The 57,671-nt window shown below is 65.2% G+C and carries 49 protein-coding genes (1 of these 49 running past the window's edge); 12 read left to right on the forward strand and 37 right to left on the reverse strand.

The window, feature by feature from the left end; genetic code table 11:
- Nucleotides 1-195: 195 nt before the first annotated feature.
- From ACFQ91_RS16465 to ACFQ91_RS16475, 3 genes are read right to left on the reverse strand one after another with little or no spacing between them, the layout of a single operon-like run.
- A complete protein-coding gene (locus ACFQ91_RS16465) occupies nt 196-432 on the reverse strand; it encodes a hypothetical protein (protein WP_198499056.1) in 237 nt (78 codons plus the stop codon).
- A gap of 1 nt (nt 433) precedes the next feature.
- On the reverse strand, nt 434-1,786 hold the full coding sequence (locus ACFQ91_RS16470) for a TRAP transporter large permease subunit (protein ID WP_198499057.1): 1,353 nt from the start codon (nt 1,784-1,786) through the stop codon (nt 434-436).
- Nucleotides 1,787-1,825: 39 nt separating this feature from the next.
- Nucleotides 1,826-3,175, reverse strand: coding sequence for an NAD(P)-binding domain-containing protein (locus ACFQ91_RS16475; RefSeq protein ID WP_376872850.1), 1,350 nt, complete (start codon nt 3,173-3,175; stop codon nt 1,826-1,828).
- Between the two features lie 184 nt (nt 3,176-3,359).
- Between ACFQ91_RS16475 and ACFQ91_RS16480 the strand changes: the two genes are divergently transcribed.
- A complete protein-coding gene (locus ACFQ91_RS16480) occupies nt 3,360-4,109 on the forward strand; it encodes an IclR family transcriptional regulator (protein ID WP_198499059.1) in 750 nt (249 codons plus the stop codon).
- Between the two features lie 149 nt (nt 4,110-4,258).
- Nucleotides 4,259-5,101, forward strand: coding sequence for a formate/nitrite transporter family protein (locus ACFQ91_RS16485; RefSeq protein ID WP_198499060.1), 843 nt, complete (start codon nt 4,259-4,261; stop codon nt 5,099-5,101).
- Here the strand turns inward: ACFQ91_RS16485 and ACFQ91_RS16490 are convergent.
- From ACFQ91_RS16490 to argC, 10 genes are all read right to left on the reverse strand, one after another.
- Nucleotides 5,098-5,505, reverse strand: coding sequence for a YccF domain-containing protein (locus tag ACFQ91_RS16490; protein WP_198499061.1), 408 nt, complete (start codon nt 5,503-5,505; stop codon nt 5,098-5,100). The two genes, ACFQ91_RS16485 and ACFQ91_RS16490, sit on opposite strands and share 4 nt — an antisense overlap.
- A gap of 140 nt (nt 5,506-5,645) precedes the next feature.
- Nucleotides 5,646-6,248: a hypothetical protein gene (locus ACFQ91_RS16495; RefSeq protein WP_198499062.1), complete on the reverse strand. Its 603-nt coding sequence runs from the start codon at nt 6,246-6,248 to the stop codon at nt 5,646-5,648.
- Nucleotides 6,249-6,434: 186 nt separating this feature from the next.
- On the reverse strand, nt 6,435-7,721 hold the full coding sequence (gene tyrS, locus ACFQ91_RS16500) for a tyrosine--tRNA ligase (RefSeq protein WP_198499063.1): 1,287 nt from the start codon (nt 7,719-7,721) through the stop codon (nt 6,435-6,437).
- Nucleotides 7,722-7,864: 143 nt separating this feature from the next.
- Nucleotides 7,865-9,286 (reverse strand): argininosuccinate lyase, encoded by a 1,422-nt coding sequence (gene argH, locus ACFQ91_RS16505; protein WP_198499064.1) that lies wholly within the window; start codon nt 9,284-9,286, stop codon nt 7,865-7,867.
- A gap of 127 nt (nt 9,287-9,413) precedes the next feature.
- On the reverse strand, nt 9,414-9,932 hold the full coding sequence (locus ACFQ91_RS16510) for an arginine repressor (protein ID WP_198499065.1): 519 nt from the start codon (nt 9,930-9,932) through the stop codon (nt 9,414-9,416).
- On the reverse strand, nt 9,929-10,864 hold the full coding sequence (gene argF, locus ACFQ91_RS16515; RefSeq protein ID WP_198499066.1) for an ornithine carbamoyltransferase: 936 nt from the start codon (nt 10,862-10,864) through the stop codon (nt 9,929-9,931). The genes ACFQ91_RS16510 and argF overlap by 4 nt, the downstream gene beginning before the upstream one ends.
- Before the next feature lie 70 nt (nt 10,865-10,934).
- Nucleotides 10,935-12,170 (reverse strand): acetylornithine transaminase, encoded by a 1,236-nt coding sequence (locus ACFQ91_RS16520; protein WP_198499067.1) that lies wholly within the window; start codon nt 12,168-12,170, stop codon nt 10,935-10,937.
- Entirely contained in the window at nt 12,167-13,210 is a 1,044-nt protein-coding gene (gene argB, locus ACFQ91_RS16525; protein ID WP_232623628.1) for an acetylglutamate kinase, read from the reverse strand. Before argB ends, ACFQ91_RS16520 begins: the two co-directional genes overlap by 4 nt.
- A complete protein-coding gene (gene argJ / locus ACFQ91_RS16530; RefSeq protein ID WP_198499068.1) occupies nt 13,207-14,382 on the reverse strand; it encodes a bifunctional glutamate N-acetyltransferase/amino-acid acetyltransferase ArgJ in 1,176 nt (391 codons plus the stop codon). The genes argB and argJ overlap by 4 nt, the downstream gene beginning before the upstream one ends.
- Nucleotides 14,379-15,488 (reverse strand): N-acetyl-gamma-glutamyl-phosphate reductase, encoded by a 1,110-nt coding sequence (gene argC / locus ACFQ91_RS16535; RefSeq protein WP_198499069.1) that lies wholly within the window; start codon nt 15,486-15,488, stop codon nt 14,379-14,381. Before argC ends, argJ begins: the two co-directional genes overlap by 4 nt.
- Before the next feature lie 44 nt (nt 15,489-15,532).
- Here argC and ACFQ91_RS16540 point away from each other — a divergent pair, with 44 nt between their 5' ends.
- The 3 genes from ACFQ91_RS16540 (at nt 15,533) to ACFQ91_RS16550 (ending at nt 18,726) form a co-directional block, all read left to right on the forward strand.
- Nucleotides 15,533-16,507, forward strand: coding sequence for a quinone oxidoreductase (locus ACFQ91_RS16540; protein ID WP_198499070.1), 975 nt, complete (start codon nt 15,533-15,535; stop codon nt 16,505-16,507).
- A 178-nt stretch (nt 16,508-16,685) separates the two neighbouring features.
- Nucleotides 16,686-17,003: a nucleotide pyrophosphohydrolase gene (locus ACFQ91_RS16545; protein WP_198499071.1), complete on the forward strand. Its 318-nt coding sequence runs from the start codon at nt 16,686-16,688 to the stop codon at nt 17,001-17,003.
- A complete protein-coding gene (locus tag ACFQ91_RS16550) occupies nt 16,990-18,726 on the forward strand; it encodes a DUF2075 domain-containing protein (RefSeq protein ID WP_198499072.1) in 1,737 nt (578 codons plus the stop codon). The genes ACFQ91_RS16545 and ACFQ91_RS16550 overlap by 14 nt, the downstream gene beginning before the upstream one ends.
- Nucleotides 18,727-18,843: 117 nt before the next feature.
- Here ACFQ91_RS16550 and ACFQ91_RS16555 read toward each other — a convergent pair whose 3' ends face one another.
- From ACFQ91_RS16555 to ACFQ91_RS16600, 10 genes are all read right to left on the reverse strand, one after another.
- Nucleotides 18,844-20,904, reverse strand: coding sequence for an ATP-binding protein (locus ACFQ91_RS16555; RefSeq protein WP_198499073.1), 2,061 nt, complete (start codon nt 20,902-20,904; stop codon nt 18,844-18,846).
- The gene (locus ACFQ91_RS16560) at nt 20,901-21,974 is read right to left on the reverse strand and encodes a DNA cytosine methyltransferase (protein ID WP_198499074.1); all 1,074 of its coding nucleotides are present in this window, start codon (nt 21,972-21,974) and stop codon (nt 20,901-20,903) included. The genes ACFQ91_RS16555 and ACFQ91_RS16560 overlap by 4 nt, the downstream gene beginning before the upstream one ends.
- A 643-nt stretch (nt 21,975-22,617) precedes the next feature.
- Nucleotides 22,618-23,676, reverse strand: coding sequence for an ankyrin repeat domain-containing protein (locus tag ACFQ91_RS16565; protein ID WP_198499075.1), 1,059 nt, complete (start codon nt 23,674-23,676; stop codon nt 22,618-22,620).
- 159 nt (nt 23,677-23,835) lie between these two features.
- On the reverse strand, nt 23,836-25,518 hold the full coding sequence (locus ACFQ91_RS16570; protein ID WP_198499076.1) for a DUF885 family protein: 1,683 nt from the start codon (nt 25,516-25,518) through the stop codon (nt 23,836-23,838).
- Nucleotides 25,519-25,633: 115 nt separating this feature from the next.
- The gene (locus ACFQ91_RS16575) at nt 25,634-27,151 is read right to left on the reverse strand and encodes a peptidase S10 (protein WP_344251759.1); all 1,518 of its coding nucleotides are present in this window, start codon (nt 27,149-27,151) and stop codon (nt 25,634-25,636) included.
- Between the two features lie 21 nt (nt 27,152-27,172).
- On the reverse strand, nt 27,173-27,964 hold the full coding sequence (locus ACFQ91_RS16580; protein WP_198499078.1) for an ATP-binding cassette domain-containing protein: 792 nt from the start codon (nt 27,962-27,964) through the stop codon (nt 27,173-27,175).
- The gene (locus ACFQ91_RS16585) at nt 27,961-28,818 is read right to left on the reverse strand and encodes an ABC transporter ATP-binding protein (protein WP_198499079.1); all 858 of its coding nucleotides are present in this window, start codon (nt 28,816-28,818) and stop codon (nt 27,961-27,963) included. Before ACFQ91_RS16585 ends, ACFQ91_RS16580 begins: the two co-directional genes overlap by 4 nt.
- The gene (locus tag ACFQ91_RS16590; protein WP_198499080.1) at nt 28,815-29,810 is read right to left on the reverse strand and encodes an ABC transporter permease; all 996 of its coding nucleotides are present in this window, start codon (nt 29,808-29,810) and stop codon (nt 28,815-28,817) included. The genes ACFQ91_RS16585 and ACFQ91_RS16590 overlap by 4 nt, the downstream gene beginning before the upstream one ends.
- A complete protein-coding gene (locus tag ACFQ91_RS16595; protein WP_232623629.1) occupies nt 29,807-30,754 on the reverse strand; it encodes an ABC transporter permease in 948 nt (315 codons plus the stop codon). The genes ACFQ91_RS16590 and ACFQ91_RS16595 overlap by 4 nt, the downstream gene beginning before the upstream one ends.
- A 7-nt stretch (nt 30,755-30,761) precedes the next feature.
- Complete coding sequence (locus ACFQ91_RS16600) at nt 30,762-32,504, reverse strand: ABC transporter substrate-binding protein (protein WP_232623630.1); 1,743 nt, start codon at nt 32,502-32,504, stop codon at nt 30,762-30,764.
- A 224-nt stretch (nt 32,505-32,728) separates the two neighbouring features.
- Between ACFQ91_RS16600 and ACFQ91_RS16605 the strand changes: the two genes are divergently transcribed.
- Nucleotides 32,729-33,577, forward strand: coding sequence for a MurR/RpiR family transcriptional regulator (locus tag ACFQ91_RS16605; protein WP_198499082.1), 849 nt, complete (start codon nt 32,729-32,731; stop codon nt 33,575-33,577).
- A gap of 20 nt (nt 33,578-33,597) precedes the next feature.
- Here ACFQ91_RS16605 and ACFQ91_RS16610 read toward each other — a convergent pair whose 3' ends face one another.
- Together ACFQ91_RS16610 and ACFQ91_RS16615 are read right to left on the reverse strand one after the other, a co-directional pair.
- Nucleotides 33,598-35,613 (reverse strand): AarF/ABC1/UbiB kinase family protein, encoded by a 2,016-nt coding sequence (locus ACFQ91_RS16610; RefSeq protein WP_198499083.1) that lies wholly within the window; start codon nt 35,611-35,613, stop codon nt 33,598-33,600.
- 56 nt (nt 35,614-35,669) lie between these two features.
- Nucleotides 35,670-36,629: a LysR family transcriptional regulator gene (locus ACFQ91_RS16615; RefSeq protein WP_198499084.1), complete on the reverse strand. Its 960-nt coding sequence runs from the start codon at nt 36,627-36,629 to the stop codon at nt 35,670-35,672.
- A 149-nt stretch (nt 36,630-36,778) separates the two neighbouring features.
- Here ACFQ91_RS16615 and ACFQ91_RS16620 point away from each other — a divergent pair, with 149 nt between their 5' ends.
- Both ACFQ91_RS16620 and ACFQ91_RS16625 read left to right on the forward strand, forming a co-directional pair.
- Nucleotides 36,779-37,486: an aspartate/glutamate racemase family protein gene (locus tag ACFQ91_RS16620; RefSeq protein ID WP_198499085.1), complete on the forward strand. Its 708-nt coding sequence runs from the start codon at nt 36,779-36,781 to the stop codon at nt 37,484-37,486.
- Between the two features lie 178 nt (nt 37,487-37,664).
- Nucleotides 37,665-39,224, forward strand: a complete 1,560-nt coding sequence (locus ACFQ91_RS16625) for a sodium:solute symporter (RefSeq protein ID WP_198499086.1) — start codon at nt 37,665-37,667, stop codon at nt 39,222-39,224.
- A gap of 5 nt (nt 39,225-39,229) precedes the next feature.
- Here ACFQ91_RS16625 and ACFQ91_RS16630 read toward each other — a convergent pair whose 3' ends face one another.
- From ACFQ91_RS16630 to pheS, 5 genes are all read right to left on the reverse strand, one after another.
- Nucleotides 39,230-39,787 (reverse strand): hypothetical protein, encoded by a 558-nt coding sequence (locus ACFQ91_RS16630; RefSeq protein WP_198499087.1) that lies wholly within the window; start codon nt 39,785-39,787, stop codon nt 39,230-39,232.
- Between the two features lie 315 nt (nt 39,788-40,102).
- On the reverse strand, nt 40,103-42,397 hold the full coding sequence (gene pabB / locus ACFQ91_RS16635) for an aminodeoxychorismate synthase component I (protein WP_376870386.1): 2,295 nt from the start codon (nt 42,395-42,397) through the stop codon (nt 40,103-40,105).
- Nucleotides 42,398-42,524: 127 nt separating this feature from the next.
- The gene (locus ACFQ91_RS16640) at nt 42,525-43,406 is read right to left on the reverse strand and encodes an SDR family NAD(P)-dependent oxidoreductase (protein ID WP_198499089.1); all 882 of its coding nucleotides are present in this window, start codon (nt 43,404-43,406) and stop codon (nt 42,525-42,527) included.
- Nucleotides 43,407-43,461: 55 nt separating this feature from the next.
- Nucleotides 43,462-46,038 (reverse strand): phenylalanine--tRNA ligase subunit beta, encoded by a 2,577-nt coding sequence (gene pheT, locus ACFQ91_RS16645; protein ID WP_198499090.1) that lies wholly within the window; start codon nt 46,036-46,038, stop codon nt 43,462-43,464.
- 3 nt (nt 46,039-46,041) lie between these two features.
- Nucleotides 46,042-47,085, reverse strand: a complete 1,044-nt coding sequence (gene pheS, locus ACFQ91_RS16650) for a phenylalanine--tRNA ligase subunit alpha (protein ID WP_198499091.1) — start codon at nt 47,083-47,085, stop codon at nt 46,042-46,044.
- Between the two features lie 170 nt (nt 47,086-47,255).
- Between pheS and ACFQ91_RS16655 the strand changes: the two genes are divergently transcribed.
- A complete protein-coding gene (locus tag ACFQ91_RS16655) occupies nt 47,256-48,893 on the forward strand; it encodes an acetolactate synthase large subunit (protein ID WP_198499092.1) in 1,638 nt (545 codons plus the stop codon).
- Here the strand turns inward: ACFQ91_RS16655 and ACFQ91_RS16660 are convergent.
- The gene (locus ACFQ91_RS16660) at nt 48,845-49,654 is read right to left on the reverse strand and encodes a pentapeptide repeat-containing protein (protein WP_376870394.1); all 810 of its coding nucleotides are present in this window, start codon (nt 49,652-49,654) and stop codon (nt 48,845-48,847) included. The genes ACFQ91_RS16655 and ACFQ91_RS16660 overlap by 49 nt on opposite strands.
- 73 nt (nt 49,655-49,727) lie before the next feature.
- Here ACFQ91_RS16660 and ACFQ91_RS16665 point away from each other — a divergent pair, with 73 nt between their 5' ends.
- A complete protein-coding gene (locus ACFQ91_RS16665; RefSeq protein WP_198499094.1) occupies nt 49,728-50,147 on the forward strand; it encodes a VOC family protein in 420 nt (139 codons plus the stop codon).
- A gap of 518 nt (nt 50,148-50,665) precedes the next feature.
- Here the strand turns inward: ACFQ91_RS16665 and ACFQ91_RS16670 are convergent.
- The 4 genes from ACFQ91_RS16670 to infC all read right to left on the reverse strand — a co-directional run bounded on the left by ACFQ91_RS16670 (nt 50,666) and on the right by infC (nt 53,115).
- Nucleotides 50,666-51,487 carry an RNA methyltransferase gene (locus ACFQ91_RS16670; protein WP_198499095.1) on the reverse strand — a complete coding sequence of 274 codons (822 nt, stop codon included), beginning with the start codon at nt 51,485-51,487 and terminating at the stop codon, nt 50,666-50,668.
- Between the two features lie 146 nt (nt 51,488-51,633).
- Complete coding sequence (rplT, locus tag ACFQ91_RS16675; RefSeq protein WP_137825246.1) at nt 51,634-52,023, reverse strand: 50S ribosomal protein L20; 390 nt, start codon at nt 52,021-52,023, stop codon at nt 51,634-51,636.
- 102 nt (nt 52,024-52,125) lie between these two features.
- Nucleotides 52,126-52,332 carry a 50S ribosomal protein L35 gene (gene rpmI, locus ACFQ91_RS16680; RefSeq protein ID WP_063250542.1) on the reverse strand — a complete coding sequence of 69 codons (207 nt, stop codon included), beginning with the start codon at nt 52,330-52,332 and terminating at the stop codon, nt 52,126-52,128.
- Between the two features lie 96 nt (nt 52,333-52,428).
- A complete protein-coding gene (infC, locus tag ACFQ91_RS16685) occupies nt 52,429-53,115 on the reverse strand; it encodes a translation initiation factor IF-3 (protein WP_249121075.1) in 687 nt (228 codons plus the stop codon).
- 263 nt (nt 53,116-53,378) lie between these two features.
- On the opposite strand from infC, the gene ACFQ91_RS16690 reads away from it, so the two are divergent.
- Nucleotides 53,379-53,750: a DUF1844 domain-containing protein gene (locus ACFQ91_RS16690; RefSeq protein ID WP_137825247.1), complete on the forward strand. Its 372-nt coding sequence runs from the start codon at nt 53,379-53,381 to the stop codon at nt 53,748-53,750.
- A gap of 199 nt (nt 53,751-53,949) precedes the next feature.
- Here ACFQ91_RS16690 and ACFQ91_RS16695 read toward each other — a convergent pair whose 3' ends face one another.
- On the reverse strand, nt 53,950-54,699 hold the full coding sequence (locus ACFQ91_RS16695) for a TetR/AcrR family transcriptional regulator (protein WP_211979079.1): 750 nt from the start codon (nt 54,697-54,699) through the stop codon (nt 53,950-53,952).
- Nucleotides 54,700-54,846: 147 nt separating this feature from the next.
- On the opposite strand from ACFQ91_RS16695, the gene ACFQ91_RS16700 reads away from it, so the two are divergent.
- The gene (locus ACFQ91_RS16700) at nt 54,847-55,971 is read left to right on the forward strand and encodes an NAD-dependent epimerase/dehydratase family protein (RefSeq protein WP_344251758.1); all 1,125 of its coding nucleotides are present in this window, start codon (nt 54,847-54,849) and stop codon (nt 55,969-55,971) included.
- Between the two features lie 130 nt (nt 55,972-56,101).
- On the opposite strand, the gene ACFQ91_RS16705 is transcribed toward ACFQ91_RS16700, so the two are convergent.
- On the reverse strand, nt 56,102-57,671 hold the 3' portion of the coding sequence (locus tag ACFQ91_RS16705) for an AbgT family transporter (RefSeq protein ID WP_344251757.1). 74 nt of this gene lie beyond the right edge of the window; 1,570 of the gene's 1,644 nt are visible here — the last part of the coding sequence; its start codon lies beyond the right edge, outside the window; its stop codon occupies nt 56,102-56,104.

Below are 57,671 nucleotides of genomic sequence, written 5' to 3' on the forward strand. Positions count from 1 at the left end.
AAACCACTGTTTGTGCTGGTCACACCCGGTGGGGACACCCTTTGATCGTGGTGTTCCCGGTGAGGCGAACGAGATATAACTCTAGACCACTGCAGCGGGTGCCCGCAACTCATTGGCCCGGATTCGGCCTGTGACAACCGTCACCGCTGTAAACACGCGGGATGCGGGGGCTGTACCGCGGTTTATCAGATGGTGTCAGTCGTCTGCTTTGGCACTGGTCGTCGTGAAGTACGCGTAGCCGAGGAGGCTGACGGCAATGGCGGCGATGATGCTCGGCCGTGCGAGCACGGCATACGCAGCGTCGATCCACTCCCCCTGACCGGCGGCCAGCCCGATGATCTGCAGGACGACGATCGCGAACGCGAGGGTGAGGAACACAGCCATCGCCAGCGTGAAGAGCGGAAGGAGAATCGGTTTCAGTGCTGATCGCATGTCAGCCTCCTAAGGGAACAGGGATGATGCCCAACGCGATGAGCACCCCGAGGACGAAGATGGGCAGAACGTAATAGACGACAAGCGGGATGAAGGTCTTCTCCGGCTGTGCCTCCGTGAGGCCCGCCGCAACGAAGATCGATCCCGAGGCCGGAGGCGAGGCGCCCTCGGTCGAGGCGAAGACCAGGATCGCCACGACGGCGAGGAGCGGATCGACTCCGGCGGCCACCATCGAGAAGAGCGCGACCTGTCCGACGGCACTGAGAGTTGCCGACGACGACAGGGGGCCGGCCACCACGACGACGAGGACGCCGATGAGGGTGACGAGCAGCCACAGAGGAAGGTTGAGCATCTCGAGCAGCGCGGTGACATCGGAGTCGAGTCCCAAGGCCGCGAGCACTTCGGAGGCCATGATGGCGAAGAAGAGGATCGCTCCGATCGTGTAGAACCGCGGCACCGAGCCGGCGAGGAAGTCCCACCACTGCCGTGGAGTCTTCGGCAGCTCCTTCCATGCGATCACAGCGCTGATGCCGATGATCAGGATGGGAATCCACATGATGAGGGAGATGTTCTCGAGGGATTCCCCGATCGAGGGGACGGATGCGAGAAGGTCCGCCAGCGGTCCGACGGTGATGAGGATCGGGATGATCGCGCCCGCGAAGACGAGCACCGAGGTCCAACCTCGGCGCAGCGACGTGGCCAGGGGAACGTGGTCCGCTCCGGTCTCTGCGCGGATGCCGTCGCGATGGACGAACCACGCGGTGAGACCGATGCGCAGGAGCACTTGGTACGACCCCGCGACGAGCAGTGCCAGATACACCTGCGAGGTCGTGACCAGGGTCCCGGCGAAGCCGATCATGATGATCATCGATGCACTGGGCGGCAGGGCGGCACCGAGGCCGGCGTTTCCGGCGATGACGGTGGCGGCTCGTTCGCGCCTCCACCCGGTGCGCACCATCCAGGGGCCGGTGATCGATCCCGATGCGGCGGCATTGCCGGTGTTCGAACCGCCGGCCAGGGCGCCCATGGCGGCTGAGGCGACAGTGTCGACGTAGGCCGGGCCTCCGGGCAGGCGCCCGAGGAGTGATGACAGGATGGCGATGAGCTTGTTCATCACCCCGGTCCGCTCGACGAAGTAGGTCATGAAGACGAACGCGACGGCGGCGAAGAGCACTTCGTTCTCAGATGCCTCGACGAAGGCGTCGGCTGCGTACTGCGGGGCGTTCGCCCCTGCGAAGAGCAGCGTGACGATGAAGCCGAGCAGCATCGCTTCGGCCATATTGCGCTTGACGACGACGTTCCAGATGACGATGACGGTGATGAAGACTGCGAGGGCGATAAGGGCGAGAGGCATCGTTGTCCTCCCCTTTCTGATCAGATGACGGGACGCTGACTACGACCGGCTGACGGCCGACGCGCGGATGTCCGACTGCCGTCGCTGTTCGTCGGCGATGACAGCTCTGCCGGCCGCAAGGACCTGTTCGGCCGAGTCGGCCGGCACGACGAGGACGCCGTCAGCATCGGCGACGATGTAGTCACCGTGCCGACAGACGGCACCGGCCACGGCGATCGTCGTGCGCAGACGACCGGGCCCCGATTTGAACGGGCCGGCCGGTGAGACGCCCTTCGCCCACACGGGGAAGCCGAGGTGCGCGATCTCGTTGACGTCGCGGATCGCTCCGTCGATGATCATGCCGGCGATGCCGCGCAGCTGCGCACGTTCGGCGATGAGCTCACCGATGAGCGCTCGATTCGTCTCTCCCCCACCGGCGACGACGAGGATGTCCCCGGGGCGCGTGAGTGGAAGCGCATGATGGATGGCTTGGTTGTCCCCGGGCCGGGTGAGGACGGTGAAGGCGGGTCCTGCGATGGGCGCGCTGCTCCACATCGGCTTGATGTCGGAGTCGAGGAATCCCAGACGGTCTCCGCCGTCTCCGAGCGCCGAGGTGGGTACGGCCGCGAGTGCATCCGCCAGGCGTCCCGTTCCCTCCCTCGTCAGCTCGAGGTGGACCGAACGGGCCGCCTCCGCCATCGGCCACGGCCGTTCGCGATCGGCGAGGAGGTCGAGGCTGTCGCCCAGCTCGGCAGCGCGCCGAAGGGCATGGGTCCGCGTTCCCTTGAGCAATCGGTCGAGCGTGTCCTCTCCCTGGGCGAGCTCGCCGGCGATCTGGGCACGCACCCACTCGACCTCGCCGGTCTCCTCACCGGCGCGCATCGCTTCGGTGATGAGAGCGCCGAGACCCTTCATGAAGACGCTGCGGAGGAGCTTCCGCTGGGAGGCGTCACCGATCCGTCCCTGAATCGGCTCCGCGCGGGCGCCGATCGTCCGCAGCAGATCAGCGGCGTCGTCGGAGTGCGGCCCGGAGAGGAGGACGTGAACCTGGGCACCGTAGCGCGGGACTGAGCCGATGACCGCATCATCGACGAATCGCGCGCGGCTGCCGACCGCCTCGGCGACGTCCCGTTTCCTCAGCGGTGATGCCGCGTTGAGATCGAGGTAGACCGCGCCGTCCCGGATCGCCTCGGCGGCTTCTTCGGCGACGGCCACCGATGGCTTCGCTGTGGTCAGGCTGAGGATGAGATCGGACTCCGCGACCGCCTCGGCGACACTGCCCGCCGTCGTCACGCCCGCGGGGACGTCCACCGTGCGCGGATCGAAACCGACGACGTCATTCCCCTCCTGGACGAAGGCCTTCGCGTACAGGGATCCGGCTTCGCCGAGACCGAGAACTGCAACACGCATCGTTGCGCTCCTATCATTGAGTGATAGTATCTATCATTGTGTAGTAGGTGATGATCATTCTGCTCGGCCTCACGCGCCACGTCAAGGCCTTCGGGTCGATGCGAGTGTTCTGATTCCCTCTGCGAAGATGGATCCGGCAGCGCCGGTCATCCGAAGAACGTCATCGACAAGGGGAGGACGCACCATGGCAGCGACGAACAATCAGGGGCGCACGCTTGATCGTGCACTCGATGTTCTCGAGTGCGTGACGAGCACGCATGAGCCGATCACCCTCACGGAGATCTCGCGTGCCACCGGCCTTCATCTCGCGACTACGCAGCGTGTCATCGGTCAGCTCGTCAAGCGCGACTACCTCAGGAACACGCCTCGCGGTTACACCCTCGGCCCGCAGGTGCTGCCGATGTCGCACTCATTCGTGCTGCAGGACCGGCTTACTCTCGTCAGTCCGAGCGTGCTGTCGGCGCTGACCGACCACACCTCGCTGACGTCGTCGGTGTTCGTCCGCGTCGCCGATCGGCGCGTCCTCGTGTCCCGCGTTGAAGCACCCAACCCGTTGAGCTATCAGTTTCCCGTCGGACAGGTGCTCGGCCTGTTCGTCGGCGGCGGGAAGGTGATGCTCGCCCATGCCGATGAGGACGACCGCGAACGGCTCCTCGACAGCTACGAACCTGTGACCTTGGCGAACGGTCGCGTGCAGGATCTCAGTGCGCTGCGTGCCGATCTCGAACAGGTACGCGAGGCAGGGTACTTCCTCGCGGAGTCCGAGCGCAGTCGCGACAGCCTCAGCTCCACCGCCCCCATCTGGTCTCCCGACGACCGACTGCTGGGGACGATCAACGTCGTCGCCAACTCCGGCGACGTCGGACGGGCCGAACTCGAAGAGCACACGTCCACTCTTCTCCAAGCGAGTCGGCGGATCACCGCGCAGATGTGACCGAGCCGGCCGCATCGGCATACAAACCGGCGGCCCTGCGCACACACGAATCACGAATCTCCGCAAGCAGACTCAGCGCCGACGAGTCATCAATGACACTTGCCGTCAAAATTCGCCGGAACAGCGATCCCGACTCATAGACTTAAGCCATGACTCAGAAGGAACAGCGCGAACGACTCGGCGACAACGACCTCGATCTCGAAGACGGTCTGGTCGAGGAAGCGGCTGCCACCGTCACCGAAGGCGCCGCGCGACTCAACCGGAAACTGCCCGAGCTGATCGTCACCGGCCTCTTCGGTGGTATCGACGTGGGCCTGGGGATCATGGCGATGATCCTCGTCAAGCAGGCCACCGGGTCGGACATCCTCGCCGGCATGGCCTTCGGCATCGGACTGCTCGCACTCAAGCTGGCGCATTCCGAACTGTTCACCGAGGAGTTCCTCCTGCCGCTCAACGCCGTCCTCGCAGGCCAGGCGACCTGGCTTCAGATGGTGCGGCTGTGGGTGGTCAGCCTGGCGACCAACCTGGTGGGCGGAGTGGCTTTCGCGTGGCTGATCGTCATCGGCCTGCCCGACTACCACTCGGTGCTCATCGACACCGCGCTCGGCTACATCAATCAGTCCTCGCTCGTCGTCATGATCGCGCTCTCACTTCTCGCGGGAGCGACGATCACTCTGGCCACGCGCATGCAGCAGGGGACGACGAACCAGGTGGTCACGGCGATCGTCTGCATGGTCGCCGGCCTCCTCGTCATCGGACTGGGCATGCTCCACGGGGCGATCAACGCGATCATCATCATCGCGGCCATGCTCGCCGGCGCGGACATCTCGCTCCTGCAGTTCGTGCAGTGGTTCGTGATCGTCATCGTCTTCAATATGATCGGCGGGCTGCTCGTCATCGCACTGCCGAGGGTCGTGCGGACGCATCGGGTGCTCAGGGCGGTGCGTCGAGGCGAGATCAGCCTCGAAGAGCTCCAGGAGCAGGCCTCTTAGGAGCGGGTTCCCCGGTAGACGGGAATGAGGGCATTGCTGTCGACGATCTGCTTGCCCAAGGGCATGAGCGAGACGGGGATGAGCTTGAGGTTCGCCCACCCCAAGGGGATGCCGATGATCGAGAGGAACAGCGGGATCGACGTGACGACGTGCCCGATGGCCAGCCAGATGCCGGCGACGACGAGCCAGATGATGTTGCCGATGGTGGCGGCGATGCCGGCCGTTCCCGTGTCGACGACCTCACGACCGAATGGCCACAGCGCGTAGTTGCCGATCCGGAATGACGCGATGCCCCACGGGATGGTGACGATGAGGATGCAGCAGATGATGCCGGCGAGGTAGTAGCCGATGGCCAGCCACAGTCCGCTGAAGATCAGCCAGATGATGTTGAGCAGGGTCTTCATGGTCCACGTCTCCTTGGTCGCGAGACTCCATAGTCGTTCACCGGTGCGCGACCTCGCAATACGGTTAGCCTCAAAGCACGCCGCCGGTCTCCCAGGCGTTGTGAACGCCAGGCCAGCGTCCAGCAGCACTCCGCGTCAGCTCACAGGCGTTCGTCGCCCAGGCCGGCCAGGTCCCGGAACGACGGGAGGATGACGATCAGTGCGCCGAGCATCCCGGCGAAGAGCACCACGCCGCCCCACCCTCCTTCATCACCGTCGGCGTTGAGCGCCAGCCCGGTGAGCAGCAGCGGCACCACCGCACCGATCACCCCGAGAACGACGACGATCCGCGAGAAGGTCAGCAGCCGAGCGCTCGACTGTCCCGTCACCGCTGTCGGGAGGACGACGAGCAGGATGAGAGCGATGACGATCCCCAGACCGATGAACCCCACCAAAAGGACGGCCTCGACACCCGATGGGTCCTCGACCGGACTCGCAGAGGTGAACGGGAGCGACATCCCGTAGCCGACGGTGGTGGCCACGGACCAGGAGAGGTCGGGGCCGTTGGTCTGGCCGTCGCGGTACATCGGCACGAACGTTCCGACGATGAGCAGGACAGCGGTGATGAGGCAGTGTCCGGTGACGATGATGCGCTCGATGCGCTCGACGCGCAGGCGAAGTTCGAACACCTCGGCGGATGACGACGACCGCGCCGGTCGACTGCGCGCATCGATCGGGTCACCGGTTCCAGAACCCTCGGTCACAGTCACATCACCCCTGACGGCAGCGTCATCGTGGGCTCAGCATAACCCCACTTCCGCCGAGGCGACCGCCGCCTGACCGCTCGGACGCCGAGGTGGCATTCCGCTTCCCTTCCCGGAGTGCGACAGCGCCGCACCGCGAACGGATTCGCGGTGCGGCGCTGTCACTCGGTCAGGATTGCCGGTCGATCAGCCGACGATGTCGACGGCTCCCAGGGTCTTCTTGCCGCGGCGGAGCAGGACGACTCCCCCACCGGCGGTGTCGAGGACGTCGTCGGAGGTCAGCGTCTGATCCTCACCGGACACCTTGACGTTGTTGACGTAGGCGCCGCCGTCCTTGATCGCACGACGGGCCTCGCCCTTCGACTTGACGATGCCGGCGGTGACGAAGGCATCGGCGACGGGCAACCCGGTTCCCAGGGCGGCCGCGGGAACCTCGCCGCGCGGCAGCTCGGCCGTGGCCGCACCCAACGTCGCCGGGTCGAGAGCGGTGAGCTCTCCCCCGCCGAAGAGCGCGGCCGCCGCGGCGATCGCCTGGTCGTACTGCTCACGCCCGTGGACGAGGGTGGTGACATCCTCGGCGAGGACCTTCTGCGCCAGACGGGTGTGCGGGGCTGCTTCGAACTCCGCACCGATGGCCTCGAGCTCTTCGAGGGGACGGAACGAGAACACCTTGAGGTACTTCATGACGTCGCGGTCATCGGCGTTGAGCCAGAACTGGCTGAACGCGTACGGGCTGGTCAGCGACGCATCGAGCCACACCGTGCCCGATTCGGTCTTCCCGAACTTCGTGCCGTCGGCCTTCGTGATGAGCGGGGTCGCCATCGCGTGGACGTTGGCGGCTTCGACGCGGCGGATGAGGTCGACGCCCGAGGTGAGGTTGCCCCACTGGTCCGAGCCGCCGGTCTGCAGGGTGCAACCGTAGCGGCGGTAGAGCTCGAGGTAGTCGTTGCCCTGGAGGACCTGGTAGGAGAACTCGGTGAACGACAGGCCGCTCTCGTTCTTCAGGCGCGCGGACACGGATTCCTTCGCGAGCATCCGGTTGACCGGGAAGTGCTTGCCGATGTCGCGGAGGAAGTCGATCGCCGAGATCTCCGACGTCCAGTCGTAGTTGTTGACGACCTGGGCGGCATTCGGGCCGGTGAAGTCGAGGAAGCGCTCGACCTGGGCGCGGATCTTGCCGACCCATTCCTCGACGATCTCGCGCGGGTTGAGGGTGCGCTCCCCCGACATCCGCGGGTCGCCGATGAGGCCGGTGGCCCCGCCGACGAGCGCGAGCGGGTTGTGCCCGGCCTGCTGGAGCCTGGAGGCGGTGATGAGCTGGACGAGGTTGCCCATGTGCAGACTCGGCGCGGTCGGATCGAACCCGACGTAATAGGTCAGCGACTCCTGGTCCAGAGCTGTCTGGAGCACGGTCTCGTCGGTCGATACCGCCACGAGCCCGCGGGCTTTGAGGTCACTGAATACGTCGGTCACTTCGGTCCTTTCGCAACTGTGTGGACTTGCCGGCATCGAACCGGCAGGGTCAATTCTACGGCGTGCGCGACCCGGTTCCGTTCCCGTCCGGATCGCGATGGCCTCGCCGAGGCGGTCCGCCGTGCCGTGCGAGCGCCACCCCCTCACACGCTCCGGGGCGAATCCGCGAAGGTCCGCAAGCGGGCCACCTCGGCGCGGGCGTTCTCGAGCTGCGTCGCCACGGCCGAGCGCGCGGTTCCGCCCTTCGCATCCCGCGAGTCGATCGACCCGAGCGTGGTGAGGACCTCGCGGACCTCGGGGGTGAGGTGCTCGGAGATTCCGGCGTAGTCCTCGTTGGTGAGATCCCAGAGCTCGACGTCCCGGGATTCGGCGAGCTGCACGCACGCGCCGGAGAGCTCATGGGCGACGCGGAACGGCACGCCACGGCGGACGAGCCACTCGGCGATGTCGGTGGCGAGCGCAAACCCTCGCGGCGCGAGGTACGCCATCCGTTCGATGTCGAACGTCAGCGTCGCGACCATCCCGGTGAACGCCGGCAGCAGGAGTTCGAGCGTGTCCGTGGCATCGAACACCGGCTCCTTGTCCTCCTGCAGATCCCGGTTGTACGCCAGCGGCAGCGCCTTGAGCGTGGCGAGCAGCCCGGTGAGATCGCCGATGAGCCGCCCGGCCTTGCCGCGGGTGAGCTCGGCGACATCGGGGTTCTTCTTCTGCGGCATGATCGACGACCCCGTCGAATACGCGTCGTGGAGGGTGACGAACGAGAACTCCTTCGTCGCCCACGCGATGACCTCCTCACTCAGCCGCGAGAGGTCGATGCCGATCATCGCGGTGATGAAGAGGTATTCGGCGAACACATCACGCGAGGCGGTGCCGTCGATCGAGTTCTCCACCGAATCGGCGAACCCGAGGTCCGCGGCCACCGCCTGCGGGTCGAGACCCAGCGACGACCCGGCCAGGGCACCCGACCCGTACGCGGAGACACCGGCCCGATCATCGAAGTCGACGAGTCGCTCGACATCGCGCAGCAGCGGCCACGCATGCGCGAGCAGGTGGTGGGCCAGGAGCACCGGCTGCGCATGCTGGAGATGTGTGCGCCCGGGCATCGGCGCCTCGGGGTGTGCCTCGGCCTGGGCGATGAGGACGTCGACGGTGTCGAGGACGAGGCCGGCGATCTCGCGGGCGTGATCGCGCAGGTACATCCGTCCCATCGTCGCGATCTGGTCGTTGCGCGACCGTCCGGCCCGCAGCTTCCCGCCGAGCTCGGGCCCGGCGATCTCGATGAGTCCGCGCTCGAGCGAGGAGTGGACGTCCTCGTCGGATTCCGCGGCGACGTACTCGCCCGAGGCGACCCGCCTCCCGAGCTCGTCGAGCGCCGCGATCATCCCGTCGAGCTCCTCAGCGGTGAGCAGCCCCGCACGGTGGAGGACGGCGGCGTGCGCCTTCGACCCGGCGATGTCGTACGTCGCCAGGCGCCAGTCGAAGTCCGTCGACTTGCTCAGCGCGGCCAGCGCATCCGCCGGTCCGTCCGAGAACCGTCCGCCCCACAGGCTCAGTCGTTCGCTCACTCGCAGTCCTTTCGTGCCGTCGTCGCGGCGGCTATACCTGTGCCGTCCAGCGGCGTTTCGTCCCGCACGTCCGCGGGACACATCATCGTTGCCATTGTCTCACCGCCGCCGAGGCGGTCAGCCGGTTCTACTCCCCCGTACTACCAGCGGCGAGTTCGAGGAACGTCTCGGCCAGCGCCTGCCCGCCGACGGCGGCATCGGCGATGACGAGGACGGTGTCGTCCCCGGCGATCGTGCCGAAGATCCCCGTCATCGACGACCGGTCGATCGCCGAGGCGAGATACTGCGCCGCCCCCGGCGGGGTCCGCAGCACCACCGCATTGTCCTGCGCGGCGGCAGACACGAGCAGCTCCTCGAGCAGCCGCGGCAGCTTCGCATCGAGACTGTCGCCCGTCGACTGCTGCAGGCTGCGGTCACCGCCCTCACCGGGAACGGCGTACACGGATCCCGAGGTCGACCGGATCTTCACGGCCCCCACCTCGGCGAGGTCCCGCGACAGCGTCGCCTGGGTCACGGAGATGCCCTGCGTCGCGAGCTCATCGGCGAGCTCGATCTGCGAGTGCACGGCCCGGCGGGTGATGAGGTCGATGATCTTCTGCTGCCGGGCAGTCTTCGTCAGCGGCGCCGCGGTCGGGTTCTCGCTCATCGGGACTCCGAGCCGGATTCCAGAAGGAACGTCAACAGGGCCTTCTGCGCGTGGAGGCGGTTCTCCGCTTCGTCGAAGACCGCCGAGGCGGGGCCGTCGATGACCTCAGCCGTGACTTCCTTGCCCCGGTAGGCCGGCAGGCAGTGGAGGAACATCGCATCGTTGCCGGCGTTCATGAGCTCCTGCGTGACCTGGTACTTGACGAACGGGGAGTCCTCGTCGTCGCGGCCGGCCGCATCCTGGCCCATCGACACCCACGTGTCGGTGATGAGGACGTCGGTGCCATAGGCGGCGGCGACGGGGTCGTCGGTGACGGTGATCGAGCCGCTGGTCTGTGCGGCCAGGGCGGTCGCCTCGGCGATGATCGCCTCATCGGGCTGGTGGCCGGCGGGAGCGGCGATGCGCACGTGCATCCCGGCGTTGACCCCGCCGAGGGCGTACGAGTTCGCCATGTTGTTCGCGCCGTCGCCGAAGTAGGCCATCGTCAGACCGGCGAGCTGCCCGCGCCGTTCGCGGATGGTGAGGAGGTCGGCGAGGATCTGGCACGGGTGGAAGTCATCGGAGAGCGCGTTGATGACCGGCACGGTCGAATGCTCGGCCATCTCCTCGAGCCCGGCCTGGGCGTACGTGCGCCAGATGATCGCCGAGACCATCCGCGCCATCACCTGCGCGGTGTCGGCGATCGACTCCTTGTGCCCGAGCTGCGCCTCACCGGGGTTGATGATGAGCGGCTGCCCGCCGAGCGCGGCGATGCCGGCGGCGAACGACACGCGGGTCCGCGTCGAGGTCTTGTCGAAGATCACCGCGGCCGTCTGCGGGCCGGCCAGCGGGGTGCGCGAGTAGGGCGCGGCCTTGAGCTCGGCGGCGAGGTCGAGGACGTGCGTGAGCTCGGCCGGGCTGAGGTCGGTGTCCTTGAGGAAATGGCGGGTCATGGTGGTCCTAGTCAGAGTCGGTGGGACGGGCAGGTGGGCGGTCGGGGCGCGCCGAGGTGGTGCCGCAGGATCAGTCCTCGGGTCGGAGGAGGCCGGGCAGGGCGGTGAGGAACGGGGCGATCTCCTCGTGCGTGATCGTCAACGGCGGGGCCAGGCGCAGACGCTCGGGCGTGACGGGGTTGACGATGAATCCGGCCTCGAGCGCGCGGGCGGCGACGGCCTTCGCGTCGGGATGCTCACCGGAGAGTTCGACGCCGAGGAGGAGCCCGGCCCCGGACACCGCGCTGACCCCGGGAATCTGTTCGAGTTCCGTGACCAGCTGGTCGCCGAGGCGGCGGGCATGGTCGAGCAGTCCCTCGGTGTCGATCGTGGTGAGGACGGCGAGCGCGGCGGCGCACGCGATGGGGTTGCCACCGAACGTCGTCCCGTGCTGGCCGGGACTGAGCAGCGCAGTGTTCGCCTCGCCGACGGTGATCGTCGCGCCGATCGGCATGCCGCCGCCCAGGCCCTTCGCCGAGGTGATGATGTCGGGGACGACGCCCTCGCCGATGACCGGATCCTGGTGGGCGAACCACGACCCGGTCCGGCCGACGCCCGTCTGGACTTCGTCGAGGACGAGGAGCGACCCGGCTGCCGTCGTCAGGTCACGGGCCGCGCGCAGGTATCCGGCGGGATGCCGGCGCACCCCGACCTCACCTTGGATGGGTTCGATGAACACGGCGGCGGTCGTGTCGTTGACTGCCGCGGCGAGCGCGTCGACGTCGCCGTAGGGTACGTGGACGACACCGGGGACCCCGGGGGCGAAAGGCTCGCGGTACGCGGCCTTCGCGGTGAGGGCGAGCGCGCCCATCGTCCGGCCGTGGAAAGCACCGTCGACGGCGATGATGATCGGCCGTCCCCCGCCTCCGGCCCGGCGGGCCATCTTCAGGGCCGCCTCGTTCGCCTCGGCGCCGGAGTTCGAGAGGAACACCGCGGATCCTTCGGGCAGGTCGAGGATCTCGTGGATCTTCTCAGCGAGCGCGATCTGCGGGGGCGAGGTGAAGAAGTTCGAGATGTGGCCGAGCGTCGCCGCCTGCTCGCTCACAGCCGCCACCCACGCGGGGTGGCAGTGGCCGAGCGCGTTGACGGCGATGCCGGCGAGCAGGTCGAGGTACTGCTTGCCTGCGGCGTCCCAGACGTAGGAGCCCTGCCCGCGGACGAGGTCGAGCTGCGGGGCACCGAAGACGGGTGAGAGGACGCGGGAGAAGTCCTCGCGCCACGTGACGGCGGAGTCGCTGGTGCCGGCTGCGGTTGTCGGTTCGGTCATGCGTTCGCCTCTTCGTCATCAGCCGCCTCGGTGGCATTTTCAACCCCACCGTCACCGTCGACCCCAGCGTCGCCGGCGAACCCGCGGTGCCCGTCACCGAGCGGGGCGGGTTCGACGACGCCGTTCTCGACCATCGTCCCGATGCCCTCGGAGGTGAAGACCTCGAGGAGGAGCGAATGCGCCATCCGCCCGTCGATGATGTGGGCCTGCTTGACGCCGTGCTCGATCGCTTCGAGGGCTGCGGTCATCTTCGGGATCATTCCTGCGTCGAGGCTCGGCAGCAGCTCCCGGAGCCGGTCGGGGCCGATGCGGGAGATCAGACTCGACGTGTCGGGCCAGTTCGCGTAGAGGCCGGGCACGTCGGTGAGCATGATGAGCTTCTCCGCCCCGAGGGCCTTCGCCACCGAGGAGGCGGCGAGGTCGGCGTTGATGTTGAGCGGTTTGCCGGCCTCTCCGCCGATCTCGGAGGCGATCGAGCAGATGACGGGCACCCGTCCGGCGTCGAGGAGTTCCCCGAGCACGGTCGTGTTGACCTGGGCGATCTCGCCCACCCGGCCGAGGTCGACGGTCTGTCCGTCCACCTCGGCGACGGTCTTGTGCGCGAGCAGGAGGTCGGCGTCCTCACCGGAGAGGCCGATCGCGGCGTTGCCGTTCATGTTGATGCGGGAGACGATCTCCCGGTTGACCTGGCCGGCGAGGACCATGCGGATGACCTCGGCGGCTTCCTCGCTCGTCACCCGCTGCCCGGCCTTGAACTCGCTCTCGATGCCGAGGCGGGCGAGCATCGCGGTGATCTGCGGGCCGCCGCCGTGGACGACGACGGGGCGGATCCCGGCGAAGCGGAGGAAGGCGATGTCGTCGGCGAAGGACTGCTGGAGCTCCGGGGAGATCATCGCGTTGCCGCCGTACTTGATGACGATCGTCGCCCCGGCGAAGGTCTTGATCCACGGCAGCGCCTCGGTGAGCGCTTCGGCCTTGACCTGGGCGGCGGCGAGCCGGGCGGCGGTGGATTTCGTGGAGAAGTCGGGCTGAGTGCTCATGTGGAGTAGGCGCTGTTCTCTTCGACGTAGTCATGGGTGAGGTCGGAGGTCCAGATGGTGGCCTCGCTGTCACCGGCGTGGAGGTCGATGACGACGTCGACCTCCCGGCCGAAGGTCACCTCGGCGGGGTCGGCGTAGGGCCCGGAGGCGCGGCAGACTTCCGTGCCGTTGATCGTCACGTCGATGGCCGTGGGATCGAAGTCCGCCGAGGTGGTCCCCACCTGAGCGACGACGCGACCCCAGTTGGGGTCCTCCCCGAAGATCGCGGCCTTGAAGAGGTTGGACCGGCCCACTGCGCGGGAGACGGTGACGGCGTCGTCGATAGAGGCCGCACCCCGGGTGGTGATCGCGATGTCGTGGTGGGCGCCTTCGGCGTCGACGTGGAGCTGGCGCATGAGGTCGAGGCAGAGCTCACCGAGGAGGTCCTCGAATTCGTCCGTGTCGACGGTCGTGTCTGCGGCGCCGGAGCTCATGAGGATGACGGTGTCGTTCGTCGACATGCACCCGTCGGTGTCGAGGCGGTCGAAGCTGACGTGCGTGGCCGAGCGCAGGGCCGCGTCGAGGGCGGGCTGGTCGAGCGGGGCGTCGGTGGTGAGGACGACGAGCATCGTCGCCAGGCCCGGGGCGAGCATGCCCGCGCCCTTGGCCATCCCGCCGATCGTGTAGCCCGAGCCTTCCCGGGTTGCGGTCTTCGCGACGGTGTCGGTCGTCATGATCGCCTCGGCGGCGTCCTGGCCGCCGGCCACGGAGTCCTCGGCGGCGGCGACGAGCTGCGGGAGGTGGTCGAGGATGCCGGCGCGGAACTCCTCTCCCCCGACGCCGATGAGCCCGGTCGAGCAGATGAGGATCTCATCGGCCTGCGTCGGGGTGCCGGCATCGGTGAGCAGGGTCGCGGTCTCCTCGGCGGTGAGCTGGGTGGTCGCGAACCCGTAGTCGCCGGTGTAGCAGTTCGCACCTCCGGAGTTGAGGACGACGGCGCGGGCGTGGCCGGTGGCGGAGACCTGACGGGACCAGATGACGGGGTTGGCCTGGCAGCGGTTCGACGTGTAGACGGCGGCGACGGTGGTCGCGGGACCGTTGTTGACGACGAGCGCGAGGTCCTTCGTTCCGCTGGGTTTGAGTCCGGCGGTGAGGCCTGCTGCGGTGAAGCCGAGCGGTGCGGTCACGCTCATGGGGCGAATCCTTCCAGGGGCAGATGAGTGGTCTCTTCGAGGCCGAGGGCGAGGTGGATCGCTTGGAGGGCTTGGCCGGCGGTGCCGCGGACGAGGTTGTCCAGCGCCACGACGACGAGGACCTTCTCGGCGCGGGCGTCATAGGTGAACTGGATCTGGGCGACGTTCGAGCCGGTGGTCGCCGAGGTGCGCGGCCACTGGCCCTCGGGCAGGACGCGGACGAAGGGTTCGTCGGCGTACGCGTCGGCGAAAGCGCTGGTGAGCTGGGCGGTCAGCGCCTCTGCGTCGATGGTGCCGTCGGCGGTCCGGGGTGCCTCGTCCGAAGGGTCGGCGGTGAGCGTGGCGAGGATTCCGCGGGACATCGGCACGAGGGTCGGAGTGAAGGAGATCCGCACCGGTCCGTCAGCGGGGTCGGCGCCGAGGACGCCGTTGAGGTTCTGTTCGATCTCGGGGACGTGGCGGTGGGTGCCGCCGGTGCCGTAGGGGCTGGCGTCGCCGAGGATCTCGGCGGCGGTGAGGTGGGGCTTGAGGGCTTTGCCGGCGCCGGAGACGCCGTTGGCGAGGACGGCGTTCAGCCCCGTGGGAGCAATGAGTCCGGCGGCGAGCAGCGGCGCGAGGCCGAGGGTGACGGCGGTGACGTTGCAGCCGGGGACGGCGATGCGGTTCGTCTCGGTCAACTGGGTGCGCTGTTTCCTGCCGTCGGCGAGCAGGAGTTCGGGCAGGCCGTAGGTCCAGGTGCCCTGGTGGGCGGAGTGGTAGAAGGTCTCCCACGCTTCGGGACTGATGAGCCGGTGGTCGGCGGCAAGGTCTACGATCAGGGTATCGGGGCTGGTCTCGGCCAGTTCCGCGGCGATCGCCCCGGATTTGCCGTGAGGCAGAGCGAGGACGACGACATCGTGGCCGGCGAGCACCTCGGCGGTCGAGTCTTCGATGACGAAGTCCGCGTACCTGGGAAGGTGAGGCTGGTGCCGGCCGAGCAGCTCCCCGACCGAGGAGTGGCCGCACACGGTGGTCACGGTGAGGTGGGGGTGGGTGCTGAGCAGGCGGAGGACTTCCCCGCCGGCGTAGCCGGTGGCGCCGGAGACAGCGACCGTGAGAGCGTTCATATGAATAACCATACAGCATCAGTAAATAATATGCAGGAGGCGTCATGACCCAGGCAGTACGTGCGATGCAGGCCGGTGGACCCGAGGTGCTCGAGGTCGGTGAGATCGAGACGCCGAGGCCGGGGCCCGGTGAGGTGCTCGTCGACGTCGAGGCGGCGGGGGTGAACTTCATCGACACCTATCGGCGATCGGGGGTCTATCCGATGGACTACCCGCATGTCGTCGGGGTCGAGGGCACGGGTCAGATCGCCGAGGTGGGCGATGGGGTCGAGACGTACAAGGTCGGCGACCGCGTGGCGTGGCATGAGGGACCGGGGTCGTATGCGACGCAGGTGGTCGTGAAGGCGGATAACCTGCTGACCGTTCCGGAGACCGTGAGCGCCGAGGTGGCTGCGGCGATGCCGCTGCAGGGACTGACGGCGCAGTACCTGGCGACGACGTCGCATGCAATCAAGCCCGGTGATACGGCGCTCGTTCACGCCGGGGCCGGCGGCGTCGGACTCATCCTCACGCAGATCATCAAGCATCTGGGCGGCAATGTCATCTCGACGGTGAGCACCGAGGAGAAGGCGGAGCTGTCCCGCAAGGCCGGCGCCGATGAGGTGTTCCTCTACGGCCCGGACGTCGATGTCGCGGCCAAGGTCCGCTCACTCACCGAGGGTGAGGGCGTTGAGGTCGCCTACGACGGGGTCGGCAAGGACACGTTCGACGGGTCACTGGCGTCACTCAAGCCCTTGGGGTCGATGGTGCTCTTCGGCGGGGCGTCGGGTCAGGTGCCGCCTTTCGACATCCAGCGGCTCAATTCCTCTGGCGGAATCTTCCTCTCCCGGCCGTCGCTGGCGTGGATGGTCGCGACCCCGGAGGCGCTGGCGAAGCGGTGGGCGATGGTCTCGAGCGGCGTCGAGAAGGGCTGGCTCGACTTCCGGATCGGCGAGACCTTCCCGCTGGCCGAAGCCGCCGAGGCGCACCGGGCGCTCGAGGGACGGAAGACAACCGGGAAAGTTGTGCTCAAGGCGTGAACTGAGAGCCGATCGCTGGGCTGCGTTGCGTGGGCCGCGTGGGTCGCACACCAGGGCCCAGCGGTCGGCGCTCGCTCCTGGCTGAAAGCCGGCGCTGAATATGGCCAAGAAGTCACGTCGACAACATCTGTGCAGGTAGAACCGCGGATTTCAGCCGACTCGTTGGTATCTTGGGGCTATGTTTGACGAGTCTGTTCGCAAGGAGTTGCGCGAGTTCGTTACCGAGCGCGAGTGGCAGCAGTTCCATACACCGGAGAATTTGGCGAAGAGTGTCAGCATTGAGGCTGGCGAACTTCTCGAGTGCTTTCAGTGGGGCGGCGCCGACCTCACGTCGGCGAAAGACGAACTGGCGGATGTGCTGACTTATTGCCTACTGCTCGCAGACCGACTGGGCGTGGATCCCGACACCATCGTTCTCGAGAAGCTCGCGACAACCCGCGAGAAGTACCCCGTCGAGAAGTCGCGCGGCCGGAGCGAGAAGTATGACCAGCTTTAAGCTCGAACGCTTCCCGTTCGGCTCCGACGAAGTCCGCGCTTGGGGCGCAGTCGATCCTCGCCATCGAAACTGGCCGGTCGTCTACGTCATGAACAACGACAAGCAGGTCTACGTCGGCGAGTCCCTCAACGTCGAGGGGCGGATGCGTCAGCATTTGGAGTCGAAGGAGAAGCAGCGCCTCAAGTCGGTACGGGTCGTTCTCGACGAGACATTCAACAAGTCGGCATGCCTGGACCTGGAATCCTTTCTAATCCGCATGTTCCACGGAGACGGTCGTCTTGAGGTACTCAATCTCAACGCCGGAATCACCGATGCCGAGTATTACGACCGAGAGACGTACAACAAGACGTTCCGACAGATCTTCGACGAGCTCCGAACGCACGAAGAGATGTTCCAGCGGACTGTTCCGCAGATCGTCAACAGCGACCTCTTCAAGCTGTCGCCGTTCAAAGCACTCAATCATGACCAGGCGATCGCGGTTGACGACATCCTCGAAGGATTCTTCGATGACCTCGCGACTGGCGTCAGCAACACCGTCGTGGTCGAGGGTAATCCGGGCACGGGCAAGACAGTGGTCGCGATCTACATGCTCAAGCTCCTTGAGGACATCCGGCATCACGATCCCGAAGAGCCTTTGGACATCGACTCGATCTTCAGCGACTACTTCACACCGGGATATGCAGAGTTGTTGAAGCCCTTGCGATTCGCCATGGTCGTGCCTCAGCAGTCGCTGCGCGACTCAATCGCCAAGGTTTTCAAACTCACGCCGGGCCTTCACAAGAACCAAGTCTTGACGCCGTTCCAGGTCGGTGAAAGTCGGGAACCGTTCGACCTCCTCATCGTCGACGAGGCTCACCGCCTCAATCACCGCGCCAACCAAGCCTCTGGGCCGCTGAACAAGAAGTTCCGAGAGATCAACGAGCAGTTGTTCGGTTGGGACGATCCACAGCTCACCCAACTCGATTGGATTCGCAGGCAAAGCAGGCACTCCATACTCATGCTGGACGTCGGCCAAACCGTCCGCCCCGCAGATCTCCCTGTCGCGATGACCAAGCAACTGGCAATCGAGGCCAGAGCAGCCGGGCGACACTACCCATTGCAAACACAGATGCGTATCGCCGCTGACAAGGATTACGTCGGGTACATCCGTGCCCTTCTCAGCGATAACCCACCATCGGCACCAGAGGACTTCGGGGACTACGACCTCAGACTCTTCACGGACCTCGGCGAGATGCGCGAAGAGCTACGAAAACGAGAAGACGAGTACGGCCTCTCAAGATTAGTAGCGGGATATGCGTGGCCATGGCTCAGCAAGAACGATCCTGAAGCTTACGACATCGAGGTCGATGGCGAACGGCTGCGGTGGAACTCAACCACGACCGACTGGATCAACTCACCGAAGTCTGTCGATGAGGTCGGATCAATCCACACAGTCCAGGGCTACGACCTCAACTATGTCGGCGTCATCATCGGCAACGACCTGCGGTTCGATCCAGCGACACAGAAACTCGTGTTCGATCGCGCCAATTACTATGACAAGAAAGGTCAAGAAAATAACCCGAAGCTCGGAATCACATACTCCGACGAGGATCTGCTCGAGTATGTAAAAAACATTTACAGCGTCTTACTTACACGAGGAATCCGCGGCACCTACCTATATTTCGAAAATAACCAAACACAGAAACGGTTTTCAGAACGCCTTCCCCACCAAACATCAGTTTGAAAACGACTCACGAATCCTGTTCCGAATACGCAAAACATGCTTCGATAAACACGGCGGTCAGAAGGTCCCATGAAACCCCTCTAACCTGGCGCCACGGAAGATCTCAGATCAGCTCCATTATCCCGCTCCCCCGGAAACAGATCCATCTTCCTCCGAAGAATCAAATCGCTGGTCCAAAGCCTCAAGAACAACATCCAACTTCGACGCTTCGGAGCGACGATCGCGGTATAATTTGTATCTACGCTGAGCGGTCGAAAGAAGCTCATCATAATACAGGACTCTGCCATTGATATGATTCAACTGCGAAGCCAAAGCTTCTTCCAGCGTACTTCGTCCGAGGTAATTCGTGGTTGGCATTTCGCCAATCACAAAAACTACGGCAATTTCACGAACAGCCTCATTTTGTTTTGATAGAACCTGATTCAGAGCTTCGAAATACTTTCCGCCCTGCTCTTTGAGTTCGTCTATCGAAACACGGCGTCGATACTTTTTTAACTCTACAATCATATGCACTCCAGATGCAGATCGATACTGGATATCTATACGGCCTTGTTCCTGATTCTCAGCCTCCTCTTTGCTGAAAAGAACCTTGGATCCTGAACGAATACGAGCCAAGCTCTTTTCCATGTCTACATCGCCAGTAGCACCCTCCCATGAAGGGTCCAGTAACCACATATTATTGAAAAGATGCTCCTGAAGAACTTTCTCAAGCTCATCTTCGTCGATAAGGGCCTGCAGCTTCTCAATAGCTTCCAGCCGAGATCGAAGAATTTGAACATACAATGCATCTTCATAAGATTTGGCTGTAGCCAACATCGGGAGCACTTCTGTAGCCGTAAGACCATCGGCAAATTTAGTTAAATCCCGAGTTGTAGCATCAAGAGCAATCCGTTCGAACGCGAGAATGCTAGCTTTGAAAAGTTCAGGGCGCTGATTTTCGTTCTCAAGATGCAACGAAGCAACAGTTTTGATAACTTTCTCGGCTGAATTTCTCTGCTCTTCGGGCCGCTGATTAACCCAGTCACGAACAGCAGGATAATTGTTGGTGAGTTCTATAAATTTTTGCTTCGGTCGCTCGTCTGACCACTGGGCAGCGGCAGTATTGAACAACTCTCTTAAGCGTTTGACGAGAGCTTTTGCCCGATCATCATCCTCTATAAGACGTTGGCGATCGCTGGTAGCAATGTCGTCAGAATCGTCATCGAGGTCCAAAAATTCGGCTCGAATTTGGCCGGTAACGTAGTTACCGAATATTTTATTGAACTTCAGCTGTTCAAGTATTCCCTCTTGAATCGGTCGCTTACGGGCCAAAATAATGATGTTCCTCAGGGACTCTTGCTCGTCGTCGGAGTCATTGAGCTCCTCAGGAGTGCTGACAGTGCCAAACCAGCCCTCTATTTTCCAGCCGCGTTTCGCATCAATCACATTTTTTTCCAACACCCAGCGCCTCTTTGCATTGGGCGTACGAGAATCATCTAGCTCTGAATCCCCCAGTTGCCACAGGTACTCCAACCGTTTTAAGTCTTCACGGTCTTCGTAAGTAACGGGATCACCATCTACCTTAATTACGAATCGTTTCGGGTCATCTTCATCATAATTGAGTGTATCGAAACGCCTAGCCAATCTCCGACGCAACGCTGTCACCGAGACCCCCGTGCGCTTCCTATTGAGCTTGCGGAGTATAAGTACCGTACCTTTGTCCTTTAAACTTGCAGGAATGCTTTCAAGCTCCTCAGGCCTATACGATTCACCTCTTGCGATGTGCGCACGCAAGCTTTCTAGATTGATTCTAAAACCATTCTTTTGCCCATCCTTGGCGGAAAATACATCGACTTCACCCGCAAGTGAGAATACTGACAATTTCCCAATTCCCTTCCGCCCCATATACGGCCGCTTGTGGACGGGGGATTTTGTGCCCTCTTCTTCTCGCTTTTTATACGCCACTCGTAGGAATCTAGAGTTAAGTTCGCCCTGACTCATTCCATTGCCATCGTCAATGATGGTAATTTCATCACCCGATTCATTCCAATGGATGTCAACCGCATTCGAGTCTGCGTCCCAGGCGTTTGCGACCAGTTCAGATAGAACGGCCGCAGCGTTACTGTACAGGTTTATGCCAAGAGATTCGACCACGGCTAAATCAACAGTGAATTCGAACGGGGTGGATACTTTCGTCATTTCACTCTCGTTTCGAATCTAGCTAAACTTTGCATAAATTCCTGACCGACCGCGACCCCGAAAACTGGCGGGACTGCATTTCCGATTAGTTTTCCAACCGTTTGCATTGTAGGACGTTGACCAGTAGGCACAAACTGGTAATTACGAGGAAAGCCTTGCAACATCGCCGCTTCCCGCAAGGTGAGGCTTCTGTCCTGCGATGGATGGCCAAACCGTCCAGTTCCGAAGTTGTATGCCTGAGTTGTTATGGTAGGAGATGGTCGGTCACCCCGCATCCGACCATAGAAAGCTTGAAAACTAGACCCGCTTGACCGTCGATGGCATTCAGCTCTGAGTTCTTCTGGCCAGTCTCGCCAAGTTCCTCCAGGTACGGAAGCCCTCATCCTTGCGATATTGAGATCAGATAGCTTCCGGGCAACATGCATGGAATCGTTTGGGTCCTGCTGGCCGTGCTCAAGCCTTGGCAGTTTTCCAATTGTGCCATTGACAGTGGGGTATTCGGCTTTACTTATGCTTCCAACTGGCAAGTTAATATCCGTCACCCTGGATGCCACAAGAACCAATCGCCTTCTTTCTTGTGGAAGTCCGAATTCTGGTCCGTAGAGGTTTCCATACTCTACAGTGTAGTTGAGATTGCGTAGTTCCGTAACAAACTCTTGAAATACTGTCTGGCGCGCAAGGCGCGTAACGTTTTCCATAGTCACAAATTCAGGGAGCGTCTCCGATACGAGGCGCTTGAAATGTGAGAGCAAGTCCCAATTCGACTCTTTTGTAGTGTCCGCACCTCGTCGATGACTTGAAAACGGCTGGCAGGGCGCACAACCAGCTAGAAGACGGGGGCTACCGGAAGTCCATAGTGAATCAAGTTCCTCACTAGTAAGTTTGCTCACATCTTTCTCGATAAATTCCGCCATAATGTTCGCTTCGTACGGATGCTTGCAGGCAGGGTCTAGATCAATGCCCGCTACGACTTCCACTCCCGCAGTCTTGAGGCCCATGGATAGGCCCCCCGCACCGCAAAAGAGATCAATGGCGCTGATGAGAGGAGGTTGGTTCTGCACGTTGTCCATGGTAGCCACAATCCTCGCGGATGTCCGCTTCCGCGGATGTATGCGGCGCGTCTCTTTGGATTGGGAAGGTGTTGACACGCTCACGGGCTGCTGTGGAGGTAGGTGCATCGATTGGATCGGCTGCCCCGAGTACCTGGTCTGCTATCACCACATCGTGTCGATCCATCGCTGCGTATTCACGTTGACCAGCATCAACGGCCTCCTTCCGAAGTTCGATGGGTTAAGTTCCGCCACTATTTTTAGATCGTGTATGGATCGTTCAAACTTTCAGAGGGTTTGCATTCTGACTTGATCTCGGATCAATACGGTTTGTCGAATCCACATCAAAAAAGGCAGACACCGCAAATCTGGTATTCTGCGTAGTCGATTTGATTTTGCTACCCCTACTAGCTCTAGCGTCAAGTTTTCATGGGGTGGATCCCGACCATGATTTTGGGCGTCGTTGAAAATGGACGCGGCCGTTAAGCGCCTAATGCTTGGGGTCGGTCTCGTACCCGAGCTTGGCACGAGGCAGCCGGTTGATGCCCACGGTGTACGTGTATTTGAGAATCGGGTAAGCCGGCCGCTCGGTTTGCAATTTCCAAGCTACGCAAGCTTGGAGCGCCTCTCGCTCAGTTAACGGCACCACTGCGCGACGTCCAATTCACCGCGCGTAGTCAGGCACGCCGAGCCCAGTCCGCTCCGGGTTCTGGAGCACCCACGACACTGCTGTTTCAGTGAGCACGTCGACGGCCGTCGGATCGCATCGACCGCCGCTGACCTCTTTGATCGCTCGATCCACGTCCCGCAGAGCCTGCCCTGTCAGCGGCTCACCGCTGCGCACATATCGCGCGTACGCCTCCACCATCGCGTCGAAATCGTCGTCCCAGTTCGCTCCGCCGTTGTTGAGCAACTCGTAGCCGACGCGACCCGCGATGCGAATGACTTCGCCCTGCACACTCTCGGCTGAACCGTTTCCCGGCACAAGCATGTCCCAGAGCTCCGAGAACTGCTTCTTCCACCCGATCGCTGTCACAGTGATCGGCTCTCCCCCGGCGAGCGAGCGCGGACGCGACGGCAACTCGATGTCGAACATCCTCAGCAGTGCGATCATCGCATCAACGGTCTCAGGCCGCGCGTTGCCGGCCGATTCGAAGTGGCGAAGTTCCTTCATCGCTTTCGACAGGTACGGGCGCGCGTCCTTGCTCAGTTCTCCTCCGCGCTCGACGAGGAGCTCGACGACCGGCAGACCCTGTTCGACCTTGAAGGCTTCGCAGCGGATCGCCGCAAGGTCGAGGGCGGTCCACCCCATGATGTCCTCCTCGTGTAGCGCCGAAATCGCGCCGGCGTCGAGGAGAAGTCTGACGATGTCAAGACGGTGTTTCTCGGCCGCCGCGGCCAGTGGCGTGTGCGTGCTTCCGGAGCGGATCGGATCGGCACCCCGTTCCACCAGTTCACGGACGACCTCGACGTCCCCGGCTCGGGCACGCGTAACCAGCGGCGAATTCCCGAAGCGGCTTTCTGCCTCGATATCGGCTCCCTGGTCCAGCAGCCAGCGCACACCGTCAACGTCCACGGTGCTGAAGGCGAGCGCCGTCTGCTTGTCATACCCACCCCGGGCATCGACTGACCGTCGTTCGTAGATCTCCTGCAGCTCAGCGAGCGTGTACGGTTCACCGAACTCGCGGAAGTCCTTCGGCAAGGTCACGAGCTTCTTCGCCATGGCTCTCCTTCATCCGCCGTGCGGTGCGGCTACTTCCGACTGTCCCAGGCTATCCGGTGCCGCAGCGCCGGAGCCAGAACTAAAACGGCAATGACTCCGCCGGCCAACAGCACCCATGTCCCGACGTACGTGACGAGTTTGGACTCCGGGCCGGTGGCTCTACCCCACCGACCTGTCCGCAACCCACCCGCGCACCTGGTCCTCGAGCACCGTGAGCGGCACGCTGCCCAGGCTGAGGACGAAGTCGTGGAAGTCCCTGATCGAGAATGACTCCCCCAGCGCATCCTCGGCCTCGGCGCGCAGCTTCTCGATCGTCAGCTGCCCCAGGTAGTACGCCGTCGCCTGTCCGGGCCACGAGATGTATCGGTCGATCTCGGTAATGATCTCGTGCTCGGCGATCGCCGTGTTGGCCCGCAGGAAGTCCTGCGCCTGTTCGCGACTCCACCCCAGCGCATGCATGCCGGGATCGACGACGAGGCGCACCGCCCGCCACATCTGGAACGACAGCATCCCGAGGCGCTCATACGGCGTCTCATACATCCCCATCTCATCGCCGAGACGCTCACAGTAGAGCCCCCACCCCTCCCCGAACGCGGAGATGTAGAGCTTGCGGAACTCCGGAAGATCGAGCTCCTCGGCCAGCGACAACTGGAACGAATGCCCCGGCGCCGATTCGTGGAGCGTGAGCGCCGGCAGCGAATAGAGCGGCCGCGCAGGCAGGTTGTACGTGTTGACGAGGTACCGGTCCGGCGCCCCACGACCGAACGTATCGAACGGCGCGATCTCGCTCGGCGTCTCCATGATCGCGAAACGCTGTCGAGGCAGACGCCCGAAGTACTGGTGCACGACCCGGTCGAATGCCTTGCACGTGTAGGCCGCCTCGGCGAGCAGCTGCCGTGGAGTCGTCGCATAGAACTGCGGATCGGTGCGCATCTGCTCGAAGAGCCCCGGCAGATCACCGGCATACCCGACGTCGGCCGCGATCTCCTCCATCTCCGCACGGATCTTCCTCACCTCGGACTGCCCGAGGTCGAAGATCTCCTCCGGGGTGAGATCCGTCGTCGCATACTCCCTGATCTGCGACCGATAGAACTCAAGCCCCCCGGGCTGATCGGCGGCGGCGATCGACTCCGGCAGATGCGGCAGGTACTCCTTGGTGAGAAACGCCAGCAGCTCCCGATACGCCGGAACCACCTCGGCGCCGAGCACCCGGACCGCCTCCTGACGCAGACCCTCCCGAACGGCGACCGGCATCACCGACGGCAACCGTTCGAACGGCCCGAAGAACGCGAGCTCGGTGACATTCGCCGCCTCGGCGACGGCCCTGACCGGCACCTCCCGCCCGACCATGCTCACCCGCGCCGGACCGAAGCCCCGGGCGACACCCGCCCGCATGTTCTCGATCTGCTGGGCGAAGTGCCGCGGAATGTCCCGCAGCATGCTCAGGTAGTCCCGCGCCGCCTCGGCGTCCTCCAGGACGAGCCGATAGCCGACGAAGGCGAGATTGCGCCAGAACGCCGAATCCGCCGTCGCCGGACGCTCCCACATCCGATGCCGCTGCGCCTCGACAAGCGCCTCGACCTGCTGGCGGTAGACGAGGAAATCGACCGTCTCCTCCGCGGAGAGCTGCGCGACATCGATCGCCTCGAGGGCGACGAGAGTCTCCTCCCACCGCTCCTGCCGACGCCGCTGCGCTTCCTCACCGACGTCGGGCAGGAAGTCGACGACCGTGGCCATGTGCGTGAGCGGACCGAACTCCGCCTCCCGCCACGACCACTCCGCCTCGATGATCTCCACAAGAACAGCACCCTCGGCTGTCCTCTCCGCTGCCGACTCACTCACGTCGGTCCATTCCCTTCCCATTCCACTGTCCTCGCGCGTCCGGCCCGCTCCCGTCGACCGTGCTCAGAGCACTGTCCAGAGCACAGTCCAGCGCACGGTCGAACGGGACACACCGTCACACCGGCTGATTCGACTCCGGCTTCTGTCCACCGAGGGCGGCCCACGCCACGAAATCCTCGATGTCCGCAAGCTGATCGACGCGCACCTGCTGATTGACGTACATCATGTGCCCGGCCGGGTAGTAGCGCCGCACGATCTGATCGTGGCCCTCCGCGGAGATCCGCAGATGAGCGAGCACATGCTCCGAGGCGGCGAACGGCGTCGCGGCATCGTGGTACCCGAAGCCGACATGCACCTTGAGATCCGGGTTCATCCGCATCGCCGACGCCAGATCCTCCGCGGTGTTGACGAGCGCGTTCTCGAACTCCTTGAACGACCACGGATGAACGCGACCGGTGAGCACCTCATAGGTCAGGTCGGTCTCGTACCCGAGCTCGGCACGGAGCAGCTGGTTGATGCCCACGGTGTACGGGTACTGGATGATCGGGTAGGCCGGATCATCACCAAGGGTCCCCGCCGAGACTTTGCCCGGATGCGCGGTGAACCGCGCATCGAGCCGCCCGACCCGCAGATGCTCATCGCGGAGGAGCTCCGCGAAGAACGTGACATCGTCGATCCGCAGATCAGCGAGCCGCACGAAGTCCTCGCTGACTCCGATCAGCTCGGCCAGCCGCCGTCCGACGTCTGCGCGTTCGGTCTCGCCGAGGCGGTGGCCCCGCTCGAGGGCGCGACTGTAGTCCCCGTAGGCGAACTCGGTGGCCTCGGCGACGACCTCCTCGACGCTGCGGCCGGGATGTTTGCCGTGGTAGTGCGCCGCGGCGGAGAATGTCGGCAGGAAATGGGCGTAGGGTGCCTCATTGCCCTCGTTGAAGATCAGCGTGCCGAAGTCGAGGACGGCCGAGATGAGGATGATCCCGTTGAGCGCGATGCCGTGGCGGGTGGCGAGATGGCCGGCCAGGGCCGCCGCCCGCGTCGTCCCGTACGATTCGCCGGCGAGGAACTTCGGTGAGATCCACCGGTTGTTCCGGCTCAGCCACAGTCGGATCACCTCGCCGACGACGTCCCGGTCACCGGTGAAGCTGTGGAAGTCCGCCGGCTTCTCCCCCTCCGCGGTCCGCGAATAGCCGGTGGTCACAGGGTCGATGAAGACGAGATCGGCGTAGGCGAGGGTCGTCTCGAGGTTGTCGACGAGCCCGTAGGGCGGCGGGGTGCGATCGCCGACGTCGTTGGTCACGACCCGGCGGGGGCCGAAGAGGCCGATGTGCAGCCACGCCGAGGAGGATCCGGGCCCGCCGTTGAAGACGAAGATCACCGGCCGGGCGGGATCCTGACCGCCGTCGTCGGCGACCGCGGTGTAGGACGTGAGGAAGATCTGCGCCTTGGGCTTGAGGCCTTCGAAGACTCCGTCCTCGACGACCTCGGCGCCGACGACCATCCGTCCCGTCTGCGCCCGGTACCTCAGTGTCCCGGTCGGCAGGGCGAGCTCATGGTCGGTGACGACGAAGTCATCGACCGGATCCGGCTTCTGCGGTGCGGCATCCGCAGGCTGGGTCTGCGTGGGTGTATCCGACATCATGTCCTTTCGCCGAGGCGGTCAGTGGGTGCGGGAGATCGTGGGCACGGCGGCGAGCAGTGCCTTCGTGTAGTCGTGCTGGGGTGCGTCGAAGATCTGGTCCCTGGCGCCCTGTTCGACGATGCGACCAGCCTTCATCACCGCGACCTGGTGGGCGACCTGCCGGACGACGGCGAGATCGTGGGCGATGAAGATGAAGGAGAGGTCCCGTTCTCTCTGCAGGTCGACGAGGAGGTCGAGCACCTGCGCCTGGACCGAGACGTCGAGGGCCGAGACCGCCTCGTCGCAGATGACGAGCTTCGGGTCGACGACGAGAGCCCGGGCGATGCCGATGCGCTGCGCCTGTCCCCCGGAGAACTGCCTGGGGTAGCGACGAGCGTGGTCCGGGTTGAGTCCGACGCGCTCCATCGCGGCTCCGACGAGCTGTCGGTAGCCGCCGGCGACGCGGCGCTTCTGGTAGCGCAGGGGTGCGGAGATCACCTCCTCGACGGTGTGACGCGGATTGAGCGAGGAGTAGGGGTCCTGGAACACCACTTGGACTCCGCTGCGGAAGTCCCGCAGCGCCGCCCCCGAGCGTCCGGTGACCTCGACTCCGTCGAACTCCATTGTCCCCGAGGTGGGGTCGATGAGCCGGGCGATCATCCGGGCCGTCGTCGACTTCCCGGAACCGGACTCACCGACGATGCCGAGGGTCTCGCGCCGGTGGACCCGGAACGAGACATCATCGACGGCGGTGACCGTCTGCCGGCGCCCGGTGCGGAACTCCTTGCGCAGATTCGTCGCCGCGAGGAGCGGGGTGGTCGTCGGGGTCATGACTGGGTCCTCTCTGCACCGGTGAGGATCGGCTCGGGCAGGTCGATGGCATCGTCGAGGCGCGGGGTCGCTGCGAGCAGCGCGCGCGTGTACTCATGGGACGGTGCGGCGAAGACCTCGGCGGCGGTGCCCTGTTCGACGGTGACGCCGGCGCGCATGACGGTCACGTGATCGGCGATCTGACTGACGACGGCGAGATCGTGGGTGATGAAGAGCATCGCGGCACGGGTCGTCTCCTGCACCTCGGCGAGGAGATCGAGGATCTGCGCCTGCACGGTCACGTCGAGGGCCGTCGTCGGTTCGTCGGCGATGATGAGCTCGGGTTCGCACACGAGCGCCATCGCGATCATCACCCGCTGACGCATCCCCCCGGAGAACTGATGGGGGTAGTGACTGACCCGGTTGCCCGCGTCGGGGATGCTCACACGGTCCATCGCCTCGGCGGCCCTTACCATCGCGGCCGCCTTCGACCCTCCCTTGTGGGTCCGGTACGCCTCGGCGATCTGGAAGCCGACCGTGTAATAGGGGTTGAGGGAGGACAGCGGATCCTGGAAGATCATCGCGATCCGATCCCCGCGGAGGCGGCGCAGGGACGACTCCGACCGGTCGAGCAGCTCGTCACCGCGGAAGCGCACCGACCCCGAGGTGGTCGCCTCCTTCGGCAGGAGTCCCATGATCGCCAGCGACGTCATCGACTTGCCCGATCCGGACTCGCCGACGAGTCCCATCGTCTGCCCGCGCTCGATCGAGAACGAGGACCCGTCGACGACGGTGCCGAGCGGAAACGCGATGCGCAGGTCGGTCACCGACAGCACCGGGCCGTCCGGTCCGGCGGCAGGGGGCAGGGCGGTCATGCGGCACTCACTCTCACTCGCGGGTCGAGGACCCGGTACAGCAGATCGACGACGAGGTTGGCGATGATCACCGCGAAGGCGGCCAGGAGCGTCACGCCCATGATCACCGGCTGGTCGTTGACGGCCAGCGCGTCGTAGGCATACCGACCGACGCCGTTGAGACCGAAGACGGTCTCGATGATGAGCGAGCCCCCGAGCAGGGTCGCGAAGTCGACCCCGAGGAGGGTGACGATCGGGGTGAGCGACGGACGCAGGCCGTGGCGGGTGAGCACCGTCGCAGGCCGCAGTCCCTTGGCCCGGGCGGTGCGCATGAAGTTCTCGCCGAGGGTGTCGATGACGTTGGTGCGCGTCAGCCGCGCATACATCGCCGCATACATCAGCGCGAGCACCATCCACGGCATGAGGTAGGCCTGGAACCACTGGACGGGGTCCTCGGTGAACGGCACGACCGACGGGAACGGCAGCCACTGGAGTTCGACGACGAGGAGGTATTGGAGGACCAGGGCGACGAAGTAGCTCGGCAGCGACAGGCCGGCCAGGGCGAGCATCATCGCGCCCCTGTCCCACCACGTGCCCTCCTTGACCGCACTGATCACCCCGGCGGCGACACCGGTGAGCAGCCACAGCACGGCCGCACCCGCGGCGACGGTCACCGAGACCGGAAGCCGGTCGAGGATCCCCTGCAGCACATCCTGGTTGGACTGGAAGGAGTAGCCGATGCACGGGGCGTCGCAGTGGATGACGGAGCCGCCGGTGCCGTAGTCACGGCCGACGACGAGCCCGGCGAGGAACGTGAGGAACTGGGTGAGGAACGGTTCGTTGAGGCCGAGCTGGTTGCGGATGGCCTCGATCCGGTCCGGGGTGCAGGTCTGCCCGCAGATGCTCGCGGCCGGGTCCGGCGAGAGCTGGAAGAAGATGAGGAACGTGAAGAAGACGACGCAGAGCATGACGATCACCGCCGCCACCAGTCGCTTGGCTATGTAGGAGATCATCGCAGGCCACCCGCCCAAATCTTCTGGAGGTTGTCACCGAGCACCGTGAAGGAGAGCACGGTGAGGAAGAGGAACATGCCGGGGATGACGAAGAACATCGGGGCCGTCGAGTACCACGGCACCGCGGCGGAGATCATCTGCCCCCACGACGGGTCGGGCGGGGTGACTCCGACGCCGAGGAAGGACAGCCCTGCCTCGGTGGCGATGAACATCGGCACGGCCAGGGTCGCCATGACGATGATCGTGCCCGACAGGTTGGGCAGGACCTCCCGGAACACCAGAGGCGCCCAGCCGGCCCCGGACGTCTTCGCCGCCTCGATGAACTCACGGTTCTTCAGCGCCAGCGTCTGTCCGCGGATGACTCGCGCGGTGCCCGGCCACGAGAACAGGCTGAGCACGATGACGAGCAGCAGCGGACGGTTGCCCTGGGGCAGCGCCGAGAGGATCGCGATCATGAAGATCAGGGCGGGGAACGCCATGAGGAAGTCCATGAGGCGGGAGATGACGGCGTCGACGATGCCCCCGAGGAAGCCGGCGAGCACACCCATGACGACGCCGATGAGGATCGTGATCGCGGCCGCGCCGATGCCGATGAGCATCGAGATCCGGGCCCCGTAGGCGATCCGGGCGAAGATGTCCCGCCCGGTCTGGGGTTCGACTCCGAACCAGTGGTCGCCGCTGATGCCCCCGAACGCGCCCCGCGGGACCCCGCCGAGCGCCGGATCGACCGCGGACTCGTCGTATTCGAAGGGACTGTAGCCGGAGAGCTGCGTGATGAACGGGGCGAAGGCGGCGAGCACGACGATGACGCCGAGGAAGCCGAGGGAGAGGATGACCGATGGTCTGCGGAGGATCCGGCGCAGCGCCTGTCGCTCCGGGGAGAACGTTTCCCCCGGGCCGGGCTGCCCGAACTCCTGTGCGGTGGTCGTTTGCGATGTGGTCACGGCGCGGTCATCCTTCCGGGTCGAGCAGACCCAGCTGCGCGTAGTCGATCGACCCGGTCCGCGGCGGGCTGGCGAAGGCACCGCCGACGTTGGTGCCCACGAGCTGCAGCGGCTGGGGTCGGACGAGCGGGACGACGGGGGCGAGTTCGAGCACGCGCTCGCTGATCGCGGTGTAGGCGGCGTTCTTCTCGTCGACGTCGGGAATGACGGCCGCCTCGTCGATCGCCTCGTTGAGTGCGGGGTCGTCGACCTGCGACATGTTGGCATTGCCGGTCTCGGCGATGCGGTCGCCGTCGAAGAGCGGCGCGACCGTCTCACCGGAGAACCACCCGGTCGTGCACCATCCGGCGATCGTCAGCTCGTTCTGCTGGCTCGGCGTGGTGATGACCTCGTAGTAGGTGGCCTGGTCGATGACGTTGAGGGTGACGTCGATGCCGGCCTTCCGCAGCGACTGCTGCAGGGCTTCGGCCTGCGCCTGGCCCATCGGCGAGGACCTCACGTCCATGGTCACTTCGAGGTTCTCGACCCCGGCGTCCTCGAGCATCTGCGCGGCCCTCTCCGGGTCGCCCCGGTCCTCGGGCGTGCCGTAGGGATCGGCGTCGCTGAAGTCCGGCATGTTCGGCAGCGACAGGTTGGGTGAGACGTTCGCCAGGTTCGGGCCGCCGCTGGCGTTGACGACACTCGCCTTGTCGACGGCCCAGTTGATCGCCCGCCGGACCTGCAGGTCGTCGAACGGCTCCTTGCTCGTGTTCATCACCATGTAGTAGTTGCACGCCGGGATGTTCTGCACGGTTCGCGCGGACAGGCTCGGGTCGCCGATGATCCGCGCGAGACTGGCCGCCCCGGCGGCGTTCGTCGCCGCGGAGACGGCGTTGGAATCGGCGCCCAGGCCGGACATCAGCCGCTGGTCGATGGTGTTCTGGTCGAGGCTGAGCGTGAACTCGTAGCCGTCGGGATAGGCCGGGCGGATGTCGTCGGTCTCGGGGTTCCAGTTCTCGTTCCGCGCCAGTGTCAGCGTCTCGCCGGGTTCGTAGGACTCGACGACGTAGGGCCCCGAGGAGATCGGATCGTTCTGGATCTGATCGACGGCGGTGACCTGGTCCTTGGGGAACGGTGTCGCCGGTGCCGTGGCGACGACGTCGGGGAAGTCCGCCATCGGCTCATTCGTCTCGATGGTGATCGTCCGGTCGTCGATGACCCGGATCGAGTCGAGGCCGGCGGGGTCCTGGAACACGCCGGCGTAGTCGGACGCGCCCTTGACGTAGTTCTGCAGGTATTCGAGTCCGATGGCCAGGGACGGGTCGAAGGAGCGTTCGAAGCCGAACTTCACATCCTCGGCGGTGATCGGGGTTCCGTCCTCGAACGTCACGCCCTCTTTGAGGGTGAAGGTCCATTCGGTCGCATCCTCGTTCGGCGTGCCCGTGTCCTCGGCGAGATCGCCGACGAGCTCGACCTCCCCGGTCTCCGGGTCGTGCTGGTACTGGGTGAGCGTGCGGTAGAGGAGGTTGTAGAGGTTGAGGACGTTGCCGTCGTTGCCCATCGCCGGGTCGAGGTAGGAGAAGTCGACGCCTCCGAGGATCTCGACGACCCCGCCTCGCTGGGGCTGTCCGGTGTGGGCGGCGAAACCGGTCTGCTCATCGATGATCGCCTGCGATGCGCTGTCGGTTCCGGTGCTGCCGGTGGCGCAGGCACTGGCGAACAGCGTGGTCGCCGCCGCGAGTGCGGCGATCGACACAGCTCGGTTCTTCACTCGTCGTCTCCTTCGACTGTACTGTCGTGGAACATGGGCTCGATGTAGATGTCGGGGCAGACACAACCGGGATTGCAACATATACTGCAGTCAAGCCGGTGGCGTCAGTTCCCGTGATTAAGAGGGTTTCCTTGACGCTTCCGCGAAGCTTCAGCGTCATGTGTAACCCGAGCCACACTTATCAATATAAGTCAGTGCAACATTTATTGCAAAGGGAGTGTCCGATGGGGATCATCGCAACGTGGGTGGACAGCCTGATGGCGCAGCGGAAGCTGTCACCGGGGTCGACGGCCGTGCTCCGGACGATCGCCGATGATCCGGAGACGGCGTCCTATTCGAGTGCGGCGGCGCTGGCCGACGCCGCGGGAGTCAATGTCGCAACCGTCGTGCGCGCGGCGCAGGCGATCGGCTTCTCCGGCTGGTCGGAGCTGTCGACGGAGGTGCGCAATCGCTTCCTGTCATCGCTCGATGCCGACAAGCACTTCGCCCGCAACGCCGAGGCGGGGGCCGGGCAGCCGTTGAAATCGCTGGTCAAGGATCTTGAGCTCATCGAGCTCCTCGCCGAGACGCTGACCGAGGAGGCGATCGACAACGTCGCCTACCTCATCGCCGCCGCGCAGGCGACGACGGTCGTGGCCACCGGCTCGTTCCTGGCCCCGGGTGCCGTGCTCGCCCACAACGGGCAGGCCCTCGGCTACCGGATCACCCTCAGCGACGGCCCGATGACGAGCATGATCAACGACGTCCGCATGCTCCAGCCCGGAGACTGCCTGCTCACCTTCTCGATCTGGAAGACCAGCGCGAGCATCCTCCCGCTGTGCGAATACGCCAAGACCCAGGGCATCAGGCTCATCGTCATCGCCGATCAGCGCTCGCAGCTCGCCGAGCTCGCCGATGAGCTGATCCTCGTGCCGTCCGAGGGCACCGGGCCCACGGCGTCGGCGACGGGCGCGGTCGTCGTCGCCCAATGCATCATCAGCGCCCTGGCGAACCTCGATCCCGAACGGTCGCGGGCCACCCTCGAAGAGCTGCAGAAGGTGTGGTCCCTCACCGGCGCCGTCGCCAGCGACTGAGGCCGTCGGGCTGAGTCCGGCTATCCCAGACTGTCCCAGGCCATCCGCTGCCTCAGCGCCGGCGCCAGCACGAGCGCCGCGAGGACACTGCCGGCCAAGAGCACCCACGCCCCGAAGTACGTGAAGAGCTTGAGCTCAGGCGCCAAGGGCGGCCCGAAGTCGGCGGCCATGAGGATCACTCCGCCGAGGATGAGCGCCGTCGAGACGATCACCTGGATGAACTGCTCGACCGTGGACTTGAGCAGGTTCTTGATCATCGAAATGTTCAACCCGCTCGTGCCGACATCGAGAGTGCCGTCCTGCAGGTGTCCGGCGATGCGGGCGACCTGGGCCGGCAGCTCCGCCATCTGCGGCAGCGTCGCCGCGAAGTAGAGGGTGATCTCCTGCCGGTCGATGCCCAGACCACCGACCTGCCGGAGCAGGTCCTTCCCGTTCTGCGTCACGAGGGTGAGCAGATTGAGCCGCGGGTCGAGCTTCATGATCGAGCCCTCGAGCGTGCTGATCGCCCGGAACGCCGTGGCGACCGACGTCGGCATCGGGAACCCGTAGTCGACGACGAAGTCGATGAGCTCGCCGAAGAGCGCCGCCGACGTCGACCCGGGCCGACCGTCGCCGTACTTGAGCATGATCTGCCCGATCTCGCGCTGGAGCTCGCGCAGATCGACATCGCTCGGCGCCCCGAGCAGTTCGAGGATCGCCGCGGTCGCCGCCTGCGAGTTCTGCGAATCGAACGCCATGAGCAGGAGCGCGATCGCCCGCCGATCCCGCTTGTCGATGAATCCGACCGCCCCGAAGTCGACGAGTCCCGCCCGTCCGGCGGAGGAGACGACGATGTTGCCCGGGTGGAGGTCGGCGTGGAAGATCCCTTTGCCGAGCACCTGCCGGACGACCATGAGGAAGAGGTCCTGAGCGATCTCGGCCCGGGCGATCTGCGACAGCTCGGAGACCACCTCGGTGGCATGCGACAGGGGAACGCCCTCGACGAGGTCCATGACGATGACGTACTCCCCCGACAGCTCGGGGTAGACATTGGGAATGTGGACGACCGAGGGCCGCGAGGAGTTCTGCCGCCCTACCTCGTCGGCCTCCCGCAGCGCTTCGATGTGGGCGAGCTCGCCCCGGTAGTCGAGCTCCCCCATGAGCGAATCGACGAAGCTGTTGGCGAGTTTGACGACCCCGACTTTCTTCGCCCAGTCAGTCGACCGCTCGAGCCGAACGGCCAGGGTGAGGACGATGTCGGCATCGGCCTTGACCTGCTTGCGGATCTTCGGCCGCTGCACCTTGACGGCGACGACCTGACCCTCCCACGTCACGGCACGGTGGACCTGGGCGACCGACGCGGCCGCGAAGGGGACCTCGTCGAACTCAGCGAACACCTCGGCGACGGGACGGCCCCACAGGGCCTCCAACTGGCCTTTCACCTCGGCGAAGGGAACCGGGGGCACCCCGGCCTGGAGTTTGGAGAACTCCTCGACGAACTCGTGCGGGATCATGTCACCGCGGGTCGCGATGAACTGTCCGAGCTTGACGAACGTCACCCCGGCGGCGGCCAGGGCGTCACGGGTCGTCGCCGCGATCTCGCGCAGGGACACCCGGAGCGTCGGGATACGGGGTTTGAGGTACCGACCGAGGCCGAAGCGGATGAGGATCTTCTGGACCTGGGCGAGCCGGTTGACGCGGCGATACCAGGTGGGCACCTTCGGCACGGAGCGCAGCACCGATGACATCGTGCCGGTCGGCATGACGAGTTCGATGGCGAGGAGGATGAACATCTGGATGACGATGAACCACGCGAAGAGGAGGAGGAAGACCATGATCGCGGGGAAGCTCATGTCGAGGCCGGGGTAGGCGTTGTCCTCGGAGATGCCGAGCAGCCGGTACGCCTGCAGGGTGATCGGCCAGATCGAGAGGCCCATGATGAGGGAGACGACGATGTTGCGGGCGGCGCCGGTGCCGACCGGCATCATCCGCCTGACGAGGAATCCGACGATGACAGCGTTGATGAGACCCAATCCGATGGAGTAGAGGATCGTCATCCGCACTCCCCTTTCGTCGCCCTAATCCTCGTTGCCGTCGTCACCAGCCTAATTGATCACCTCTGATGAACCTGTGGATCGTCATTGAGAGTTCGCAGTGCATCGAGGAGGTCGGTGATCTCGCCGGCGGTAGCCAGCTCGGTGGGGACAAGGGCACTGATGCGGCGAGTGCCGACCTCGGGGATCGAGATCGCCGCAATGCCCTCGACCGCGGTCGTTCGTCGGGCGCTCTGCGGGAGCAGGGCCACGCCGAGGCTGTTCGACACGAGCGCTTGGATTGCTCCGGGATTGTCGGTGATATGCCGGGTGCGGGGTTCGAAACCGGCCCGACGGCACAGGCGTTCCGCGGTCGAACGGCAGCGTTCGCACCCCATGATCCACGGCAGCTCGGCGACGTCGGTGAGCGCGTGGATCTGGCCGGCCCGGTTCCAGCGTTCCGGGACGAGGAGGTCGAGTCGATCCTCGCCGAGGTCGACGACCGTGGCGTTGTCGAGCTGAGGTGGGTCTTCGTCCTCGTGGTGGAAGACGAAGGCGACGTCGATCGCGCCGTTCTCGAGCAGGGTGAGCGCTTCGGGCGGTTCGGCTTCGACGACTTCGTAGGAGTGGCGGGTGACGTTGTCCGGGCGGGTGTCATCGCCAGTCTCGAGAGTGCCGAGGGCGGCGGCCAGCGGTCCGATGACGAAGCTCGGGAAGCCGGCGAGCCGGACGTTGCGTCCGCCGAGGCCGAAGGCCGTGGCGAGGTCGCGGCGCAATCCCGTCACCGAGGCGGCGACCTCGGTCGCGCGGATGAGGGCAAGCTGACCCGCCGTGGTGAGCACGATGCCGCGCGGGGTCCGGTCGAACAGCGAGACGCCGAGGTCCTTCTCGAGGGCGCTCATGTGCTGGGAGAGCGCCGGCTGCGACCACCCGATCTCCCGTGCGGCGGCCCCGAGGCTGCCGGCCTGGGCGACAGCGCCGAAGAGGAGGAGTCGTTTGGGGTCGCCGGTGGTGAGCGCGTGGTCGAACTGCTGAGACATAAGTCCAGCTTATGGCAAGTCAGCGCGAACTGGGTCTACTCGGGATGTTCGTGGTGCGGGAGACTGGAAGACATAAGGAATGCGGATCATGCGGCCGGTCGCTTTCGGCGCGGATCGCGTGCGGGAACGGGTATCGAAGGAGATTGACGATGCGGAGAATCGGATTGCTCGGCGGAATGAGCTGGCACTCGAGCATTGAGTACTACACGAAGATCAATGCGGCGGTCGCCGAGCGCCTCGGCGGTCATCATTCGGCGCAGATCCTCCTCGACTCGTGCGACTTCTCCGGGATCCGTGACCTCCAGATCGCCGAGAACTGGGAGGGCGCCTCAGCTGCTTTGGCTGCGACCGGTCAGCGTCTCGTCGACGGCGGCGCCGAGGCGGTGGCCATCGCGACGAACCTCATGCACAAGACGGCGCCGACGGTCGAGGCCTCCGTCGACGTCCCGCTCATCCACATCGTCGATTCGATCGCGGCGATGGCGAAGGACCGCGGGTATTCGACGCTGGCGGTGCTCGGAACCAAATGGACGATGCTCGACGGCTTCTACACCGAGCGCCTCGAGGCGCAGGGCATTGCCACGCTCATCCCTGATGAGGAGACGTGCCTCGAGGTCGATCAGATCATCTGGGACGAGCTCACTCAGGGCAGCTTCACCGAGGCCTCCCGTGCCCGCTACATCGAGATCATGCAGTCGCTGGCCGATCGCGGTGCCGATGCCGTGGCGCTCTCCTGCACGGAGATCGGTCTCCTTGTCCCGCCGGACGTCGCTCCCCTGCCGGCGATCGATTCCGTCGACGCCCATGTCGCGGCGATCGTCGAGTGGATGATGGCGGACGAACTCGTCTCGGCGTGAGGTCGGCGCTGATCCGCTGAGGATTGCGGCCCTCTGACGACCGATGCCCCAAAAGCAATCAAGCTTGTATCCAAAGATTCATTCCGGTAGGTTTCCCGCGTAGGACATCCCACGTTTTATGTTCACTTCGGGACCCGAGGATTGAGGCGTCCCGATCGACCTTCATCGGAGGAGGAGCATGGACGCTCCAGGTCTTGGCGGGCTCAATTGGGCCGTGATCATCATCTATCTCTTGGCGACGCTGGCCATCGGCGTGTGGTTCACTCGCAAGGCTGGTGAGAGCACGGATGCGTTCTTCAGAGCTGATGGGCGCATCCCCGTGTGGGCGGCCGGGTTCAGCATCTACGCCACGACGCTGTCGGCGATCACGTTCATGTCGACTCCTGAGCAGTCGTTCCTCAATGACTGGTCCTATGCGGCCGGCAACATTGCGATCTTCCTCCTTGTGCCCGTGCTCGTCGCGTTCTACATTCCGTTCTTCCGCAAGCTCGACGTCACGACGGCGTACGAGTATCTGGAGGCGCGTTTTGGGCCGAGCATCCGAGTCCTCGGGTCGGTGCTCTTCGTGCTCTTCCACATCGGGCGGGTCGCGATCGTCGTTTATCTGCCGACGTTGGCGATCAGTTCGGTCACCGATATCAGCCCGGCACTCATTGCCGCGGCCGTCGGTGTGCTCTCGGTGATCTACACGTTCCTCGGTGGGATGGAGGGCGTCATCTGGTCGGACGTTGCTCAGGCCATCATTCTTCTCGTCGGGGCAGGGGTCATCCTCGTCTTCGGCATCGCTGCCATCGACGGCGGCATGGCGACTGTTGCCTCTGATGCGGCGAATGACGGCAAGTTCATCACGGCTGACAATTGGACGATCGGCGGGGCGGCAGCGGCGATTCCGATCATCTTCCTCGGATCGGTGTTCAACAACCTGCATCAGTACACGGCGAGCCAGGACGTCGTGCAGCGGTATCAGACCACGGATTCTCCGAAGGCGGCGGCGAGGTCGCTCATGGTCAACGGGTTCCTCGCGCTGCTGACGATTCCGCTCTTCTATGGGATCGGCACGGTGCTCTACAGCTATTACCGGCATGCAGGGTCGCTTCCCGAGGATTTCAACACCTCGGCGCTCGTCCCGTACTTCGCGGTCAACGTGCTGCCGGCGGGAATCTCGGGACTGCTCATCGCGGCGATCTTCGCGGCCGCGCAGTCGACGATCTCGTCGAGCCTCAACTCCATTTCGGCGTGCGTCACCGTCGATCTGCGCGATCGGTTCTTCCCACCGCGCGATGGTGTTGCCCGCTCAGGTGTGGGGTTCTCTCGGATGGTCATCGTCGTGGTCGGTGCCGCGTCGGTCGCCGTGGCGCTCTATCTCGTCGCCACCGATCAGGCCGAGACGTGGGATCTGTTCCTCAGCATCACCGGGCTCTTCGGTGTTCCACTGGCCGGGGTTTTCGCGCTTGGGATCTTCACCAAGCGCGCCAACACGTTCGGGGTGCTCAGCGGTCTGCTGCTCGGTGCCGGGCTGGCCTGGTACGTCCAGAACATCATCGGCCTCAACCCGTTCGCGATCTCGATCGTCGCGTTCGTGGCGTCGGTAGTCCTGGGATATGTGATCTCTCTGCTGACAGGGTCGCTCGCAGGTCGCACGGATCGCGACGTCCTGCCGTTGACGATCTACGGGAAGCGGGAGACTTATGTGCCACCTAGCGACCGAGGGTTCTCAGAAGCAGAAAGCCGTAGCTAGTCGGCTCATGCCTGTGCAGAAACAGGAATCTCCTCAAGCCCGTTCTTATCACGCATCCACCGCAGTCCATATGAGTCAGTGAACTTCAGTGTCACCACCCGCCAGTTCCTATTCTTCGTAATCGGGCGAACAATCCCGTCGATGTCTTCTCGCTGGTCGGGGAAAGTCCAACCGTACTTTGGGTGCTCTCCGGCGACAAAATCACCGGGAGGCAACACCTCCATAGTGAATGGTGCTAGTTTGACAGGATCACTTCCCTTGGACACCGAGTAGATGCTGGTGACCTCTACGTCGTACACGGGAGAATCGGTACTATTGTGCACTAGGATTCCGTTGCTCAGGGCCGAGCCATCGTGAGGAATGATCCTGACACACCACGATGCTATGCCGCTCGCCTGGATCCTCTTCTCCCGCTCTCTCGATTTTTCATCTCGTTTGGACTCAACCTTATAGAGGTCTCTTGAGGTCTCATACAGGTTTCTTGAGGTCCGAGCCGCCCATACAGCAGCAATGAGTGCGCATAAAGCGACAACCGCCGAGACCCACTCTGCAACGTTACCCACTTTTCTACTCCTAGCTATGTCAATGCGTCGGCGCCTTGGATTCAACTAGCCGTGGATCCGTGATCCTGACCTCCCATCGTGATCCCCACGGCCAGTTTTCCAGGCCATCCAGCGCGCATCATCATGCACTTCATCGCCACCTAGTCCCGCTTCATCTATAGAGCAACAAGCACGAACAATGTCTGTTGTTATCAATCTACACTCTCTATAGGCTCTGAGTGAGTGTCATATTCTCACAAACAAGGGTTACAGCGAAGGAACCACAGAGGTTGCTTAGTGATTGAAAGTCGTATTCGTTGGTCTGAAGACCGGCGCTCAGCTGGAGAGGGGAAGCTTTCCAGTCGAACTTCGCAATCCATGCCCCGAGGCCCGAGACTGCAGGGAGCTTGCTGGTTCAACCTTCTCGTTAAAAGTTCGAAGCAATGGTCTCGATTTCACGATGGTTTCTCGGTGCTCCTCCGAAGGACTCGACAGCGCGACTATGGCCCCGCCTACTCCGTACGACATCGACTGCTCAAAGGCGATCGCTGTGCGGATGAGGACGCTGAGGTCGACGGCACCGTTGAGGGAGAAGTATCCGATAGTTCCGCTGTAGACGCCGCGGGGGCCGCTCTCAAGTTCGTCGATGATCGACATTGTGCGATGCTTCGGGGCTCCCGTCATCGAGCCCGGCGGGAAGGCTGCTCGAACACAGTCAACGGGAGTCGCTCCCCTGCCCAGGTGCGAGCGCACCGTTGACACCAGCTGATGGACCGTCGCATAAGTCTCGACGTCGAAGAGCTTGGGAACCTCGACCGATCCCAGCTCGGCAGTGATGCCGAGATCGTGACGAACCAGATCGACGATCATGAGATTCTCGGAACGGTCCTTGACCGACGACCGCAGATCGTCCTTGAGAGCCTCGTCTTCCTCAGCTCCGCTCCCCCGCGGTCGAGTTCCCTTGATCGGCTTCGACTCCGCCTCGCCACCAGCCGAGATCCGCAGGAAGCGTTCCGGCGACGTGCTCAGCACGCTCACCTCGGGCGATCGCAGGAATGCACCGAACGGCGTCGGATTATCTCGCCTCAGATCGACATACGTCTCCAGGGAGTCGCGCGTCCACTGCGTCTCGAGCATGTTCGTCAGGCAGACCTCGTAGGTCTCCCCGTCATTGATAAGTCGCTGTGCCTCGGCGATGAGCTCAAGATACTCCGCTTTCGAATGTCGGGCGCTGAGACCAGGGATGCCGGCGAAATCCTCCGCAGCGACGCTTCGATGCTCGTGTCCTTCTGGAGCTGCGGCCTGCATCTCGACGTCGGCAGGCTCATCCACCGATCGCGCAGCGGTCACTGATACATCATCGAGTGACGGCATGCCGATCACTTCGGCAACCACATCGAGCCACCCTTCACACTGGGCGCTATCAACTCCGTCCCCGCTGAGCGCCAGCAGATAGAGCGTGCTCGTCTCGTTGTCGATGACGACGGCGCGATCGAGGAACATCATGAGAGCGTCCGGGGTGTCGGCCTCGCGCTTGAGCGGCGAACCGACTTCAGCCTTGAGCTCGTAGCCCAGATACCCGACCCATCCGAGGCGGAACGCGAACGGCAGATCGCCTCCGTCATCGGCGTAGGTGAGGTCGACCGAGCCGATATCGTTCTTGAGCCAATCGAAGAATCCCGATTCAATGGTTTCAGTGCCGTTTCCCGACCGCACTTCGAGCGTCCCGGTGGGGACGTCTGCTCTCACCGACCGACTCAAAGGCCCCGTCGGGGCGCCCATGATCGAGAACCTCGAATCGGGATGACCGGGCATGTTGCCGTCGAGCCACACTGCTTCGGGCTCGTCGCCGTAGAGCGCGCTGAACACGTTCAATGCGGTGCCGCGAAGTGGCAGCTGACGCACATGCACGGCGAGTTCCCGACGCGACACATCTTCATTCGCGAGCTGATCACCCTCGACCGCTTCATTGCGAAGGAAGCGCGCAGGCGACGTCCCCTCGCGGGCCACCGAATCAGCCGTCGAAGGAGACACCTCGTGCCCCGTCCGCGCCCACCATTCCTCGGTCAGTCGCCGGAAGTTCCGCAACAGGTCAGCCGCGTGCTCGGTGACGATCGACTCCGGGTGGAACTGCACACCCCACTGTGGTCGCGTCGTGTGCGCCAGCCCCATGAGCACACCGTCATCCGACCATGCCGTGGGCACAAGGCTCGACGGCAACTCGGTCACTGCGAGCGAGTGATACCGCGCCGCCTCAAACGGCGACGGCAGCCCGGCAAACAGATCCGTACCCGAATGCTGAATCTCGGACACGCGCCCATGCCGCGGCTCCGGCGCGTGCGCCACCGTTCCGCCGTGAACGTAGGCGATCCCCTGGTGCCCGAGGCACACGCCGAGCACCGGAATCTCCGCATGTGCAATGACGTCGGCACAGATCCCGAAGTCAGCGGGAACCTCGGGCGTCCCCGGCCCCGGTGAGATGACGACATTGTCGAATTCCTCAAGCACGGCCAGCGAGTACTCTGCCCAATCGTTGGGCACGACGACCGGCTCGCAGCCATTCACCTCGGCGAGGAGATGGAAGAGATTGAACGTGAACGAGTCGGCATTGTCGATGAGCAGCGTTCGCACCCGATTCGAGCCACCGTCAGGGCGCTGAGCACCGTGGCGCTGGGTTGCCGAGCGACCGGAAGGTGGCTGAGACGCACCCCGAGAAGCCGACCCTGGCACGGTCACTGCGGTCACGGGTGGACCCAGGTCAGCCGAGCACCAGGCGACGGGTCGAGTCGGAGAGACCGCCGGCCGCCTCGGCGAGGAGGGACTGCTCCGTATCGGCACCTGCGCGGACATACCGCCCGGTGAACGCATCGAGCGAGCCCGAGGCCAGAGCCAACGCGAGGTCGGTGACCTGCTGCGGGGTCGTCCAATCACCGGTGGTGCGGTGATCGTGGACGGGCATCGACTTCGTCATCGACGTCTCGACGACACCGGGCGCCATCTCGAAGATCCGCAGACCCTTCTCATGCCCGAAGTGGACAACCGAATCGGCGATCCGGAACAGCGACGCCTTCGACGCCGAGTACACCGAATACGCCGGCGTCCCCGTCGCCCCCGACCCCGAGTTGAGATCGATGATCGCACTCGTCCGACCGGTCGCCACGGCGGCATCGATGAGCACGGGCGCGAACGCGTTGACCATGAGCGCGACCCCGAGGACGTTCGCTTCGACGACGAGGGCCAGGCTCTGAGGATCGGCGTCCCAGAGCGGACCTTCCGTCGATTCGATCCGCCCGGCATTGTTGACGAGCACCTGCAGACGCTGCCCGGTCTCCTTCTCCAGGCTCGTCACCTGGGATTTGAGCTCGGCGACCGAATCGACGTCGTCGACCGTGAGTCCGAAGCCGGTGGCCTCTCCCCCGGTCGCGAGCGCCACTTCGGCAGCCGCCTCCCGGGCCTTCGTCGCCGAGGTGGCCGTGAGGACGACGCGGTAGCCGGCCTTCGCGAACGCCTCGGAGAGGTGACGCCCGATGCCGCGGGCACCCCCGGTGATGAGCGCGATCGTCTCACGCGGCACCGCGGTGGCCCCGCCACCGGCCTGCTGGCCGGGCAGCTTCGTCCCGTACGGAAGGTTCTCACTCATGGGTCGGTCTCCTCACTCGTCGACTGGTGATCAGACGGATCAGCTGCGCACCGTGTCAGCTGCGCACCTGGGCACCGTGGCGCTCGGTCGCGAGCGCCGTCGCGGCCTCCCGCATCGCCGAGGCCTCATCGGCCTTGAGCGTGCGATCCGGGGCCCGGAACGTCAACCGGAACGCCAGCGACTTCTTGCCCTCGGGCAGCTGGTCGCCGGTGTAGAGGTCGAAGATCTCGAGCGCCTCGAGGTCGTCGCCGGCCCCTTCGGTCAGCGTCGCCGCGAGGGTCTGCGCGGGCAGGTCGGCATCGACGACGAGCGCGACGTCCTGCCGGGACACCGGGTACGTCGAGAGTGCGCCGTCCCACGTCCGCAGGTCCGCCTGCGCCAGCAGCGCATCGAGGTCGATCTCGAAGGCGACGGTGCGCGCCGGCAGGCCGAGGTTCTCGATGACCTTCGGATGCAGCTCACCGGCGTATCCGAGCACGCCGCCGCCGGCGAGTGTGAACTTCGCGGCCCGGCCCGGGTGCCAGGGGGCTCCGCGTTCGGCCTCGACGCTGACCTCGTCACCGCTGACTGCGGCGATCCGGCGGACGATGTCGATGACATCGGCGGCGTCGGCCCGCCGGCCCTTGCCCCACACTCCTGGGAACTCCGCATGTCCGGCGACGACTCCCGCGTAGTGGTAGGGCTGTGCCGGCACCGAGGCGTAGATCTCCTCGAGCTGCTCAGCCGTCGGGTGGTAGCCGGGCAGGAAGCGCGGTCCCGGTGTGGTCGGCAGGTCCGCTGCCGAGGAGACGAGTCCGGCTTCGAAAAGCGCGACGTCCTTGGCCCCGCGACCGAAGTTGCGGGTCGCGACGTCGAGCAGCGTCGAGAGCAAGGTGGTGCGCAGCAGCGGCAGGTCCTCGGACATCGGGTTGGCCAACCGGATGTGGAGGCGCCGGGGATCGTCGGCCTCGAGCCGCATCTCGTCATCGCGCTTCGCCGAGGTGAACGGGTAGCTGAGGACTTCCGTGAACCCGTCCGCGGTGAGCAGATTGGAGATCCGACGGCGTGCCCGCTGGGCGTCGGTCAGTCCCGCACCGGCACGTGCGGCCGGCTGGACCGAGGGAATCCTGTCGTAGCCGCCGGTGCGCGCGACCTCCTCGACGAGGTCGATGTCGGCGGTGATGTCCGAACGCCAGCTCGGCACGGTCACCCGCAGCAGTCCGTCGCCGCGGTCCTCGACACCGGCGCCGATGCCCTCGAGCAGGGAGATCGCCTCGGCGGCGGAGTAGTCGACGCCGACGACGGAGGAGACCCGGTCGACGGCGAGGTCGATGACGGTGGGCTCCGGTGCGTCGCCGATCTGCGCCGTCGCGGCGCTGAGCGTGCCCCCGGCGAGCTCGACGAGGAGGTCGGCGCAGCGCCGGGCGGCCACCGGTCCCAGCCGCGGGTCGACACCGCGTTCGAAGCGACGCGAGGCCTCGGAGGAGAGCTTGTGCCGCCGCGAGGTCCGGGCGATCGAGATCGGGTCGAAGTGCGCGGCCTCGATGACGACGTCGGTCGTCGCGTCATTCACCTCAACGGCCGCACCGCCCATGACCCCGGCGAGGCCGATGATCTTCGACGAGCCGTCGGCGCTGCGATCGGTGATGAGAAGGTCCTCGGCATCGAGGGTGCGCTCGACGTCGTCGAGCGTCGTGAACTTCTCCCCCGCCTCGGCGCGTCGGACGACGATCTCCTCGCCCAGCAGTGCGGTGTCGTACGCGTGTAGCGGCTGCCCGAGTTCGAGCATGACGTAGTTCGTGATGTCAACGACGAGGCTGATCGGGCGCATGCCCGCCTCGATGAGGCGACGGCGCATCCAGTACGGCGTCGTCTTCGTCGGGTCGATGCCCGTGACCTGCAGGGCGGTGAAGACATCGGATCCGGGCACGCCGTCGATGGGACGGGCGTCGTCGATGACGACCGGGAAGCCGTCAGCGGTGGGGGCGTTGACCGCGGCGACCTCGGGGCTGCCGATGTCGGTGAACGACTGCCCCTTCATCTGCGCGTACTCCCGCGCGATGCCGCGCATCGACAGCTGGTACCCGCGGTCGGGGGTGACGTTGACGTCGAGGGTGACATCGTCGAGGCCGAGGAGGGCGATCGCGTCGTCGCCCGGTTCGCCGCTCAGTCCGAGGTCGGTGAGCACGATGATGCCGTCATGATCCTCGCCGAGGCCGAGCTCGGCGGCCGAACAGATCATCCCGTCCGAGGTGTGACCGTAGGTCTTGCGGGCAGCGATCCGGAAGTCACCGGGGAGGACGACGCCGGGCAGGCTGACGACGACGAGGTCGCCGGGCACGAAGTTGTGGGCACCGCAGATGATGCCGCGGCTCGGACGCTCCTCGCCGGGCTGCGGGTCCTTCGGATCGTCGGCGGCCTCGTTGTGCTCGGGACCGACGTCGACCCGGCACCAGTTCACGGTCTTGCCGTTCTTGTGCTCCTCTTTGACGAGGTCGAGGACACGACCGACGACGAGGGGTCCGGTCACCTCGGCGCCGAAGTAGTCCTCCTCTTCGAGCCCGATCGCGGCGAACTCCGCGGCGAGGGCGTGGGCATCAGTGTCGGCCGGGTAGTCGACGTAGTCGGCCAGCCAGGAAAGTGGGACGCGCATCTCTCAAGCCTTCATTCCGAAACGGGCCGAGAAGCGCACATCGCCTTCGACCATGTCGTGCATATCGTTGATTCCCTCCCGGAGCATGAGCGTGCGCTCGATGCCCATGCCGAACGCGAAGCCCTGGTAGACCTCGGGGTCGATGCCGGCGGCGCGGAGCACATTGGGGTGGACCATGCCGCAGCCGCCCCATTCGATCCAGCCGGGACCGCCGACTTTGTTGGGGAACCAGAAGTCCATCTCCGCGCTCGGTTCGGTGAACGGGAAGAAGCTCGGGCGCAGTCGGGTCATCGACTCCGGGCCGAACATCTCCCGGGCGAAGCCGTCGAGGGTGCCCTTGAGGTTCGCCATCGTCAGACCCTTGTCGATCGCGATGCCCTCGATCTGGTGGAAGACCGGGGTGTGGGTGGCGTCGAGCTCATCGGTGCGGAACGTCTTGCCCGGGCACACGACGTAGAGCGGGACTCCGCGTTCGAGCAGGGACCGCGACTGCACCGGCGAGGTGTGGGTGCGCAGGACGAGACCGGCCTCGGGCGGGTCGACGAAGAACGTGTCCTGCATCTGGCGGGCCGGGTGGTCGGGACCGAAGTTGAGGGCGTCGAAGTTGAGCCATTCCGCTTCGATCTCAGGTCCCTCGGCGACCTCCCAGCCGAGGCCGACGAAGTAGTCCGCGGCCTGTTCCTGGATGAGGGAGAGCGGGTGGCGAGCGCCGAGCCCGCGCCGATCGCTCGGCAGGGTGACGTCGATGGCCTCGTCGACGAGGACCGCGGCGTCGCGTTCGGCCTCGAGCTCGGCCAGGCGGTCGTCGTGGGCCTTCTTCACCCGTCCGCGGGACTGTCCGACGACCTTGCCGGCGGTGGCCTTGTCGGCCTTGTCGAGTCCGCCGATCGCGCGGTTCGCCAGTGCCAAGGGAGACTTGTCGCCCATGAAGTCGATCTTCGCCTGCTTGAGGTCATCAAGGGTGGCGGCGTCAGCGAATGCGGTCAGTGCCGTGTCCACGGCGGCCTGCACGGCTGACTCGTCCAAGGGGTCCAAGTGGTCTGTCATCGATGTCCTTTGCGCGTGTGCCTATGCCGCAGAACAGTCTATCCCTTCGCCCCCCCTCCCCCGACGGTCGGCGTCCGGGTGCTGACCACGTTCCGGCGCCGAGGCAGTCCTCCGTGTCCGATTCATCACCCACCCGTGCTCTGCGGGTCCAGTCGCGCTAGTGTCGAGACATGACGACGAATCCAGTCAAAGCCTCCGATGTCATGGTCCAGGCGCTCGAGAACGAAGGCGTCGAGAGGATCTTCGGGATCCCCGGGGAGGAGAACCTCGACTTCGTCGAGTCCCTGCGCGAGTCCTCGATCGAACTCATCATCACTCGTCATGAACAGGCCGCCGCTTTCATGGCCGCGACCTACGGCCGGCTCACCGGCAAGCCCGGCGTGTGCCTGACGACGCTCGGGCCGGGGGCACTCAACCTCGCGACCGGGGCCGCGTACGCCAACCTCGGCGGGATGCCCGTCGTCATGATCACCGGTCAGAAGGGCATTCGGACCGCGGAGCAGGCGCGCTTCCAGATCGTCAACACGGTCGCCGCGATGGGCCCGCTGACGAAGTCGACGCATCAGATCACCTCGGCGACGATGATCCCCACCATGGTCAGGGAGGCGTTCCGGGTCGCGCAGGACGAACGTCCGGGGCCCGTCCACCTCGAACTGCCCGAGGACATCGCCGCCACCCCGGTCTACAACTTTGAGCTCATCCCGCCGCACCGGATGATCCAGCCGGTCGCCCCGGACGCTTCGCTCGAAGCGGCCGCGAAGATCATCCGGGAAGCCGAGCGTCCCCTGCTCATGCTCGGCGCCGATGCCTCTCGCGCCGGCTGCCGACTCCCCCTGGCCGAGTTCGTGCCCCGCGTCGGGATCCCCTACTTCACGACGCAGATGGGCAAGGGGTCGGTGTCGGGGTCGAGCGAGCTCTACATGGGCACGGCGGCGCTGACCGAACGCGACTACGTCCACGATGCGATCGAGAGCGCCGATGTCATCGTCACGATCGGCCACGACACGACGGAGAAGCCGCCGTTCACGATGGACGAGGACGGTCCGACCGTCGTCCACCTCAACTTCCGCGCCGCAGTCGTCGAACAGGTGTACTTCCCGCAGCTCGAGGTCGTCGGGGATCTCGGTCCCACTCTCAACCGGCTCGCCGACCTGCTCGAGGGGCAGGTGCCCAATGCGCAGGCGCTGCTGCCGATGCGCTCGGGGATCCTCGCGAAGATCGAGGAGGGCTCGACCGAGCACCGGTTCACTCCGCAGCGGATCATCCACGATGTCCGCGCCGTCATGCCCGTCGACGGCATCGTGGCGCTTGACAACGGGATGTACAAGATCTGGTTCGCCCGCAACTACCGCACCACCAGGGCGAACACTCTGCTGCTCGACAATGCGCTGGCGACGATGGGGGCCGGGCTGCCCTCGGCGATCGCCGCGAAGCTCACGCATCCCGAGTGCCGGGTCATGGCGGTCGCCGGCGACGGCGGGTTCATGATGAACAGCCAGGAGATGGAGACCGCGGTGCGCCTCGGCCTCGATCTCGTCGTCCTCATCCTCGAGGACAGCGGCTACGGGATGATCCAGTGGAAACAGGCCGTCGACGGGTTCCCGGACTTCGGACTGCAGTTCGGCAACCCCGACTTCGTCACGTACGCCGAATCGTACGGGGCGAAGGGGCGTCGCCTCGACAACGTCGATGACCTCCAGGGTGCGCTCGAGACGGCGTTCGAGGAGGGCGGCGTCCAGCTCATCGTCATCCCCATCGACTACTCGGAGAACCAGCGGGTGCTCACCGAGGAGCTGCGGAACCGGTGATCACCGGCGCGTGAACCGCGTGAGCTTGGGGCTCTGCGTGGCCGTGGGCGCCGGGGTGTCGATGTCCGTCGCCGAGGCGGCTGATCCGTCGGCGCGCACGCTCGCTCGACGATGATCCCGAGTTCGCGGGCGAAGAGTTCGGCGAAGACCATGAGCTGCTGGTCGTCGATCGTCGCTCCGCGCAGCGCCTGGATGCCGGTCATCCTGTGTGGGGCGAGTCCCCGCAGGTCGACGCTGCGCAGCGTCGAGCCGGCGAGCTGGAGGCTTCCGACCGTCGAGCCCGGGAATGCGACGCGGGTGGCCGTCGCCATGTCGAGGTCGAGTTCGTCGATCGCGCAGCCCCGGAACTCGACATCGGTGAGCTTCGCCGAACGCAGGTTGAGGTAGGAGATCCGGCAGTTGTCGATGACGACCTTCTCCCACACGCTGTCGTAGCAGACACCGGCACCGATCCGGCACCCGGAGACCTCCGTGTGGACGAGATTCGCCCGCGGCATCATCAGCGTGTCCGCGCGGGAGTCCGTGAGCCGCACCCCGGACAGACGCGCGCCGGTGAGGTCGGCGTGCCCGTCCGACCCGCCGAACGTCACCCGGGTGAGCGCGGAGTCGAGGAACGTCGCTCCCTTGGCATCCGCCTCGGCGAGGTCGAGGTCGGTGAAATCGAGCCCTTCGAGGAACTCGTCGGACCCGATATCGCCGAGGAGGCCCTGAGCGAGTTGTCCATGCGTGATCGTCGGTGGCTTCGGTGCGGCAGTCGTCATGGGTGCAGACTATCGGCGAGCGGTGACACGGCTGCCCCTGCCCAACCGTGTTCGTCCCCACTAGACTGCAGGCATGAAGCCACTGACGACGATCCTGTCATTGCCCGTCGCCGACCCTCAGGCCACCGCGAACTTCTACGTCGATGGACTCGGACTCGAAACCGACGGAGTCGAGGACGGTATCGTCGCCTTCGAACTGCCCAATCTTTCGATCTTCTTCATCGCCGCAGACGAATACGGCCAGTACCTCGAGCTCTCAGGCCAGCCCGGTTCGAAGAACCCTGTCCCGGGCGCCAGCATCATCTCCTGTGCCTTCGCCACCCGAGCTGAGGTCGATGAGGTGCTCGACCGTGCTGTCGCCGCTGGCGGGTCAGCCGATGGGGGTCAGGACGTCGATGGTTCGTACATGGGCTACTTCGCCGACATCGACGGCTACATCTGGGAACTCGTCGCCAACTATCAGACCGCCAAGGCCGCAGATGCGGCGGAATAGTTTCGCAACTGGCGGCCGGTCTCGGAGGGCTTTCGCGCACGATGAACGCACAGTCGTCCGCGATTCAGTGTCGGTAGGAAGCTGAGGCGTCCGCCATAGCCGCCTTCGGAACATCGATGATCCCCAGTCTCTTCACTGCTGCGGCGTAGACGAAATCTTCCTTGAGAAGTGTCGTCGTCATGGGTGCAGACTATCGGCGGGCGGTGACATGGCCGTCACGGACGGCGAGCAAGTGGTGGGCTGGTTCAACAGGTGGCGTGAATATCGACGGTTCGGCGACGAGGTCGCCGCTCGTTCAACAGGTGGCGTGAAAATGTCGTCCCCAAAGCCCACATATTCACGCCAAGTGTTGAACGAGCGAGAACTCGCCATGAGCGTGCGTGAGACCCCTGTCCAGGACGCTGCAGCTGCGGCCCAGAAGGCTGAAGCCGCGGCCCGCTCGCCCGGTCGCGGCCCCGAAACGCCTCTGCTGACCGCCTGCTCAGCCGCGGCCGCCGACCCGCACGGCGGCCACGCCTTCACATCCGCTGGTTGCGGGCGGATTCGAAGATGCAGATGCCGGCGGCGGTTGCGAGGTTGAGGCTCTCGGCCTGACCGTAGATCGGCACGGCCACGGCGGCGTCGGTGACCTCGAGGTCTTCGGGCCGCATCCCCCACGCCTCGTTGCCGAAGACCCACGCGGTGCGTGCGGAGAGGTCGAGGCCCGACTCCCACGGGTGGTGGAGGTCGTGCGCGGCGTCGTTGCCGTCAGCGGCGAGGACCTGCAGGCCACGGGCACGGGCGAGTTCGGTCACTTCGGGGAGGCCGACACCCGTGACGACGGGGACGTGGAAGATCGACCCGGCGGTGGCGCGGACGGTCTTGTCGTTGTAGACGTCGACGCTCGAGGACGTGAGCACGACGGCGTCGGCCCCGGCGGCATCGGCGAGCCGGATGATCGTGCCCGCGTTGCCCGGGTCGCGCACCTGGGAGAGGACGACGATGAGCTGCGCGTCCTTGTCGACGACGGAGGTGAGCTCGACGTCGAGTGCCCGGCACACGGCGACGACGCCCTGCGAGTTCACGGTCGAGGCGAGCTCGGTGAGCACCTCCTCGGTGACGGTGGAGAGGAAGATCCTCGACCCGGCCGCCGCCTCGGCGAACTCCGGATGGCGCTCAGCGGCCGCCTCGGTGATGAAGAGCTCGTCGACGGCACCGTCGGTGGCCAGGGCTTCGCGGACGGCCTGCGGACCTTCGGCGAGGAACCGGCCGGCGGCCTTGCGCCCACGGCGGCTGAGCAGCTTCGCGGCGTTCTTGATCCGCTTCGACTGCGGCGAGGAGATGACATCGGGCAGCTTCATGGCGCACCTTCGTGATCGGGGTGGGAGAAAACAGGGTGGGAGAACAGACCAACGGCCCCGAACGCAGGGGTTCGGGGCCGTTGGGACAGCGTCAGCGCGCATTCACTGCGTCAGCGGGCTGTCCAAGCGTCAGTCCGGGCGGGACGTCAGGCTGCCGGGGTCTTCGCGGCGTTGACGTCGGCCGGGAGGGCGTCCTTGGCCACCTTGACGAGGTGGGCGAAGGTCGGTGCGTCGTTGACGGCGAGCTCGGCGAGCATGCGGCGGTCGACCTCGACACCAGCGGCCTTGAGGCCCTGGATGAAGCGGTTGTACGTCATGCCGTTGGCGCGGGCGCCGGCGTTGATGCGCTGGATCCAGAGGCGACGGAAGTCACCCTTGCGAGCGCGGCGGTCACGGTAGCTGTAGACCAGCGAGTGGATGACCTGTTCCTTGGCCTTGCGGTACAGGCGCGAGCGCTGTCCGCGGTAGCCGCTTGCCCGGTCGAGGATGACCCGGCGCTTCTTGTGGGCGTTGACTGCCCTCTTCACACGTGCCACGTGTTACTCCTTTGATTCGTTGCGTCCGGATCTCAGTCCGGAGTCTGGTTCAAGCTGTGGGGATCGGTCCGCAGCGGACCGTTCGGCCTCAGAGCGGCCGAGTCACTTGCCCTTGAGCTTGCCCAGAAGCTTGCGGGCCTTGGCGCGATCGCCGCCGGTGAGGACCTGGTCCGTACCGACACGGCGCTTGCGGCTCGAGGACTTGCCCTCGAACTTGTGCTGGTTGTTCACGCCTTCGCGCATGATCTTGCCACTGCCAGTCACGCGCATGCGCTTCTTGGCGCCGCTGTTCGTCTTCTGCTTCGGCATCGTGCCGTTCTCCTTTGCATTTCGTTGTGGGCAAGGGGGCGCCCACAACTACTTCACCCACCGGACACAGGTGTCCGGCAATTCGTTACCTGTTGCTCACGCCTCGGGCGCTGCGTTCTTCTCCGCAGCGACCCGATCGCGTCGGGACTTGACCTCGGCGTTGCGGCCCTTGGCATCAGAGGATGCCTTGCGGGCTTCGGCCTTGGCGTCGGATTTGGACTTGTGAGGAGCGATGACCATCACCATGTTGCGTCCGTCGACCCGCGGGGCGGATTCGACGGTGCCGAGTTCCGACACATCTTCGGCCAACCGGTTGAGCAGCTTGATGCCCATCTCGGGACGGGACTGCTCGCGCCCGCGGAACATGATCATGACCTTGACCTTGTCGCCGCCGGACAGGAACCGCGTCACGTGACCCTTCTTCGTCTCGTAATCGTGTTCGTCGATCTTGAGACGGAAGCGGATCTCCTTCAGCGCGGTGTTCGCCTGGTTCTTCCGGGCTTCCCTGGCCTTCTGGGCAGATTCGTACTTGTACTTCCCGTAGTCCATGAGTTTGGCCACGGGGGGCTTCGCCTGCGGGGCGACCTCGACGAGATCGAGATCTGCCTCTCGGGCGAGATCGAGTGCCTTGCGAATGGCAACGATACCGACCTGTTCACCATTGGGTCCGACCAACCGGACCTCGGGAACCCGAATCCGGTCATTGATGCGCGTCTCGCTGATGTGTTCACTCCTTTTTAGCTCAAATGGTGTCGTGGCAATGAAAAAGGCTCCCATCGACACGAATGCCAAGGGAGCCTGCACACACGATCACCGGGGTCTGAGACCACAGGATCTTTCCGTGAATACACCTCGACCCGCTGCCTTCATCCCCGATTTCCAACGAGGGGAAGAACATCAGATCTTCGGACCCGATCGCTCGTCGCGATCCAGGTGGGAGTCAGACTCCGCTTCGCACCGTATCCAGTGTACTACGGTTCATGACTCTTCGCACATCGCCACCCCTCCCGGCCACCCGGGACGTGGGAATGTGCCAAGCTTGACCCATGACCTCTCAAGACCCCAATACCGCCGAGGCGGTCGGCGACGTCACCCGCGACATCGCCGAGGTGCCCGCCGTCGAAATCATCACGTCTACGGCCGTCCATCTCATGTCCGCCGCCGCCGTGAAGACCGGCCTGGCCGAGGACACCCCCGGCCAGTCCGCCGCCGACCTCATCGACCTCGATGAGGCTCGCAAGCTCATCACCGCACTCGCCGGCCTCGTCACCGGTGCCGCCACCGTCATCGGCGACCATCACGCCCGCCCGCTGCGCGACGGCCTCCGCAGCCTGCAGCTGGCCTTCCGCGAGGCCTCGACGATTCCCGACGAGCCCGGCCAGGGTCCCGGAGAGAAGTTCACCGGCCCCGTCCGCTGATCGAGTCGAGGCTCGCTCCTTTGGGGCTTGGCTCTTCGCAGCTCGTCGCCTGACGCTTTTTTGTCCCTGACGGCTCCCGTTCACTGAGCGGGGGCCGTCAGTGCATTCACGGTCTCACCGCGTGCGTGGTCTCACCGCGTGCACGGTCTCACCGCGTGCACGGGCTCACCGGGTTCGCGGGCTTACCGCGTGCACAGTCTCACCACCCGAGTTCGGCGATGACCGCGGTCATGAGGTCGTCTTCGACGTCATCGAAGCCGGGACCGAACTGCCCGAACCGCAGCGAGCTGATGAGTCCGATGATCGCCACCCACGCGGTGACTGCCCGAAGCGTCGTGGCGGCATCGACGTCGATGCCGAGAGTGGCGAGTTCGGCGGCGACGCGCTCGACACCCGGGTTCGGCTGCGCGCAGGCAACCTGCCCGCGCACGGCATCCGCTGCGCCCGCATCTGCGGTGCCAGCTGCACCCGACCCTGGTGCGCCTGCAGTGCCCACCTCTGGGGCGTCCCCCGAGTCCGCAGCGCCCGCCTCGTCGACGAGGGTGACAAGCGTGGCCATGACGCGCGTGCCCAGCTCGACCGTCACTTCGCGCGGCGCCGCATACGCGGCGATCGGCGTGCCGTAGATGAGTGCCCAGCGCCGTGGGAACCTCCGCGACCACGCGAGCATCGCCAGCCCCAGCGTCGGCACCGACCTGTCGCGTTCGAGGGCGGCATCGACCGCCTCGGCGATCGAGGTGAAGGCGTCGGCGATGAGGATCGTGAGGAGTTCGTCGCGGGTCTTCACGTAACGGTAGACAGCGCTCGAGACGATGCCGAGCTCACGCGCGATCGCCCGCAGCGAGAGCGCCTCCGCCCCCTCGGCGTCGAGCATCCGATTGCCGATCTCGACGATGCGCGCTTCGGTCTCCGCACGCGCCTTCTCTCGCGGAGTCCGCTTCTTCTCCATTCCCTCACTCTACGGTGAGAGAGCACCGGAATTGAATGTGAGCACTGCTCTTGTTTTATCGCTGCGACGGGTCTACGCTCATATCGTCACCAACAGAGAGCAGTGCTCACATCTCGTGGCTGCTCGCCAGACGAAGGGAACACCGCCATGCGCTCAGCACTCGTCCTCGGCCTCGGTCAGATCGGCGCCCAGATCGCCCGCGACCTTGCCGCCGCCGGCACCGATGCCCGTGTCATGACCCGCTCGGCGCCGCCCGCCGAGGCTCTCGCCGTTCCCGCCAGCACCATGGGGTCGATCACGTGGACGCAGGGCGATGCGTCGAACGCCGCAGCTGTCCGTTCCGCCGCCGAGGAGGCGAATGCCGAAGCGATCTTCGCGTGTGTCCACGCCGCGTACGACTCGCGCGTGTGGGCGACGACCCTGCCCGGCCTTGAGGCGGCGATCATGGATGCGGCGGCCGAGCTCGGCATCCCCGTCGTCTTTCCCGAATCGGTCTACGCGTTCGCCGGGCTGGACACCCCGATCACCGCCGACTCACCGTTCTCCCCGGTCGACGACAAGGGCCGCATCCGCCGGCAGCTCATCGACGCCAGCGAGGCTCACCCGGCGCAGGTCGCGAGCGTGCTCGCCGGCGACCTCATCGGAGCGACGGCCACGCCGACGAGTTCGGTCGTGCGCCTCTGCATCACCGACCGCATCGCCGCCGGCCGTCGGGCAGTCGTGCTCGCGCGCACCGATGTTCCCCACGGGATCACCGTCATCGGCGACATGGCTCGGACGATGATCGACGCGGCTGCCGATCTCGCCGACACCGCCGACGCGGTGGTCGCCGGCCAGATTGACGCGGCGGCGGAGATTGCCGATCCCGCGACCACCGTTGCCGGTCCCACGACAGCCGTAGCCGGTCCCGCCACCACCGTGACCGACCCCGCCGATCAGGCAACCATCGCCGACACGGGCCGACAGCACCCAGCCACCGCCGACGTTCCCCGGCAACGCACTGTCACGGCCGGCGCGGGACGTCACCGTCTCGTCATCGCTCCGAGCGCCAATCCCACGCTCGCCGACATCGCCGCGTACACCCACGAAGCCATCGGCTCACGCCCCAGACAACCCGGCGCCATCCCCCACGCCGTCGTCCGAGCCGCCGGATGGTTCGACCGGACGATGTTCGAACTCGCCGAACTCGCCCCGATCTGGCGCCGCCCCTGCCTCATCGAGTCGGGTACGGTCGGCGACTGGCGCCGCGGAATCGACGAGATGGTCGCCTGAGGACGGGGCACCTCGGCGCGGTCCCCCACTGACCGCGGAACCACCTCGGCGCGGTTCGTCACCGCCTGCGGAACCACCACCCCACCGCGGATGGGCACTCACCACAGCCCCACCTCGGCGGGGATCGATCTCAGTTCTGCCCGAGGAAGATCCCGTTGCCGGGTCCGAGCGGCAGGTCGAAGAAGTACCAGATCGCCAGCAGGCCCGCCCACGCGAGCCAGAACGGGATGACGAACGGGAACATCCGGGAGATCACGGTGCCGAGGCCGGCGTTCGGCTCGTAGCGGCGGACGAGGCCGAGGAGGACGATCATGTACGGGTTGAGCGGGGTGATGACCTGTGTGGCGGAGTCGCCGACACGGAACGCGGCCTGGATGAACGCGGGCTCGTAGCCGAGCAGGGCGAAGAGCGGGACGAAGACCGCAGCCATGAGCGTCCACATCGACGATCCGGAGACGATGAAGAGGTTGAGCACGCTCGCGAGCAGCATGAATCCGATGATCGCGGCAAAGCCGGTGAGGCCGATCGACTCGAGCCCGGACGCGCCGGCCACGGCGATCCACGAGCCGATGCCCGACCAGTTGAAGAGGGCGATGAACTGGCCGAGGATGAACGCGAGGATGAGGAACGACATCATGTCGACGAACGACTGCCCCATCATCTTGACGATGTCGTTCATCGACCGGATCGTGCCGACGACGAGACCGTAGACGACGCCCATGAGCATGAAGTACGCGAAGACGATGAAGACGATCGAGGACAGCAGCGGGGACCGCGGCAGGAAGCCGCCCTCCTCGTTGCGCCACGGGGAGTCGGGGATGAGGACCGCGAAGAGGATGACCGCGGTGAGGGCGAGCGCGGCGAGGACAGCCCAGCGCAGACCCCGCTTCTCCGCCGGCTCGAGCGTCGGGCTCATCGCCGTCTGCGCGGCCTCCATCTCCTGCGCCGACACGGAGTTCTCCGCATACTCCGAGCCTGACGCCTGGTACTTCTTGTCGAGTCCCTGCGTCGTCGCATCGACGTAGTCGCGCGGCACGCCCTTGCGGACCATGTTCGGTTCGATGAGCTTGTCGATGATGAGCCCGGCGATGAGGGCGAGGACGATCGAGGCGACGATGTTGAAGTAGTAGTTCGAGACCGGGTTGACCGCTTGGTACTCGACCCCGGGCAGCGTCTCCATCACCGAGGTGGTGATGCCGGCGAAGAGTGCGTCGAGGCTCGTCGGCACGATCGACGTCGAGTATCCGGCGCCGGTCGCGGCGAACCCGCCGATGAGACCGGCCATCGGGTGCCGTCCCGCGGCCTTGAAGACGAGCGCGGCGAGCGGCGGGATGATGATGAATGCCGAGTCGGCCATGATCGACCCGACGACGCCGACGAACCCGACGGCGTAGGGCAGCAGCCAGCGCGGGCTCTTGCCGAAGGCGACGCGGACGGCCGCGGCGAGCATCCCCGACTTCTCGGCGACGCCGACGGCGAGCAGGATCGGCAGCACCGTCGCCAGCGGCGGGAACCCGATGTAGTTCTCGCCCATCGTCGTCGTCAGCCACGCCAGGCCCTCCCCGGTGAAGAGGCCCCTGATCGCGACGACTTCGTCGCTGCCGGGGATCGTCACCGACACCCCGGCGAGCGCCATCGCCGTTGAGATCGCCCCGGTGAGGAGGAAGAGACCGAGGAAGAGCGTGAAGGGCTCGGGCAGT

Origin of the sequence: Brevibacterium sp. NPDC056726 (genome assembly GCF_042790515.1) — a bacterium.
Taxonomy (GTDB): Bacteria; Actinomycetota; Actinomycetes; order Actinomycetales; family Brevibacteriaceae; genus Brevibacterium; species Brevibacterium sanguinis.

What these genes read in the sequence shown, in the direction of transcription:
- ACFQ91_RS16565 (WP_198499075.1), bottom strand. Translation starts at nt 23,676, where the DNA reads ATGGCGAAGAAGCTCGTGACCTTGCCGAAGGACTTCCGCGAGTTCGGT.
- ACFQ91_RS16625 (WP_198499086.1), top strand. Translation starts at nt 37,665, where the DNA reads ATGGACGCTCCAGGTCTTGGCGGGCTCAATTGGGCCGTGATCATCATC.
- rpmI (WP_063250542.1), bottom strand. Translation starts at nt 52,332, where the DNA reads ATGCCGAAGCAGAAGACGAACAGCGGCGCCAAGAAGCGCATGCGCGTG.
- ACFQ91_RS16560 (WP_198499074.1), bottom strand. Translation starts at nt 21,974, where the DNA reads ATGGACAACGTGCAGAACCAACCTCCTCTCATCAGCGCCATTGATCTC.
- ACFQ91_RS16575 (WP_344251759.1), bottom strand. Translation starts at nt 27,151, where the DNA reads ATGTCGGATACACCCACGCAGACCCAGCCTGCGGATGCCGCACCGCAG.
- ACFQ91_RS16620 (WP_198499085.1), top strand. Translation starts at nt 36,779, where the DNA reads ATGCGGAGAATCGGATTGCTCGGCGGAATGAGCTGGCACTCGAGCATT.
- ACFQ91_RS16615 (WP_198499084.1), bottom strand. Translation starts at nt 36,629, where the DNA reads ATGTCTCAGCAGTTCGACCACGCGCTCACCACCGGCGACCCCAAACGA.
- ACFQ91_RS16585 (WP_198499079.1), bottom strand. Translation starts at nt 28,818, where the DNA reads ATGACCGCCCTGCCCCCTGCCGCCGGACCGGACGGCCCGGTGCTGTCG.
- ACFQ91_RS16640 (WP_198499089.1), bottom strand. Translation starts at nt 43,406, where the DNA reads ATGAGTGAGAACCTTCCGTACGGGACGAAGCTGCCCGGCCAGCAGGCC.
- ACFQ91_RS16580 (WP_198499078.1), bottom strand. Translation starts at nt 27,964, where the DNA reads ATGACCCCGACGACCACCCCGCTCCTCGCGGCGACGAATCTGCGCAAG.
- ACFQ91_RS16700 (WP_344251758.1), top strand. Translation starts at nt 54,847, where the DNA reads ATGCGCTCAGCACTCGTCCTCGGCCTCGGTCAGATCGGCGCCCAGATC.
- ACFQ91_RS16555 (WP_198499073.1), bottom strand. Translation starts at nt 20,904, where the DNA reads ATGACGAAAGTATCCACCCCGTTCGAATTCACTGTTGATTTAGCCGTG.
- ACFQ91_RS16590 (WP_198499080.1), bottom strand. Translation starts at nt 29,810, where the DNA reads ATGATCTCCTACATAGCCAAGCGACTGGTGGCGGCGGTGATCGTCATG.
- ACFQ91_RS16520 (WP_198499067.1), bottom strand. Translation starts at nt 12,170, where the DNA reads ATGACCGAACCGACAACCGCAGCCGGCACCAGCGACTCCGCCGTCACG.
- ACFQ91_RS16690 (WP_137825247.1), top strand. Translation starts at nt 53,379, where the DNA reads ATGACCTCTCAAGACCCCAATACCGCCGAGGCGGTCGGCGACGTCACC.
- pheT (WP_198499090.1), bottom strand. Translation starts at nt 46,038, where the DNA reads ATGCGCGTCCCACTTTCCTGGCTGGCCGACTACGTCGACTACCCGGCC.
- ACFQ91_RS16660 (WP_376870394.1), bottom strand. Translation starts at nt 49,654, where the DNA reads ATGACGACTGCCGCACCGAAGCCACCGACGATCACGCATGGACAACTC.
- ACFQ91_RS16550 (WP_198499072.1), top strand. Translation starts at nt 16,990, where the DNA reads ATGACCAGCTTTAAGCTCGAACGCTTCCCGTTCGGCTCCGACGAAGTC.
- ACFQ91_RS16670 (WP_198499095.1), bottom strand. Translation starts at nt 51,487, where the DNA reads ATGAAGCTGCCCGATGTCATCTCCTCGCCGCAGTCGAAGCGGATCAAG.
- argJ (WP_198499068.1), bottom strand. Translation starts at nt 14,382, where the DNA reads ATGAGCGTGACCGCACCGCTCGGCTTCACCGCAGCAGGCCTCACCGCC.
- ACFQ91_RS16545 (WP_198499071.1), top strand. Translation starts at nt 16,686, where the DNA reads ATGTTTGACGAGTCTGTTCGCAAGGAGTTGCGCGAGTTCGTTACCGAG.
- ACFQ91_RS16605 (WP_198499082.1), top strand. Translation starts at nt 32,729, where the DNA reads ATGGGGATCATCGCAACGTGGGTGGACAGCCTGATGGCGCAGCGGAAG.
- ACFQ91_RS16475 (WP_376872850.1), bottom strand. Translation starts at nt 3,175, where the DNA reads ATGCGTGTTGCAGTTCTCGGTCTCGGCGAAGCCGGATCCCTGTACGCG.
- ACFQ91_RS16610 (WP_198499083.1), bottom strand. Translation starts at nt 35,613, where the DNA reads ATGACGATCCTCTACTCCATCGGATTGGGTCTCATCAACGCTGTCATC.
- ACFQ91_RS16480 (WP_198499059.1), top strand. Translation starts at nt 3,360, where the DNA reads ATGGCAGCGACGAACAATCAGGGGCGCACGCTTGATCGTGCACTCGAT.
- ACFQ91_RS16665 (WP_198499094.1), top strand. Translation starts at nt 49,728, where the DNA reads ATGAAGCCACTGACGACGATCCTGTCATTGCCCGTCGCCGACCCTCAG.
- argF (WP_198499066.1), bottom strand. Translation starts at nt 10,864, where the DNA reads ATGACCCGCCATTTCCTCAAGGACACCGACCTCAGCCCGGCCGAGCTC.
- pheS (WP_198499091.1), bottom strand. Translation starts at nt 47,085, where the DNA reads ATGACAGACCACTTGGACCCCTTGGACGAGTCAGCCGTGCAGGCCGCC.
- argB (WP_232623628.1), bottom strand. Translation starts at nt 13,210, where the DNA reads ATGAGCACTCAGCCCGACTTCTCCACGAAATCCACCGCCGCCCGGCTC.
- ACFQ91_RS16510 (WP_198499065.1), bottom strand. Translation starts at nt 9,932, where the DNA reads ATGAGCGAGAACCCGACCGCGGCGCCGCTGACGAAGACTGCCCGGCAG.
- ACFQ91_RS16540 (WP_198499070.1), top strand. Translation starts at nt 15,533, where the DNA reads ATGACCCAGGCAGTACGTGCGATGCAGGCCGGTGGACCCGAGGTGCTC.
- ACFQ91_RS16470 (WP_198499057.1), bottom strand. Translation starts at nt 1,786, where the DNA reads ATGCCTCTCGCCCTTATCGCCCTCGCAGTCTTCATCACCGTCATCGTC.
- ACFQ91_RS16655 (WP_198499092.1), top strand. Translation starts at nt 47,256, where the DNA reads ATGACGACGAATCCAGTCAAAGCCTCCGATGTCATGGTCCAGGCGCTC.
- ACFQ91_RS16485 (WP_198499060.1), top strand. Translation starts at nt 4,259, where the DNA reads ATGACTCAGAAGGAACAGCGCGAACGACTCGGCGACAACGACCTCGAT.
- ACFQ91_RS16695 (WP_211979079.1), bottom strand. Translation starts at nt 54,699, where the DNA reads ATGGAGAAGAAGCGGACTCCGCGAGAGAAGGCGCGTGCGGAGACCGAA.
- argC (WP_198499069.1), bottom strand. Translation starts at nt 15,488, where the DNA reads ATGAACGCTCTCACGGTCGCTGTCTCCGGCGCCACCGGCTACGCCGGC.
- ACFQ91_RS16465 (WP_198499056.1), bottom strand. Translation starts at nt 432, where the DNA reads ATGCGATCAGCACTGAAACCGATTCTCCTTCCGCTCTTCACGCTGGCG.
- ACFQ91_RS16490 (WP_198499061.1), bottom strand. Translation starts at nt 5,505, where the DNA reads ATGAAGACCCTGCTCAACATCATCTGGCTGATCTTCAGCGGACTGTGG.